Here is a 57,671-nt window from a genome sequence, read left to right as displayed (position 1 = left end):
TTATCCGTCTGCAGGGCAAAGAAGCCCCGGATCTGGACACATTGACCCTAGATGATCAGGCGACCTTCGATATTTTCTGTAAAGGTGACACCGACGGCGTATTTCAGGTTGAATCTTCCGGTATGCGTAAATACCTGCGCATGCTCCGTCCCAGCTGTTTTGAAGATATTATCGCGATGCTCGCCCTCTACCGTCCGGGCCCGCTCGGTTCCGGTATGGTTGATGAGTTCATTAAGCGTAAGCACGGCGAGATCGAGGTAACCTATCTCTGGCCGACCCTTGAGCCGAGTCTCAAGCCGACTTACGGCGTTATCGTCTATCAGGAACAGGTTATGGGTGCGGCAATGACAATTGCCAACTACTCTCTCGGTGAGGGTGACCTGCTCCGCCGCGCAATGGGTAAGAAAATTCCCGAAGAGATGGCCAAACACAGGGTCCGCTTTGTTGACGGAGCAAAGGAAAATGAAATTCCCGAGCAGATCGCCAACGACATCTTTGACCTTATGGAACAGTTCGCGGCATACGGTTTTAACAAATCACACTCCGCTGCTTACGCGCTGATCTCCTACTACACAGCCTACCTCAAGGCACATTTTCCGGTGGAATTCATGGCGGCTCTCATGAGTACTGAAATGAACAACACCGAAAAGATCATCATGTACATCAACGCCTGCCGCGACATGGATGTTACTGTACGCCAGCCGGATATCAACCTCGGTGTGGCCCGCTTCTCTGTGTACGAAGGCGACATCATCTACGGTATGGCCGGGATTAAGAACGTCGGAGAGGAAGCGATCGATGAAATTGTTGCCGAGCGTCAGACCAACGGACCGTTCAAAGATTTTGTAGACTTTGTAACCCGCGTGAACCTGCGCCGGGTAACCAAAAGAGTCATTGAATACCTGATCCGCGCCGGGGCTTTTGATTCTATGGGGCTGACCCGTGCCGGGCTGATAGCATCGCTGGACAAAGCTGTTTCCTACGGCCAGAAAAAGACCAAGGAAAAAGAATCCGGCATGATCAACATGCTCGACATGCTCGGAGGTGGCGGCGAAACCGAAGAACCAGCCACAGTCAGCTTCGAAGAATTCAATATGCCGGAAATGGACGACAAGGAAATGCAGCGTCTTGAAAAGGAAGCGCTAGGTTTCTACCTGACCTGCCATCCTCTGCTTTCATACCGTAACGAAATGAACCGCCTTGGATTGCAGACCATTGAGAACTGCCCGAACATGGCCCACGAAGCTCAGGTAAGGCTTGGTGCAATCATCACCGGCTACAAGGAAATCATTACCAAGAAGTCCGGTAAAAAGATGGCCTTTGCCACTATTGAAGACATGACCGGTTCAGGGGAATTAATAATCTTCCCGAAGACCTACGAAGAAGTCCACAAATATCTGGACCAGGATATCCCCCTGCTCATCAAAGGCAAGGTGGACAACCCTCCGCCCGAAGAAGGACAGGAAGAAGCTCCGCCGGAAGCCAAGGTCATGGCCGATGAAATTTCACCGCTGGAGAATGCACAGGCAGGGTGTGTGGAAGCAGTACCGCTTTCAGTACACCACACCCTTTGCACAGATGAAGGCATCGCCGAACTCAAAGCGATCCTCGCCGGATATCCCGGCTCAGCTCCGATAACTCTGCAAATGTTTCTGGCAGACTCAATCTGCACCCTGCGACTCGGACACGGATACAGTGTCCGGCCCAACGGAGATTTCTGGAAAGAATTCAACCAATGGCGCAAAAACGGAAACGGTAAAGCCAATTTGCAGTAAAGGCGTGCCTCCGGCGGCTTAAAACCTTTTAGTTGTTTTAATAAGTACAAACTTAAAATTTTGCCTAATAAATTGGAGAAATACATATGCCTAAAGGAAAATGGAAACTCAAAGTTAAAAAAGATTTCAGTTCAGCCCACCAGCTTCGTAACTACGGCGGGAAGTGTGAGAACATGCACGGCCACAACTTCGGTGTCGAAGTAGAGATTGAAGGGGACCGTCTGGATCAGAAAGTTGAAATTCTTATGGACTTCAAAGCCTTGAAAAAAGAGCTTTCCGAAGTGCTGGAAACTCTGGACCACAAGCACCTGAACAGCCTTGAATACTTTGAACACCGCAATCCTTCTTCCGAGAACATTGCCCGCTACATTTACGAAGAAATGAAAAAACGTGTTGAGAGCGAACATGTACGCATGGTCTTTGCTTCCGTTTCCGAAAAGGAATCTTCCGTAGCTACTTACTTCGAGGAATAGGCCGGGATGAAACTGGTTATTCAAAGAACAAGCGGCGGCAAAGTTGAAGTGGATGGAGAGATTGTGGGAGAAGTAGGCCCCGGCCTTATGGTACTGGCAGGTTTCGGCAAAAAAGATACCGAAGAACTCCCCGGCTCTAAAGTCTGGACCACACTCATCGATAAGATGATTGGTTTGCGTATTTTTGAAGATGAAGAGGGCCGCATGAACCGCTCTCTGGAAGATATCGGTGGAGATATCCTGCTGGTTTCCCAGTTCACTCTCTACGCCTCATGTAAAAAAGGACGCAGACCTTCGTTCACCGGAGCTTGTGCACCGCAACTCGCTAACGATCTTTTTGACCGTCTCGTGGCTGATGTAGCAGAAAAAGCCCCTGCAAAAGTTGCAACCGGACAGTTCGGAGCTATGATGAATGTAGATTTTGTCAACTGGGGTCCGGTAACTATCATACTGGATTCAGAAGATTTTATCTAAAATTTAAGCTTTTACCTTGACTTCCTTTGCGAAAAAGGGAGGATTAGGTATATTAAATTTTATCAATAAAGGCAGCCTGAAAGTTGTAACGTGCGACGACTCTATCCGATCTGCCGCACAGGACACATGGAGTATTCATGCACCGCTTTGTGCTGGAAACAATTCCCACCCCTGAAGACAGCAGGGAAGTAGCCCGAAAGGCAATTTTAATCCTTCAGGATTTTATTGCTGATGAAGACCTTCTTCATGACATGGATCTGGTCTTGACCGAAGGGTGTTCCAATGTGGCCCGGCACGCATACGAAAAGAACGAAGATTGCAACAGGCTGGAACTTACAATAGTAATCACCCCCGGCAAACATATTATTTTCGAAATTGCGGACTGGGGTAAGGGGCTATGCTCCAAATCCATTGACTTTTCCATGCCCTCGCCGGAGGCGGTAGGAGGAAGAGGAATGTTCATCATGTCCGAATTGATGGATTCATTCGAACTCATCAATGAAAAAGGGAAAAACATTATTAAGCTGACCCGCAAGCTAGAGGAAGACCAATGGCGGAAGAAGTAGTAAATATAGCTGATGGAATCATGACCTTCAAATGCGGTCATGAAATAACCATTGAAACCATATATGAATTCAAGGACAAAGTTGAGCAAGGCAGCGAATCTTCTGCAGTGGAAGTAGTCGTTGCCGATCTTTCTGAAGCCCGTTTTCTGGACAGTTCGGGTATAGGCTTCCTTGTCTCGCTGAACTCACGCCTAAAAAGCAACAACAAAAACATGTATCTGCTGCGCCCCAGTGAACAAATCTGCAAAACTCTTGAGCTCGTGAGGCTTATATCCTTTTTTTCCATCATTGAAGACGAACGGGAAATCCCTTAAAAGCCCCTAGCATTTACCGGAGCACCCGCATGTACTGCCTTAAACACTATTTTGATCCTGAATTCGACTACACAAACCTGAAGCCGGTAGAGAACAACGACGGCAGTGTGGACTATTACAACATGGGCTACGTGCAAAGTGTAATCGTCGGTCAGGTTCTGGCCCAGTGGGAAGAGCCTGCTGAAGACGGCTCCTGCGGATTAGGACAACGCCATTTCCCTCAAAAAGTTCTACCCCGCGGTCCCAACACCAAAGTAAACCCGGACAATCACGAGCAACTGATAGCCACCCGCAACGGCTATGTATTCTACAATGAAGATGACCTGATAACCGTCAAAGAATTGTTGAATGTTCGTGGTGATGTGAACATCTCTACCGGCAATATATTCTTTGTGGGCGACATGGTAGTCCACGGTGCAATCAAATCCGGCCTAGACGTTAAAGCCAACAACATCAATGTAAAAGGTGTCATAGAACAAGCCAATGTACACGCGGCCGGATTCCTCAAATGTGACGGTGGAATTAAGGGAAACAGCAAAGGTTTTGTAGAATCAAAAGGTTCATTGCGGACAGTTTTTTGCGAAAATGCCACACTCGTAAGTGGTGGGAACATTATCATTGATAAAAACTGCATGCACACTACAGTCTATTGCGAAGGGAAATTTGCCGTAAAAGGTCGCTTCGCAGGAGGCAAATGCTATAGCGATCAGATAGTCTTCATTGGCGAACAGCTGGGAGGAGGCTTAAGCGCTCCTTCACAGGTGATTGTAGGCTACAACCCTGTAATTCTACTGCAGATAGACAAAATTTCTACTCAGATATCCGTTCTGGAAGATGATATTAAAACAATCCAGAAGATAATGAGTAACGGAGCTTCTACAACTGCCGACTTCACTCAGAAAATTGAAAAATGCGAAATGAAAATTCGTTTTCTGCGTAACAAGAAAAAACAGCTCTGGGGCAAAATCCAACATTCCGAACGGCTGGATAGTTGTAGAATTATGGTTCAGGGCATCGTCAAACCCGGGGTGGAAATCAGTATCGGTCCGGCATACATGCAGATTGACGAGCCTTTGGAGAACGTTTTCTTCTTCTACGAAAACAACGAAATCAAAGTGGGATCCCCCGCGTTAAAGAGATAAAGCCAATATGGATATTGCAACTTTAATAGGAATTGTCGGCGGTTTTGGGCTTATCATTGCGACCATTGTCATGGGTGGTAACCTTGGCGGTTTTGTCGATCCGCCGTCTCTGGTTGTCGTTGTGGGTGGTACTTTTGCCTCCTGCTTCATCATGTTCCCCATGGGCGTAGTTCTCAAATCATTCAAGATCGCATTGAAAGGTTTCTTCGCTAAATCAGAAGACCCCAAAGCCATGATTGACCAGATCGTCGCTCTTGCTGAAACCGCGAGAAAGGAAAGCCTTGTTGCGTTGGAAAAAGTTTCTATTGATGACGAATACCTGAAAAAAGGGGTCATCCTTGTTGCCGACGGCACGGACGGGGATCTTGTACGGGCTATTATGGAATTTGAAATTGACGCCATGAAAAAAAGACACTTTCAGGGACAGGCGGTAATGAAAGGCATGGGTGCAATGGCCCCTGCGTTCGGTATGATTGGTACACTGATCGGTCTTGTCCAGATGCTGTCAAACCTCAGTGACCCTGATGCTATCGGCCCCGCAATGGCGGTTGCATTGCTTACAACCCTGTACGGATCTATTCTGGCTAACGTTGTTTTCCTGCCCCTTGCTACCAAACTTCAGGAACGCTCCATCGAAGAAGCATCTTACATGGAAATCATGGTCGAGGGAGTCGTTGCAATCCAGAAAGGAGAGCACCCATCCATCATCAAAGAGAAGCTGCAAGCATTTCTTTCCCCGGGCATGCGTGACGCTGCGGCATAATCGAAGAGAGAGTCATGGCTAAAGTAGTTATCATAAAACCGAAGAATAATGAGCCGCCACCGGATGAAGGACTTCCTCCATGGATGGCGACCTTCGCAGATATGGTAACGCTTCTGCTCTGCTTCTTCGTGCTGCTGCTCTCTTTTGCAAACAACGACCTAGCAAAATTTAAAGAGCTGCTCGGTTCGCTGAAAGATGCATTCGGGGTAAAGGTTGAACGCAAGCAGGAGGATCATCTTGCTCTGGTTCCTTCTGACCTCAAGCGCAAAGAAGTTAAAATGGACAGTAACGACAAGCGGTTGTTGGGGCTTGTTCTGCGCATAAAGGCTCTACTGGACCAAGAAGAAACCACCCGCAAGTCATCCGGTGTAAAAGCTGATCAGGATGGAGTTCTGGTCAACACCGACTCTGCATCACTATTCGAGCCCGGATCGGCGACGCTGAAACCTGACGCCCACAAAGTCCTGGACGCAGTCATCAGCGTCTTAAAAGACCACAACTACAATCTTGTTGTTCGTGGCCACACGGACAATTCCGAGATACGCTCAAAAAAATTTCCTACCAACTGGGAACTCTCCTCCGCAAGGGCAGCCAGCGCCCTGCGCTACATTGTTGAAAAAGGCGGGATTGCCCCCAAACGCTTAAAAGCCGTGGGCTATGCCGACACTCAACCGCTGGTGCGAAATGACTCTCCGGAACACAAACGAAAAAATAGAAGACTGGAGTTTTTCTACCATAAACCAGCCCGCGATTCGTGGTAGGTAGCCCAATGAACACAACATACACTGCCGAAGCAATCTACGATAATTCAAAACTTATCGATATCCGCATCATTGTTGACGGAAAAAAGAGGCACATGTGGGGCAAATACGGCCTGCGCAGAGAATCAGACCTTGCAGCACAACTGGAAGAAGACAAAATCCCTCTGCTGGTCGGAACGGGAATCGGAGTTGCAGCCAAAAAACTACTCCAGCAACAATCAAGCACTCTGCTCATACTCGATTGCGAAAAAGAAATACTGGCAGCCAGCGGACTGAAAGAGGAACTGCGCAAACACCATAATCTGGTCTGGATCAATACCGACTCCCCTCAGAATGCAGCACGCCACATAATGGAACTTGAAGCAACATCAGGCAAAAAGATTCAGCTGCTGAGAAACCCATTCTACCTTAGGCTTTCCTCCTTTTACGGGCAAACCGAAAAAATCCTGATAGATCAGTCCAAAAAAGAAGTTGAATTTCCATCCTGGCCCAAGTTTAAACATGAAAAGCCAAGAATCCTGCTCCTAACCAGCCAGTACTTTCTCATGGGCGAAATCGTTGCCGCCTGCCAGCGTCAGGGCGTTCCGCACATGTTCATCAACATGGATGCCAAGGAAATGGAGCTGGACCAGTTTGTAAGCCGTATTTCTTCAGCCATAGACACCTTCCGCCCGGATTTCGTTCTCACGGTAAACCATCTGGGAGTTGATCAGGAAGGCTACCTGAATGCTCTGCTGCATAAGTTCAAACTGCCGCTGGCCTCATGGTTTGTGGACAACCCCCTGCTCATCCTGCCAGTCTACAAAAGACAGGCAGATAGCAATACTACAATTTTCACATGGGATGCAGACCGCATGGAAGCGCTGCGGGAAATGGGCTTTAGCAATATTTTCTACCTCCCACTGGGCACGGACCAAACCCGATTTCTCCCCTCCAAAGGCTGCACGGAAAAAAAATGGACCCGCGATATCTCATTCGTAGGCAACTCAATGGTTCACAAAACCGCCAAACGTCTGGAAGTCTCCAGAATTTCCGGATTGCTTGCCGAGAAGTACAAAGAGGTGGCCCATGCTTTCGGTCAGGGCGATGAACACTCCGTAGTAAACTTTCTGAAGAACGATTACCCGGAGCTGCTTCCAGAATATGAAAATAAACTTACCTCACACCGCAAGCTATCCTTCGAAACACTTATTATCTGGCAGGCAACACTTGAATACCGCCTTTCCTGTGTAAAACAAATTCTGGAATTCAATCCACTGATAGTTGGAGACGATGGTTGGAGTAAACTTCTGGGAACTGACAAAAGATGGGACTACCACCGGGAACTCTCATACTATAATGATCTTCCGCATTTTTATCCCTGCTCAAAAATCAACTTCAACTGCACCAGCCAGCAAATGAAAGGAGCTGTCAACCAGCGGGTTTTCGATGTTCCGGCCTGCAACGGTTTTATACTTACAGACCACCGCTACCAGATGGAAAAACTTTTTGAGCCAGGCAAAGAAATTGCTGTGTACAATTCAATAGATGAAATCCCGCAATTGGTTGAAAAGTACTTAAAAGACGAGCCGGCAAGAAAGCAGATAATTAAAGCTGCGCGGAAAAGAATTTTAGCCGAGCATACTTACGACTGCCGATTGAAGGTGCTGATTCAAAATATGCGTGAGACATACCAATAAACGAATATCAAAAAGAGACCCCGCTTCATTTGAAGCGGGGTCTTTTTTTGCTCTTTCTTCCGACCGGAAGAAAATATTAACCTCAGCCGAAGCCTGAGCTTCCGCAACCTCCGGCAGGAGGCATAGAGGGGACGGGATCAGAAAACGAAGCACCTGCGCTGAATGAGGAAAGCAACTTCTCAGTATCTGAGCTTTTACATTCCGGGCATGCAGGATTTTCAGCACTGGAAGAAAAAACCAGTTCCTCGAACTCATGATCGCACACATTACATTTGTATTCATAAATAGGCATTCTACTAATTGCCTCCGCAACCGCCGCCCTTCTTGTCTGAGTCCTCACGGGACCCCTTAACGAGCTGTCACGGTGAAACTCCCATCTTCGGGATCACCACTTTTACGATAATAAAGACAATTGCGATAACCGCAACCAAACCAAACCAATCAGACATCTGAACCTCACAGGTTAGTAATCTACGCTTCCTAAACAGATAAGAACCATATTAACCTTGTCAATAGTAATCAACAAGAACAATTACTGCCGCTGATGAGTAAAGCTTAAGATGGCAATAGCTTCAAATAAAAACGAAAGACGGTTCCTTCCCCCAATCGGCTGGAAACGGTGATTTCCCCGCCCATCATTTCTACCAGTTTGCGCGAAATCGGCAGCCCCAGCCCGGTTCCACCATATTTGCGGGAAGTGGATGAATCAGCTTGCGTAAAACTATCAAAAATTAGTTTAAGCTTGTCTTCGGCAATACCGATGCCTTCATCCTTAACTTCAAAAAAGATCCGCCCATCTTCACGATAAATAGAAACGACAATGACTCCTTTACTGGTAAATTTCACGCCATTGCTGATCAAGTTATTGAGGACCTGCCTGATTCTGGTAGGATCACCAACAACTTTATCCGGAACATCCGAAGCGATATTACAGATGACCTCCAGATTCTTTCGTGCTGCGTCGACAGCGAAAACATTTACAGTCCGACCTATCATTTCGTGCAGCAAGAATTCATGACTCTCAATTTTTAAATGTCCGGCTTCAATCTTAGAAATTTCAAGCACATCATTTATAATCTCGAGTAGGTTTTCTCCTGCTGTTCCTGCAATATTCAAGTATTCGCGCTGCTCGTCATCAAGTTTAGTTTCACTAAGAAGTTCAACCATACCCAGAATTGAATGCATGGGCGTTCGAATTTCATGACTCATATTGGCCAAAAATTCCGTTTTCACCTTACTTGCAGCTTCCGCCTTCACCTTTTCTTCCTGAAGCATCACAAGAAAATCGTTCACGGATTCAGCAAGATCACTCAACTCATCATTCGTACTAAAGCGCATTTTACGTTTGTCAGGGCCGGAATGGAACTCACCCTTAAGCTGGGCGCCCACCATCTTAACTCTAGATGCAAAATAATGATTTAGAATAATGGCGGTTCCAGTACCAAGAACAAAAAGAGCACCGCCCATAAACAAAAGGAAGGCTTGGAACAATGAATGTCCGATACCATAAGCATCCTGCGGCATACTCAACTGTAAGAGAGCCAACGGATTTCCAAAAATATCCCGTTGAACCTTAAAACCACGAAACATAGGAGCTTTGCCTTTAGTTTCCAAAAAGAACATTTCTTGTTGCACCGATTTATCCAATGCCTTGAAGGAAAGGTCCATCAGCAAACTCCGTCCAAGCTTGTCCAACTGGCGATCACCAAAAAAACGCCCCATGACCAATGTTCCTTTAGGATGTGCCTCAAGTTCACTGTTCATAATTTTCTGGACAGAAACCTGCATCAGCCTATGGTTGATCCTGACTAACCCGGTCAATCCATCAAGACCGCATCGACGGACAAGGTCTCTTCCAACACAATTCTGACTTATAAAACATTTCTCAATCTGTTCCGTGCCGTCAGCAGAGAAAAAATAATAGAATTCACCCTTTTCATCAAAGAAGAGGATTATGTCCAAATCAAGATTAACTAAAATATCCGGAGAAATATTAGACTCGAGAAACCCTTCATCGAATTTTTGAACAAAATTATATGCATCATCCCACCAGGCCCAATCACGACAGAGGCTCTGTAAAGCTTCTGCACTTGCATCAATTGCATATTCAGCCCGCTTGATATTTTTCTCCGCTATGACCTTCTCAACATCAAAAACGGCCTTCCGGTTAAGCTCATAAGCCAGCAAAGCGCTACTTACAAAAATTAACAGACAAAGAAAAATAACAATCAGATAATTTTTGCCTTTCAATCCTATTCGCATCAGACCTCTCTGTTTTTTCTACTAAAAGAATACCCTCGAAATAAAAAAAAAGAAACCGGACCTAAGTCCGGTTTCTTAATTAGCAATAAATTGTCTGACTAAAATTTATATCACAGACCAAACAGCTCCCTGCGGTGTATCTTTAACTTCAATACCGAGTTCGATCAGTTCATCCCTGATTTCATCGGAGCGTGCGAAATCTTTGTTTTTTCTGGCCTCCTGCCGGGCAGCGACCAGCTCTTCAACTTTGCTCGCCTCAATTCCCTTACGATTAAGCATGTTGAGCTTAAGCTCTTCAAGGAATTCCTTGGGATCACGGGTGAAAATACCCAGAACTTCGCCCCATTTTTTCATATCTTCGAGAATACGGGTCCATGCATCGCGACCACCCTCGGATTTACGCCAAGCTTTTTCCTCAGCGATACGACCGGCAAGACGGATCAGGGTAAATATATGTCCCATAGCTGCAGCGGTGTTCATGTCATCTTCCATAGCCTCGGTCCAGCCCTTCTCGGCTTCTTCGATCTCGGCCAGCACCTCTTCGGGCAGAGCGGCTTTGGACCACTTGGCTTTATTCAGCGCTTCATCGGTCTGCTCCAGTGCGGAATAAACGCGACGGATACCCTTTTCAGCTTCTTCAAGAGCTTCGAAGGAAAAATCGAGGGGGCTGCGGTAGTGCATGGTCAATAAGAAATAACGCAGGGTTTCGGGCATAAATTTATCCAGAATATCCCGGATAGTAAAAAAGTTCCCAAGAGACTTGGACATTTTCTCGGAATTGATCTGTACAAAACCGTTATGAACCCAGAAACGGGCCATTTCTTTACCGGTAGCCGCTTCACTCTGGGCAATTTCATTTTCATGGTGCGGGAAACTCAAGTCCTGACCGCCGCCATGAATATCAAAAGGAAGTTCAAAATATTTTTCACTCATGGCTGAACATTCGAGATGCCAACCGGGACGGCCTTCTCCCCAAGGACTTTCCCATGAAGGCTCACCGGGTTTGGCTGCCTTCCAGAGTGCGAAATCAAGGGGGTCCTGCTTTTCTTCTCCGGGCTGGATACGTGCTCCGGACTGCAAGTCTTCAATATTTCTGCCGGAGAGTTTGCCGTAATCTTCAAAAGAACGAACCTTGAAATAAACATCACCGGAAGGAGTTGCGTAAGCGTGGTCCTTCTCGATCAGCTCTTGGGTCAATTCGATCATTTCAGGAATATGTTCGGTACATTTGGGTTCAATGTCCGCACGCAGAATATTCAGCTTATCCATATCCACATAAAATTCACCGATAAACTTCTCTGCCAGTTCTGTTGCAGAAACCCCGGTTTCATTAGCGCGGTTGATGATTTTGTCATCAATGTCGGTAAAATTGCGTACAAAAGTTACATCGTAACCTTTAAAACGAAGGTAACGAACCAGAATATCGAAGACTACGGAAGAGCGGGCATGGCCGATATGACAGAGGTCGTAAGCAGTGATACCGCAGGCATAAAGATTAACCTTGTTGCCGTTTAAAGGTACGAACTCTTCTTTCTTCCGCTTGAGTGTATTGTAAAGGCGCATAGCCACTCCTTATTTTCGTGAATAAAAATTTGCCTCGACCGTAATCCCGTAGAGATCGAGCAATTCTTCTAAGCTGCGTCCCATAAACATATAAAGAAGGGGCACAGGTTCTGCCGGCTCAACCCTGACCACCAAATTTTCAGGGTGCTCAATAAATTTTATAAGCTCGGCATAGAAATTTTCAGCATAGCCATTGCCTACGCTTCTGGCCTGCTGCATTTCAAGCTGCAAAGATTCAAGCAGACTGTCCCGGTAAGCCGCAATTTCCAACCCTTCGCTCCGGGCTGAAAGACCCACAACCTTCCGGGCAAGGGACAAATCTTCCCAGACAGCCTTACCCTCAAGCATGCTTGTGCCGATAAAGCCGCCTATTCCCGGTCCCCGGAAACTCATATCTCCAAGACTGAATCCTGCGCTGACCCGGCAAAGATCCGCTCCCTCGAAAGCAACAGACCTTACTGACAGCCGCTTGATTTCGTCTTCATAGCTGTAGTCGGCAAAGAGGTCAAAATCCAGCTTTTCGTAGCCCATTTTCCGAAAATCACGGGCCAACGTTCCAAGATTTATAAATTCAACAGGAACAGAAACCCCTTGAACACGCCCCCGGAAAAAACCTGGAGGACTGTGCTCATGGTCAATGGACTCAACTTCCAACTTGCGGACCGAGCAGAAAGCCCCGGTCGCAAAACGACAATCAAGCCCCCAGACATGTAAAGACCGGTCAAAAGGATTGATCAAGGCCCGCTCAAAATCCACCTGTAGCAGATCATCATGCCTTGCCATGGCCTCATGGACTTTATCTGCGGAAAATTTCTCCAGTGTGAAATATCCCCCGGCAGCAACACCGACCAGCAGTGCCAGCGCCAGAGATAATTTCAAAAAGGTCTTTCCGCTCATGGCCGATCCTTTGCTCTGTCCTTAAATCTGTTTCAACCCGGTCACCGCAGCCACGGCCTTGATGCCTTTTTTCTCTCCGGTGAACCCGAGTTTCTCCTCGGTGGTTGCTTTTACATTGACCTGGGCTTTATCCAGCCCCAACACAGAAGCAACATTCTTGCGGATCAACTCCCGGTGCGGCGAAAGCTTGGGAATCTGGCTGATCACGGTAAGGTCCACGTGGACAATCTCCACCCCGGCTTCTTCAGCCTTGGTCACTACCTCTTTAACGATAATCCCGCTGGACATGTTCTCGCAGGCTGCGGAAGTGTCCGGAAAATGGTGACCGATATCGCCGCCGCCGAAAAGGCCCAGAATGGCATCGGCCAATGCATGCAGCAGCACATCACCATCAGAATGGGCAATGACTTCCGGCCCGCCGGGGATGGGAACACCGCCCAGAACCATAGGCCGACCTTCGCCGAATTTATGAACATCGTAACCCCAGCCCACGCAAGGGACGGTTCGTTTGTCTTCTTCGATCTTTTTCAAATCTTCGGGGTTGGTCATCTTGATATTACCCTCTTCTCCCTCGCAAATATGAACATCCTTTCCGGCCATTTCCACCATAGAAGCATCATCGGTTACATCCCAACCCTCTTCTTCCGCCTGTTTATGCGCAGCGTAAAGTGCCGGAAGGTAAAAACCCTGCGGTGTCTGCACCGCTTTCAGGCGAGAGCGTACCAAAGTCTTTTCAACAATCCCGCCTTCAACTTCCTTGATCGTATCGGTAACATCAATCGCCGGAACAACCGCTTCATCACCGGAGCGTAACTTATCAACGATCCCGCTGATCATCTTCACCGAAGCAAAAGGACGTGCGGAATCATGAACCAGCACATGGGTACACCCTGCGGGCAGTTCATTCAAGCCGTTAAACACCGAGTCCTGACGACGCCTGCCCCCAGCCGTTACTTTGAAACGCATGCCCAGAGAATCTGAACCATCCAACCCGGCAACAACCTCTTTCATTTCCTCAACCTGATCAGGGGGAAACACAAAAATAATACCGGAAACAGCGGGAGTATTGGAAAAAGTAAGTGCGGAATGCCAGAAAAGCGGAAAGCCCTTCCATTCAAGAAATTGTTTTTTTACCCCGCCGACAGCTTCTGCCAGACGGGTTCCACTGCCTGCTGCCAGCAAAATAGCCCAGACTTCACCGGATTTGCTCATGATAAAATCCTTTTGGTGCGCTTCGCGCTTTGATGGAAAGATTCTGCCTCCGGCGGCGCTTTCAGCGGGACCAGAGAAACTTTTTGAAAAAAGTTTCTCTGGACTCTTCAAAAACTTTTACCAAGGCTTCGCCACCGAGCACAACAAACCAGCTAAAATTTACAAAAAAAGGGACAGCCCTAAGGCTGCCCCTTTTTAATATCTAAATAAAAGAGGAGTCGGACTATAAGCCGGGTCCTGTATCCGCCGAAACGGATGATCATCATTCCTCTAGGATGCATGTTACCATACACCTCAAGCAACCTACCCGAAAGCTCGGCCGGGCCGGCCTCAAACACTTCCCTATTTGGTCTTGCTCCGAGCGGGGTTTACCTGGCCGGATATGTCACCATACCCGCCGGTGGTCTCTTACACCACCGTTTCACCCTTACTCCGGTGACAAATCACCGGGGCGGTCTGTTTTCTGTGGCACTTTCCCGGAATCGCTTCCGCTGGGAGTTACCCAGCGCCCTGCCCTTCGGAGCCCGGACTTTCCTCCCCGGCATAAAGCCGCGGCGATGATCCGTCCAACTCCTCGAATAATTAAAAACTAGTCTTCTTTCTGGAGAGCCTTGGGCTTTGCAGCCTCGGGAATGTGCTCAATCCAGTAGATGAGGCGCTGGCAGTTAGGACAGCTCAAAATCTGCTTGCCTTCCTGCAGCACGTTGTATTCCTGCGGAGGAATCATGATGTGGCAACCGGCACATACGGCGTCCTCAACAGGAACGATAACCGGATGCTCAAGACGGGAACGGATGAACTCGTAACGACCAAGGATAGGCTTGGGCACAACTTCGCCGGCCTTGTTACGGCGTTTGTTGAGCTTGTCCAGTTGGCCGTTAGCTGCATCAAGTCTCTCTTTGAGGCCAGCGCGCTTTTCATCAAGTTCTTCGTCCAGTTCCTTGATCTTGCCGTCAACGTCAGCCATCAGTTCATTGTGGCGTTCGTTTTCTTCAAGAACAGTGATCTTTTCTTCTTCGCGCAGTCTGTTCAGCTTTTCAAGGCTGTCCATCTCACGCATCATAGCATGATATTCCTTGGTGGTACCAACAAGCATGAGCTTGCTTTTACTCTTTTTCACCTTAACGGAATCTTCTTCGATTTCGCCTTCAAGCTTTTTCTTCTGCTCTGCAAGCAGATCAAGCTTTTCGGTCAGCTGCTGTTTGCGTTTTTCAAGGGATTCCTTGCGGGATTCAAGGGCAGCCACATCTTTGGGTGCCTGATCGATTTCCGCTTCAAGAAGGATGATTTCATCATCAACCTTCTGCAAAACAACAAGCTGTTCTATCTGTTTTTCATACATTATGGGGTCCCCTTTTGCGGACGGCCTTTGTAAACGGCCTCCGCCACATCGATGTTCGGAAACTTAAATACAGTATCGTAAGGCCTCTACGTCACTGTTAATTCTCTTTTGTCATGACAACCCATCAGGGTCTGCGAACACCTTCCCCCTGCACATGATAGGCAAAAGGATTGCGCCCGCTGAAAAATTTCACTTCCACTTCGCCTCCCAGCCCTTCTGCAAGAAGAACGGAAAAGCGGCGCATCATCTCTTCTTCAAGAGAAAAATGCCCAACATCAAGCACCGCGCCCACACTCTCCTGTGCAGGGTGATACTTCACATCCCCGGTAATGAATACATCCGCCCCAAGGCCGAAAGCCTTATCCATGAGCGAAGATCCCGAACCGGGACACATGGCGACACAGCCGACCTTCTCAGGTTCCGGTCCGCACAGGGCCACAACCCCGCATCCGGAAAGCTGTGCAACACGCTCTACAAAATCCGCGAAAACAACCGGGCTGGCATATTCACCGATACAACCATATCCGAGTATATCACCGGCCTCGTTTTCCGCAACCGAATCCAGCACCCGCAGATTCTCAAGCTCAAGCTCACGCCCAAGCCAGGAGACAGCACCCTTGAACTGCACATCCAAAGAGGTGTGCGAAGCAAAAAGAGTCACATCCGCGCAAAAGACCTGCTTCATTACTTCATGAAACCAGTCCAGCTTGGCAGGCAATTTCGCCTCAATTGCCAGTGGATGATGGGTCAGAATAAATTCCGCCCCCCATTCAAGGGCTGAAGAAACGACCTGCGGCAAAGGATCAAGGGCAATTGCAATTTTCCGCACATCCCTTTCCGGTCCCGCGATCTGAACACCGCAATTATCCCACGAGGCAGCATATCCCGAAGGAACAAGTGACTCGATCCTGTTGATAACTTCTGTTGTCTTCATAACGGCCACCATATGCCTCAACACGGCTGCTCATTGCCGCACAGGGAAGATGTTCAATTATTTCCGCTCGTAATCAAATTCAACACATCAAAATACAATAAAATAATATGCTCCCGCAAGGGCTATCCCCCGGGAGCACAACTGCTTTCCTAGACTAGAAAGCGTAAAAAAACTGGATTGTATTTTGATATGTATCCATATGAAATAAGTGGTGGGCCAACCAGGATTCGAACCTGGGACCATCCGGTTATGAGCCGGGGGCTCTGCCAACTGAGCTATTGGCCCGTTTCGCCAAGCGAGTCGAGCTTAATAGCTCAACTTTTGCCACTTTGTCAACACCTAAACAAAATTCAATTCCTCAAATCAGATAAAAATATCTAGCATAAAAATTAAGTATTTGAAACCTAAAGGGAGCCATGCTCACCGCCCAGTATGTACCAGCAGAACCTATTCAATATCATTCTCGCGAATATACCTGATCACACCCGTCGTCGAATAACCGGGAAGAAGCGGTAAAGAAAGCACAACACCGCCCCGCTCTTCAACAACGTCACGGCCTACAATATTATCAACACTCCAGTCACCGCCCTTAACCAGCACATCCGGCTGCACCTTGCTGATCAGATTGAACGGGGTGTCTTCATCAAAAAAGATTACGTAATCGATACAAGCCAGCCCGGCGAGCACAAAAGCACGCTGCTGCTGCCCGGTAACAGGCCGCTTCTCGCCCTTGATGGAACGTACAGACTTGTCGCTGTTCAACCCCAGCACCAGCAGGTCTCCCTGCTCACGTGCGCGGGAAAGCAGATCAACATGACCTGCATGCAAAATGTCAAAACAGCCGTTGGTGAAAACAATTTTCCTGTCCGCAGGAAAATCAGCCCGGAGCTTTTCAAATTCAGCAGCAGAGAGTATCTTCGGGCTGTTCAACTCTATATTTAATTGTTCTGACAATTTATTTCTCCGAAATCTATTTGATGCGCTTCGCGCTTTTCATGAAACGAATTTGCCTCCGGCGGCTTAAATCCTTTTTGAAAAAAGGGTTTAAGAATCCCAAAAACTTTTACGAGGGCTTCGCCATCAGGTATCTGAAAACATCATAAACTTAATAAGCAGGAAACGTCGCTTGGCAAGGAGTTTTCAACATGTTTAACAACAAAACAATAATTTTCTTCCTTGCCGCCATGCCTTTCTATTTGAATGATTTCAACAACATTTTTATTAAGCAGGAGCTGCTATGGCTGGCAATCGACTACAGCGCGAAAATTATCCCGCTGGCACTCCTGTTTTATTTATTGAATAAAGAAATTTTAAGCAGTGCTGATCTCGGATTTGTTTCACTGCCTTTGAAAAAACTTGTCCTGTGGACTACGGGAATCACAATCCTCGGGCTGTTTCTTGATGAACCGGGCTTTGCTCTCTGGTCCAGGCTGCTGCCCGCCATGCGAATCGGTTCCATCCCTATCGGACCGGACTCCCAGCTCTACACACTCGATATGACTTTCGGCCTTGCCCTTGTGGCCGTCTCCGAAGAAATCATCTTTCGCGGTCTTGCTTTCACAACCCTTAAAGCCCGTAACTGCTCCCCGCGCAAAATATTCTTATTCTCCGCAATCATCTTCGGGCTGATTCACTGGTCGCAAGGCCCCATTGCCATCATGGCAACAGCAGTAACCGGAACGGGCTTGATGCTCTGCATGTACTGCACAGGCTCAGTCTACCCGACCATCATCGCGCATTACGTGATCAACTATCTATCATTCTCAGGGAAAGCGGTGGAATTCTGGGGATTGTAAAAAAGGCCCGCAAAATCCCCAAAAGAGAATGCGGACCTATCCATTACTCATCTATAAACCCAGCGGCGAAGCCCTAATAAAAGTTTTTGGGAGAGTCCAGAGAACCTTTTTTTCAAAAAAGGTTCTTTGGCCCCCGGAGGGCCGCCGGAGGCACACTACTTCTTAGGCGCGAGATTCTCGGAAGAGCCGAGCACGATCAGCTCAACCCAGTCAAGGGCAAAGCTGAGACATTCTTCTTCGTCTTCAAGAATAGCCTGCTGGCGTTCTTCGGAGATATCGAGACGGGAGAAAACATTCATATCTTTGATAAAATTGACGAAATTATCCACCTGATAGAGTGCCAGAAAAACCATATTCAATTTACGTTCATCAAGGACTACTCCGGCCTGACGGGCGCGGGTCATGATGCGCATGTAACGGTCATTGACTTCGTTGTACGGTTCAAGACCCTGATCTTTCAGCCATTCATCACTGGTCCATGCCTTATCTTCCTCGAATCCGCGACAATGCGGTTCCTGCACGATGAAAAACTGCTCGACGGTCTCACCGTTCTCACCCATACGTGAAGCACGGCCAAGGGGGTAGGTGCGGCATGCTCCGGGACGGTTTTCGTAAATGGAACAACCTTCGGCACGCACAAAAGGACAGCTGCGCTTGGCGTTATCAAGCATCCGCAGCTTACACATGGGGAACCCGGTTCCCGGTGTGCGAGTGATTTCGGCATGGTTGTGAATAAATTTTTTGCTGTCGTGCCCAAGGCCCTTACGCAGACGGAGTACGTCATACGGGGTGAGCATCAGGTTGAGGTCACCGCAACAGGCATTGAAGCAACGCACTTCGGGATGACAGGCAAAACCGAAAGTCTTGCCGGGCTTGAGTTCGGGCAGGTTGTTTAGAAATTCCTGAGTTTGATCGTGGTCGGACATGGCACTCTCCCTGTATTTGACTATCCGGCCAGAATCCCCTTCCGCACCAGATACTGCATCTTATTCTCAAGGTCGGACTGAAGAAGCCTTTCTTCATCAGCCATTATCTGCAATATTTCGCTACGTGGATGCATCGCCTGCATTTTATAGCGGTTGCCCTGCGCATTTCCCTCTTGCGCGGTACTTGTATGACTGGCAAAACCTGAACGCTTGCGATGCAGGATATTTAAATGTCCTTGGTAAACCGGAAATTCACCCTTCAGGCAGCTGCGCAAGTCATGTTCCAAATCATCATACTGCGAGGGAGAAAGGAACAGGGAAAAGCCTCCGTTGTCAAGCAGCTTCTGTGTCCTGAACAGATGGCAGCACCCGGTAACAGAAGCGCAGGGACGCATGTAATTGAAATAGCCACTATCCAAAAGCGAGAGATGCAGGTTTGAACACCGAAACGGATTAGGCGTAATTCTCGATAAATCCACCTCCGGCCCTTCTCCTTCGTCACCGACGGGCTGAATAAGATGCAAGTCTACTGACTGCATCACTGAGGGGGCGGCGTAATCGAGCACCTTGCAGCCCCAGACACCGGCTTCGGGATATGCTTCAACTGCTGCGCCAAAACGGGAAATCCAATCCGGCTGCACTTCCACGTCATCATCCAGATAGACCGCAAAATCACATTCACGGACCTGCGGCTCCTTCATAAGCCAGTTGCGGGCAGCGGCAGCCCCGACATTCACAGGCAGGTCAATACGCACCATCTGTTCACCGAACTCGCGTTGCCATTTGGTAATGATTTCAGCTGTTCCATCGGAAGAGCCGTTGTCGAGCATGAAAATTTTAGATCCGTACAATTCGGATGCATGCAGGGAAGTGAGCGTTCCGTCCAGCTCATCAGCTTTGTTAAAGGAATAAAGCAGAACAGCCAGAGTACCGGGCAACGGCGCAGCTTTCGCATCAAGACCACGGGCCAGATCATACAAACGCATGACCTCGGAGACCCGCCAAGGCTGAGCATCCACGGCCCCGGCAAAAGTCGAAACTGCTGTCTCGCGCTCCCCAAGCTTAAGGGCAATTGACCCGGCCAGATGGGCCAGATTGTTCAGCCCGAAAACATCAGATGCAGCCATAAGCAAAGGGAAAGCTTCAGCCGCATTGCCGTTCATGAAATGAAAGAATGCTTTGGAATAATTGATCGCGGGGAGTACTTCTGCGGAGAATTCCCCGGCCAGCAACTCCAAACCGAACTCGAAATCCGCAAAAGCCCCGGCGTGAACCAGTCCCTGCTGAACCCAGAACAGGTTACCCGGATCTTTTTCCAGAGAGGAAAGGATGTAGGCTTTGACTTTGACGGAATCACGCTTTGCGGCAATACGCATGAAATAGGAAAGATTCTCCGGCTTCCGGGTTGCTGCAACAATTCCTTTGATGCACGAAGAGACAGAAGCAGGAAATAACGGGAGCAATCCTTCAATCTGGGCACACTGGACAGCCATACCGCCATCCAATGGATTGGAGGCATAAGACGCGAGCAGCAATTCAACACCCAGCTGAGGATCGGACTCAAGAGCATGCGCCCCGGCATCAAAAAGATGCTTCGCGCCGACAGAACCCATCAAAAGTTTGCGCCGAACCGGTTCATACATTTCAGCCCAGTAAGAATCGCTGTAAATTTTGCCCATTTATGTTTCCTTCTGCTTAACGGGTGGAGAATTTCCCACCCACGTTAACCAAAAGGGGTTGGCTCTACAACCGGGAAAACACGGTCATTAACAGGGCAATATAAATCGTACGGGAGAAAAAACACTCAAGCAATGCGCGAGACTACTTCTTAATCAACCCGTCAATATCCGGCAGAGCCGTCAGCGGTTCATCCCCTGAATGAGAAGAATATACACCAAGAAGTGCTTTGGCCTTGGCAGTAGTAGACATGAAAGAACGCACAATCCTGCGGTTAAGGCGACCCATTTCACTACGCAATTCAGCATCTTCGATCAGACGCTTCATGGACTTGGCAATAGCTTCACTATCCTCCACGTCGCAAAGCAGACCGTTAACACCGTCCCGGATGAGTTCGGCAGTTCCTCCTGCCTTGGTACAGATAGCAGCCAGCCCGCACTCGAACGCTTCCAGCAAAGTGTTAGGCATGGATTCCTGACGGGAACTCATGACGTAGATATGAGAGGTTGCCAGCAGCTTGACCACTTCTTCATGCGGAATATAGCCGGGACACTCGATACGCTCCAGCGTTGCCGGAGATGCTATACTGCGGTACTCGGAAAGATCCTTCAGCCCCACGGCAATAAAACGCACTCCCTCGCACTTATCCAGCGCCAGCAGACGGTCGACGGACTTAATGAAAACATCCGGCCCCTTGGCATGGCCTTCATTGCCGACATAAATAATGGAGGTATCGGCTGAACGCTTAGGCTTACGGCCACCGCCCACAAAAGAATTGTAGACCACCTGCGCCCGCTTGGGCAGGACCCCGTGCTTAAGCAACACTTCGCGGCTCTTGGCGGAGTTACAGATATAGCCATTACCGATGAGCGAAAAAAGCGGAGCCAGTGGATTGGGCTTGTAGATCACGCCCCGATTGAAAAACAGTTTGAACTTGCGTCCGCCGAGCATGGAAAGTCCTTTGGCGATACACCCGATCTTAACCGAACGGTTATGGTAGGTGTGGACAACATCCACCTGCTGTTCTTCGATTACATGTGAAAGAAAAGTTGCAGCGGCAAGCATGTTCTTAAAATCATCGAGCAGGATTACTTCCACACCCATATCTTCCAACTCGGGAATGAGCTTGGACCCCGGCATGAGCACCGCAACAACACCTACACCGGACTGGAGCATCGCCCGCGCGCTGTTGATCAGCTGCCTGCTGCCGCCGGAAAGCTTATCCGTGTCAGTGATATAGAGAACCTTACCGACATCATTGCGCTTGCTGAAAAACTTGAAGCAAACCATGGCCGAAGCTTCATTGGAATACATGAGCAGACGCTTTTTAATCCAATCTGCATCCTTGCTGCTGCCCACCCCGATACGGTTAATACGCATGGGATCGGTTCCAAGCATGTTAGCGGAACGCTCCAGCGTGAAAGTGCCGTCAAAGCCTGCTGCGGCAGCTTCCTGCATACCGATGGAATCGAAATCACCCCACGGCCAACAGAAAAACTGCCGGCGGGAACCATTTATCTTTTTGATTTTATCAGAACAACGCCTGAAATCTTCGCGGATGAATTTGCGTCGTTCATCATCGGTACGGCGTTTAAAAAATACCTTGCCCTTACGGAACTGGGGCCAGAAACCGTTGTAGGCAAAGGCGCTGCCGTAGGAAAAAACAGGAAGGGAAGGATCATGCTTGCGGTAAACGCCCCAGACCGACCAATGAGCCTGATCCGTAAAATAGCATGCCTGACGCATATCCCGGAAACAACCTTGATGGCGGCAGGTGTGAGCGTAAACCTCCATGCCCTTATCATGAACCAAAGACTTAAGCTCCGCTTCATTCATGAACTGGGAATTGTCATTTTCAGACAGGGCTTGGATGAAGGATTTGCGCATGGGAAGCATTTCGGCCACATCGGCCCTGCTCCTGATTCTACCCTGCCCGATGAAATCAGTAACCGCAAAGAAGACCCCGGTCATACCCCGCTCTTCGAGCATGGGGACAACATTGATCCAGTTACTGATGTGGCAATCATCAAAAGTGAGCACCACATATTTATCATCAATAGGTTTTCGGCCCATGCAGATTTCAAAAAGATGTTCTGCGGAGATGGTCTTAAAGCCCATCTCCAGCATCATATCAAGATGGGATGCAAAGACTGCGGGGGAATGACCGTCTTCTTCACAGACGGCGTGATAGCAAAAAACAGGAACACTCTTACCGAGCATGAGACAACTCCGAAATGCTTCTATGTCAACAACCCTCCCCCTGCAAAACAAAGGGAGGGAAATCATTACATCTGCAGACGGAAGGTCTCAGTGGACAGCTTCCGTTCGAGTCGTCTTGCCACGAGACTCATCAGGTAGCAACAAATAAAGTACAAAAATGCCACGGTGGTATAAATTTCGAAGGGATAGATCATCAGTCTGTTATTAAGTCCCTGGGCAACAAAAGTAAGCTCAAGAACCCCGATAACAAAGGCTAGAGAGGTATCTTTAAAGATAGCGATGAACTGTCCGACGATAGCAGGAAGCATCTGTTTCAGGGCCTGCGGTAGGATAACCTTACGCATTGCCTGCCAATAAGTCAGCCCGGTGGAAACTGCTGCTTCAAACTGGCCCGGAGGCAGGTTCTGAATACCGGAACGCACGATCTCAGCCAGATAAGCTCCGGTAAACACAGTCAGGGCGATAGTAGCGGACCAGAAAACGTTCAGGAACTGCCCGGTCAAAATGGGGATAAAGAAGTAAATCCAGAAAATGACCATAATCAGCGGGTTACCACGGATCAGTTCAATATAAAGAGTAGACGGAATCAAAAAAAGTTTATTTTTGGAAGTACGCCCGATCCCCACAACCAAACCGATAAAGAAACTTACCGAAATAGCGATCACTGACATGAGAATGGAGAAGGACAGACCGCCAAGCCCCCATAGAATTTCATTGGGACCGCCATCGGGAAAACGCCACCAGAGCATGGTTCCAAGATTTTCCCAAATAATTTGAAAATTGAATTGTGATACACCGTAGACAGCGGAAATAAGCAAAGAAGCGAGACAAGCCAGAAAAGCCCCCTTCCAGACCAATCCCATAATTTTTGAGAGCTTAGCCAGAAGAGCTTTCCGTGCAGCCTGCGCCTTGGAAAGGCTGAAATCATCCTGACGCTTGCGCTTCATGCGGCGATGCATTTTCGCCATGAAAGAAAAAGGAGCCTCAAAAGGCATGAAAAGCAAGTGCGCAAATTTATGTCCGAAATTTCTGTTTTTGACCGGAACAATCTGCAGCTTCCAGTTAACCAGAGTCAGGATTCCGGCAATAGTCAGAGAAAGGGAAAGATAAATAACAGTTGCGGCGGTAGTAGCCTCAAAACCTTTAAAGGTCATGCCCTCAATCTGCTGAGAAGCCCAACAGAGTTCAGGAACACCAACGACCATAGCCAGAGAGGAGTTCTTCATATTGTTCAGGAACTCACTTCCCAGCGGGGGAATGATTGCACGGAAAGCCAGCGGAAGAATAATCTTGATCAGAGTCTGGAACGGCGTCAACCCTGAAGAATAGGACGCTTCAAGAAGTCCCTTGGGAATAGACTGGATACCGGCACGGATAACTTCCGCCATAAAGGAACTGGTATAGATACCAAGCCCAACAGTAGCGGAGAGCATTTCGAAATTCTGGTCGAAAATAAAGTTGCGGACTCCCTCCGGCAAGCCCATTGGCAGGGCAAAATACCAGAAGAAAAGCTGGACCAGCAACGGTGTGTTCCTGAAAAATTCAACGTAGCAGGTACAGAAATAGTAAACCGGCTTGAACTGGGAAAGTCTGCCCAGACCGAAGAGGATACCGAGAACCAGCGCAATGGCGGAACTCATCAGGGAAATACTGATCGTCAAACCCAGACCGGTAACGAGCATATCGCCCAGAACTTCACCGTAAGAGGCATCCTCTTTATAAAGAACGGACCAGTCAAATTTATAGCCGAAGTCAAAGACCCAGCCAAAATAGTAGACCAGTATCCCGGTAATGGTGGCAAGGCAGAGATACTGAACCCAAGTTTTTTCCAAATAGCGGCTAATCATTTCTGAAACTTTCTCTTTGTCATCAATTTAAAAAACGGCGGGGCCGCATGGCCCCGCCTGTCTAGCATAATGAAATGGAGCCTAGGGCCACATTTCGATTTTTTCGGTCAGGGGGAAGTAGTACTTGGTGTCAGGACCGTACCACTTGTTGTAGATCTTTTCGTAGGTGCCGTCTTTCCACATATCCTGCAGTGCAAAGTTTACTGCGTCACGGAGCTTGGAATCATCTTCAACCAGACCGATGCCGTAAGGCTCGTTGGAGAAGAAGTCACCAACCAGTTCGTACTTACCGGGAACCTGTGCAGCGTAGCCGAGCAGGATGGTGGAGTCGGTGGACCATGCGTCTACGCGACCCATCTGCAGAGCCTGAAAACACTCGGACTCTTTCTGGTAGGAAATAACTTTGGGAGCAGCGTCGCCCATTTCTTTGAGCAGTTTTTTAACGTTAAGCTCGGAAGTGGTACCCTGCATAACAGCGATTTTCTTACCTACGAAGTCTTTGAGGGTGGAGAACTTGCCTTTGGGAGCAAGCATCTTCTGACCGTCAAAGAAGTAAGTGATGGAAAAGTCGATGGATTTATCACGTGAACGTTTGTGGGTCATGTTGGAAACGGAAAGGTCGATGCGGCCCTGCTGGAGGAAACCGATACGGGTCTTGTTGTTAACAGGAACCTTGTCGATTTTCACGCCCATGCGTTTTGCAACTTCATTAGCGATATCAACGTCAAAGCCTACCCATTCTTTCTTGGCATTGTAGAATGCGCCGGGAATGGAATCAGTCATGATACCGACACGGACAACCTTGTCTTTCATGATTCTGTCGTAGGTGGCACCAGCAAAAGCTGTTGCAGCGAAAGCCATAACCAGAGCGGCTGCGAGAGCCAGAGTCATAAACCTTTTCATTTCTTTCCTCCTGCGTGGAAATAGACAAAGAGTATTCAAAAGAGCGATTACCGACACCGGAAACCGCGAGCTTCTTTATACCGGGCCTGAAAATACAGGCCTTCCTAACCTCACTATTCTGACCGGTCTGAGTAGTAAACCAGACCGATGAATTCCTAATGCGAAAGGATCTTGCTCAAGAAGAGCTTGGACCTTTCATGCTGCGGATTGTTGAAAAACTCATCGGGAGTATTTTCTTCGATGAGAGTTCCCTCATCCATGAAGATAACCCGGTCCGCGACCTCGCGGGCAAAACCCATTTCATGGGTAACGCAAACCATGGTCATGCCTTCGCGGGCAAGAGCTTTCATAACATCCAGAACCTCGTTGATCATTTCCGGATCAAGAGCGGATGTAGGTTCATCAAAAAGCATGATATTCGGACGCATAGCCAGACCGCGGGCGATTGCGACGCGCTGCTGCTGCCCACCGGAAAGCTGGGAAGGATAGTCACCGGCTTTATCCGGGATATTGACTTTGGAAAGAAGTTCCATCGCCAGATCTTCGGCATCTTTGCGTTTCATATTCCGAACCATAGTCGGGGCAAGGATGATATTTTCCAAAACCGTCATATGGGGGTAGAGGTTGAAGGACTGAAACACAAAACCGATCTCTGCGCGCAGCAGCGGCAGATTGACCCTTGTTCCGTTAACGTCCATATCTTCTACAAGTATTTCACCTTCCTGAATGGGTTCAAGACGGTTAATACAGCGGATCATGGTACTTTTACCAGACCCGGACGGCCCACAGACTACAACCACTTCGCCTTTCTTAATGTGAAGGTTAATATCCCTCAGGGCGTGATAGTCACCGTAGTACTTATTAACATTGTTAAATTTTATCACTTTTGTATAAATCCCGTAAAAAAAAGTTCTAAGCTCGAAGGAAACGGGTATCAAATGGAACAAAATTCGGCAAGCCCTCGCTCATTTTGGATGAACACTTCTTTTTTTAGCGTTTCGCGAATAATGTATCCCGCCAAAAACCATTTTTGTTAAAAAGTACCCAGTTTTTTCTGAAAAAGACAACTGCACACAATTTTGTTTATTTCGTAAATCGAAATTATTTTTAACTTTCTTGCGTTTTGATCATAAATTTTCCTTTCTAATCAATATGAAAGAAAGCTCCAAAACGTGTAATAACAGACTTAACTACTCCTTATCCATAGGAAATAAGGGTCCAAATTCATTATCTTAGGTTTGCAAACGCTGTTTGTCGCCACAATTCAGTTATTTTTCCTTAATTAATCGGCTTCAATAATATATATGGAGTTGAAAAGCTCTTCACTTAGATATATGGAATCTACATGCCTGAGAGTACATTACTATTCATAGCCGAACCCCAGTCCGTGACATCCGTATTTTCCCCTCTTAAAGAAGCGGGGTTTCAAGCCGGACTGGCCGACAACCTTGCCGGGGCCGTCAACTTCATAAAAAAATCAAAACCGTGCCTTATTTTTACACGGCCGGTGATGCAGGGCTATTCTGCTCAGGCGCTTCTGGCCGAAGCTGTAAATATCGAAAATTTTCCGCCTGTTGTAATCTTTTCCCGCAACGGTTCTGCTGATGAAGCACAGAAATTCATGGAACTGGGAGCAAGGGACTACTGGCTGGAGCCTCTTTCGTGGGAAAAGATCAAGCTTATGCTTCCTGATGAGAAACCTTCTTCCATGCCCGCCCCGGAACATCTCGGGACAGCAGAGAAGCCAGCATCATCCGATGCAAAAGGTACACAGGGCCGCTATCAGATCATCGGCCAGCATCCGGCCATGGCCCGCGTTCTCGGGCTTGCCAAACAGGTTGCAAAATCAAAGGCCACAGTACTTATTTCCGGTGAGTCCGGAACAGGTAAAGAAATGTTTGCCCGCTTCCTGCATCACCATTCCGACCGCAGTGATAAGCCTTTCGTAGCCATCAACTGCGCCGCCCTGCCGGAGCATCTGCTGGAATCAGAACTCTTCGGACATGAAAAAGGCGCATTTACCGGGGCTATCAACCGCAAGCTCGGTAAATTTGAACTGGCGTCTGGCGGGACCATCCTCCTTGATGAAATCACTGAAATGGAACTCGGCCTGCAGGCCAAGCTGCTCAGGGTATTGCAGGAAGGTGAAATCGACCGCGTCGGCGGTGTGGAAACCGTAAAAGTTGATGTGCGCGTACTGGCAACCACCAACCGGGCCATTGAAGAGACCGTTAAAGAAGGAAAATTCAGGCAGGACCTTTTTTACCGCTTGAACGTCATTCCGCTTAAACTCCCGGCACTCTCCCAGCGCGGGGAAGATATTCTGCTGCTGGCAAAATTTTTCGTTAATAAATACTGCACGGAATACGGACTCGCGCCACTGGCATTCTCCGAGGAAGCCACCAAATGGCTACTTTCCTATGAATGGCCGGGTAACGTACGCGAGCTGCAGAACCTTATGGAAAGGGCAGTGCTCCTGGCCGGAGCTGGTCCCATTGAGTCCAAGCATTTCCTCAATGATCCTGACGCTTGGATGCCCGACGAACCCCACACCGAAGGGCAATCCCCCGATAGCGAACAACCCGCTAACGCGGAAGGAGTTGCCGCTGAGTTCGCGGTCATGCCTATATCCGAAATGGAAAAGAAACTGATCATCAAAAGCCTCGACCAGACCTCCGGGAACCGCACCAAGGCTGCCGAACTGCTGGGAATATCTGTGCGTACCCTGCGCAACAAGCTAAATGATTACAAAAAACAGGGACTGGATCTGTAAAAACCTGATATGCAATGAAATTAATCAGGACTTGAACTTTTTTACTTATGCTGAAAAAAAGAAAGGGCAGCCCGCATGCGGGCTGCCCTTTTTAATTTCGTATATTCGAAATACTATTCTGCAGTGATAACTTCCAGACCGCCCATGTACGGACGCAGGGCTTCGGGGATCACGATGGACCCGTCTTTCTGCTGGTAGTTTTCAACAACTGCAACAAAAGTACGTCCCACAGCAAGTCCGGAGCCGTTCAGTGTATGTACGAACTGCTTCTTCTTGCTGTCCTTGGGCTGGAATTTGATGTTGGCGCGACGGGCCTGAAAATCCCCGCAGTTGGAACAGGAAGAAATCTCGCGATATTTATCCTGTCCGGGCAGCCACACTTCAATGTCGTAAGTCTTGGCGGAGCCGAAGCCCATGTCGCCGGTGCACAGGGTGATAACACGGTAGTGCAGGCCGAGTCGCTTGAGAATCTCCTCGGCGTGACCGGTCATTTTCTCAAGATCATCAAAAGACTTCTCGGGGTGCGCAAAACGAACCATCTCCACTTTGTGGAACTGATGCTGGCGGATCAGACCTTTGGTGTCTTTACCGTAGGAACCTGCTTCGGAACGGAAGCAGGGAGTCGGTGCGCAGTAAGCGATGGAAAGCTCATCTTCGCTAAGCACTTCATCTCGGTGCAGGTTGGTCAGCGGAACTTCAGCAGTGGGAATCATGTAGTATTCCCAGTTTTCCAGCTTGAAAAGATCTTCGGCGAACTTGGGCAGCTGACCTGTGCCGAACAGAGAATCGCGATTGACTATATACGGGGGAATGACTTCGGTGTAACCGTGATCCATAGTCTGGACATCAACCATGAACTGAGTCAGAGCACGTTCAAGGCGTGCGCCCCATTTTTTAAGTACCGCAAAACGCGCACCGGTAAGCTTGGCAGCACGTTCGAAATCAACACCGCCCAGCTCAACAGCCAGATCCCAGTGCTCGCGGGGGGTGAAATCAAATGCGGGTTTTTCGCCCCAGTGACGGATAACCGGGTTGTCGTCTTCGGTTTTACCGAAAGGTACGGATTCGTCCGGCATATTGGGGACGGCGGAGAGCCAGTCTCGTTCTGCGGCTTCAATATCTTTGAGGTCTTCATCAAGCGCCTTGATCTCACCGGAAACCTTACCCATACGAGCGATGATTTCGGAAGCGTCGCCGCCTTCCCTCTTTATCTTTGCAATCTCGCCGGAGGTGGAGTTACGCTCGGCCTTGAGGGATTCCACTTCCTGCAGCAGAGCCTTGCGGCGGGAATCCAGATCGCTGAATTCGTTAACATCAAGTTTGGAACCTCTTTTCTCGAGGCTTTCGCGAACTACATCCAGATTGTTCTGTACAAATTTCAAATCGAGCATTTCATTCTCCTGATATCATCATATATAATAAGGCTCATCTCAAGCCGCTGCCATGCTAGTAGCGAATCTGCGCACACTTATAAAGGGTAATTTTGCAACAAAATGCATAAATCGCCTACAAATCATCAATCCCCATGCGTTTATTTCCATAAACACAAGCGATATTCGCATAAATTCCAACCAGAAGCAGCAAAGGCATAAGGCTCTCACTCCAGCAACACGCTAAAACATATACCACGCTGGCGAAAAGGCCGAAAGCCTGTAAACTTTTTTTCCACCCCCAATCGGCATCCAACCAACTGCGTTCATGATCCAATGCCTTTTCTATCAATGCGAATGGAGGGACAGGTTCGGGAAGTTCTTTCAGGGAAACAGCTACCCCGGCGATAAAAGCCAGCGTTAAAAATAAAGACTTCATCCACAAAGCCATCAATAGAACACACAGGGAACCAAACATAAGTATCCAGTTCCAGTGACTCTGGTGTCTTTTCCAGACGAGGGTTGCAATATTCATTACGGCCATAGGCAAAGCCTAACATTTCACCCTCCGGTAAACAATATGTTGCTCCAGCCTCTTTAAATGCGCACGGATTCGGGCTACCATGCCCGCATGATTAAAAGCATTGTACCGTCTATCGGAAAAATTCTTGTTGATAAGGGCTGGACCATGTCCACTGCGGAATCCTGCACCGGAGGCCTTGTTGCTGCCACACTGACCGACTTCTCCGGGAGTTCCGCATGGTTTTCAGGAGCCGTGGTCGCTTATTCCAATGAAGTGAAAATGTCCCTGCTGCACGTGCCGGAAGCGGCCCTCATTGAATACGGAGCAGTCAGCGAAGCAACCGTCCGGGCCATGGCTGAGGGCGTCTGTAAGACTCTGAATGTCGATGTAGGAATATCCCTTTCCGGCATAGCCGGACCCACCGGAGGCACTGCGGACAAACCAGTGGGGACCGTCTGGATGGGTTGGCACATCAACGGCAAAACCTATGCGGAGGGGTTTCTCTTCGACGGAGACCGTAAAAGCGTAAAAGACCAAAGCCTGCAAACCGTACTTGAAAAACTCCACCGGTTTCTGAAAGAGGCTGATTAGAATGAAAAAAATGCTGACCCTGATTTTCCTTGTTGTTCTTTGCTGCGCAACTGACGGATTCTGCCGCGACTCCCTGCGTTCCACCCTTAACCTGCACGGGCAGGAGGGAAACCGGAAATCTGTACTGCTGCAGGAGTTCCGTGAATCCTGGGCTGAAGTGCAAAATGCAACCGGACCGTTAACTATCGAAGGTGACGTTCTCGGATATCTTCAGGCGTACGGCAGTAGCAGGATTGGCGGACAAAACTTTGATGAAAATGAATATGGGGCTTTCAAGGCCCGTGTCCGCTTACACTGGGAACCTATCGAGGACGGGAAATTCCTGTTTCAGGTTCAGGGCGGCGTTTCAGACAAGCACAGCAACCCATCAAGCCGGGGAATGGTAATTTCACCATTAAACTCGCAAGCTTCAAGGACCAGCCCCGGAGGGGAAGCATCCATATCAGATGTACTCTATACACAGCATTTCGCAGATAAACGGATGTTTATTTCCATTGGCTGGACTGACCCCGAATCATTTATGGACGAAAACCGTTTTGCCGGGAACGGACGTATCCAGTTCGTGAACTCCATGTTCAACAACGAGCCGATCTTCGACTCCATCGATACCAACCTCCCCATAATCGCCAGCGGCATCAGTCCGGTGGATGAATTTAAATTCACCGTACTTGCGCAGGCAACAACTTATGCCGGACGCCCCGAAAACGAACGAAAAGGAGACTTCGAAGCCATCGCAGACAGCCCGCTCATCGGGGGACAGCTGACTTATTCACCCAGTTTTGGTAACCTGAAAGGTAATTACCGCATATTCGGCTGGACCAACTCATACGACCAGCCGCGTATAGATAACAGTGAAGACTCAATCAACTGGGGTGTTGCCTTTAACATGGATCAGGATATTACCGAGAATTTCGGCATATTCGCAAGGCTGGGCAAAGGAAACAACGCGGTCAACAACATCAGCTGGACATGGTCGGCAGGCACGCACTGGCAAGGCCCCATCCCCGGGAGGGATAAAGATGTCTGGGGTGTCGCAGCCGGTGGAGCACAAGGCAACAAGCATTCGGACAACTCGGACATGGAGTACCATTACGAAACATACTATCAGGTCAAAATTGCCGAAAACTTTTCAATTGTACCGGACCTGACCTACGTAACCAACTCCAACGCCAATAGTAATAACGATGATATCGTGTTCGGAATGTTGAAATTCTTCTTCACTTTTTCCACACCCAGTTCATAAACACCTTAACAGGTTGGGATAATATGAAAAAGATACGCACATTTATTGCACACCCCGTGCCCGGGGAATGGAAGGAAGGGATAGGCGAAGCATTCGGCAGCCTGCGTGAAGGTATGAAATCGAGAATCGCATGGGTAAAACCTGATAACATGCATCTTACTCTAAAATTCTTAGGCAGTATCGAGGAAGACAAACTCGCCGAGGTGCAGGGATTACTCAAAAAAGTTCCGGTTGTAAACTTTAAAATAAGCACCGCCGGTTCCGGCTTTTTCCCGGCCATTGAAAAACCGCATATCATCTGGCTCGGCATTGACGGCGGCACAAAAGAATACTGCGCCAACGAAGATGCCGTAGAATCCGCCATGACCGGACTGGGCTTTGATCCGAACAAGAAATCCTGCCACGCTCATATTACACTCGGCAGGGTCAAAAAAGCAGTCGAGGACGATTGGAACGCACTGGCAGAAAAGATCAACAACATTAAACTGCCGGAAGCTGAAATAAACAGCTTCATACTCTACAAAAGCGTTCTCACGCCGGACGGACCGATATATTCACCAATCGAAGAATACAAATAAAAAACGGGGCGAATCAATTCGCCCCGTTTTTTTAATGTCAGATATTCAACTTCACATGATAGTAATTTCGGCCACGCTGCACCTTAAGCAGAACCTTATTGTTCATGCGATTGCGCAGAAATGAATCGAGGAAATCTTTTTGCGAATTCACCCGGTGGTTGCCGATCTGATGAATCTTATCTCCGGGTTTAAGCCCAAGCCTTGCCGAAGCACTGTTCGGACGCACCTTGCTGACCAGCATGCCGCTTCCACGCGAATCCTTACTCACCGCCATGCCCCAGCGGGTCCATGCCTGTGAACGTATTTCGTTCAATTCAAGAGACTGCGGACGGACAACGACACGTCCGACCTTACCGTCATGCAAAACTTCAAGCTCAATATCCTCGCTTCTGGTCTGGACTCTAAGCAGAGCAAGATACCCGGCTTTATCCTCGACCTCGACACCGTTGAGCTTCAAAACAACGTCTCCGGGGCGCAATCCGGCATAAGCCGCCGGGGTATTTTTATAAACATCGGTGATCAGCATGCCGTACACGCGGGAAAGGCCAAAATAACTGGCCGAGCCCTGATCAAGGTCCTGACCGTTAACTCCCAGCCAGACCGGGGAAACCTTACCGGAGGCCAGCAATTCCTTAACCACGCGCTTGGCCCGGTTGATGGGAATGGCAAAACCAATCCCCTCTGCTCGGGCCTGAATAGCGGTGTTAATCCCGATCAGGTCACCCATGATATTAAGCAGCGGCCCACCGCTATTACCGGGGTTAATGGCTGCGTCAGTCTGGATGAAATCCGTATATGCGCCTTCCTTGGACTTAACCGTACGCTTCAGCGCGGAAACAACTCCTGTTGTCACCGTATGGGTGTAGCCGAAGGGGTTACCAATGGCGATGACCGTCTCACCGATATAAATATCCGAAGAATCGCCCATTGCTACCTGCGGCAGTTTGCCCGCGCCTTTAATCTTAAGCACGGCAAGGTCAAAGTCAGCATCGGAACCGACAATCTCGGCTGAATACTCTTTACCGTTAATGGTCCTGACTTTGATATCGCTGCCGCCTGCCAGCACGTGGGCATTGGTCAACACCAGACCACGGCGTCCGTTAATGATAACCCCGGACCCTGTAGACTGCGAACGGAACTTACGCTTGCGGGTCTGGAGCCCTTCGAAAAACATATCAAAAGCCTCGTCCCCGAACATCTGCCCGAAAGGAGATACGCCGCGCTCAACAATGCGGGTAACACTGATGTTCACAACTGCAGGAGATGTCTTCTGAACCGCCCGCACCACAGGTGTCACGCGCAAAGATTCATCCCGGGACGCAAAAACAGGCTGGGAAATCGCAACTGACAGCAATACGAAAAGAATTAATCTAAAAATACGAACCATAGGAAAGCCATTTTTGATGCGCTTTGCGCTTTTATGTTTGGGGAGAGCCCCCGGCAGGGACCGTCGGTAGACCCGCCGGAGGCATCCATTACATAGACATCAATCTGTTGATGCGGTCTTCGGTAGAGGGGTGGGTGCTGAACCAGTTAGCCATCTTACCACCGCTGAAGGGATTGACGATGAACATGTTTTCAGTTGCAGGATTCGCATCCATGGGGATGTTTCTGGCAGTTGCGTCCAGCTTGTAGAGAGCGGAAGCAAGGGCCTTGGGATCATTGGAAATCTGTGCTCCGGTGGAATCCGCAAGATATTCACGTGAACGGGAGATTGCCATCTGGATCAGGGATGCGGCAACAGGTGCAAGAATCGCGATCATAATCGCAGCCAGCGGGTTGGTTCCGCCTTCCTCATCATCACCGCCGAAACCGAAAATTGCGGCCCACTGCATCATGTTGGCAATCATCATAATCGCCCCCGCCAGCACAGCAGCAACGGACTGGATAAGGATATCGCGGTTTGCGATATGTCCGATTTCATGTGCAATTACGCCGCGCAGTTCTTCCGGGGTCAGGATACGCATGATCCCGCTGGTTACAGCAACGACTGCATTTTCGGGGTTACGCCCGGTAGCGAAGGCATTGGGGGCATCCTGATCGACCACATAAAGGCGCGGGGTAGGAATTCCGGCATTGGCGGCAAGCTCTTTAACCATAGCATGTACCTGCGGAGCATCATTGGCGGAAAGCTGGCGCGCTTTGTACATGGAAAGAACAATTTTATCAGAATACCAGTAACTGCCCACGTTCATGAACATGGCAAGTCCAAAGGCAATGACAAGCCCGGTCCGTCCTCCCATCATTCCCCCGAGAAAAAGGATGATACCCGTAAGTGCAGCGAGCAGGAAAAAAGTCTTGATCTGACTGGTCATATTAAAAGCTCCTGTTTGTTTTTTACATGATAGAAAAATACCGCATCATAAACGACGCGGTATTTTCAAAGATATGATTTAAAACAGCCCAGTCAAGAGGCTATAAATCAATAGAATCATTCTTCAACAATCATATCCTTAGGCAACGAAATAGTAAAGGCGGTCCCCTGCCCTTCCACGCTGGAACAATTGATTACACCGCCCAGACGCGAATGGACAAGATTATAGACAATGCTCATTCCCAATCCGGTTCCGCCCTCACCGCGCTTGGTTGTAAAAAAAGGTTCGAAAATACGGTTCACATTGTCTTCACTCATTCCCTTGCCATCATCGGTGTAACGGATAACAATCTCATCTTCCGCCACCTCAACACCAATATCGATATTACCAACTTCAATACCCTCAAACCCGTGGATCAGGGTATTAATAATGAGATTTGAGAAAATCTGCATGAACGCACCTGGGTAGGTGTTGAGCATAAGGTCTTCAGCACAGCTGATGTTAATCTTGTGCTGCGTCCTCTTATACTTAGACCGCAGGCTAAGCAGAATTTCATCAAGATATTCACGAAAGTTGATAATCCGCTTCTGGCCTGAAGCCTGATCAGCGGCCACTTGTTTAAAGTTACCGATAAGTTCGGCGGCCCGGTGCAGGTTAAGCATACTGGACTTGGTTGCCTCATGGGCAATATTCATGAACTTATCCAAATCCGACTTGCGCAATTCACCGGCATTCATTTTAGCAGAAATCTCCGCCAACTTCTCTTCCATAAAACTGATGCTTGTCACACTGATTCCCACCGGGGTATTAATCTCATGGGCGACCCCGGCCACAAGGTCACCAAGTGCAGCCATTTTTTCAGACTGGATAAGCTGGTTCTGGGCATTTTCCAGACTCTCAACAGAACGGCTGAGTTCAGCGGTACGTTCCTCCACCTTCTGTTCAAGATCACGGTTGAGTTCGCTGAGCTGGTCCTGAGCAGAATGAAGCTCGGAAACATCCCGGCCTTCAGCGAGCAGGAAGAGAATCTTACCGTCCGCCCCGAAAGCGGGCTTGAGAGAAAAGTCAACATATCGTGTTCCTTCCTCGGGTATTTCACTCCTGACCTCCCTGCGAACAACATGGCCGTTAACCGCCCGCTCTATATCCTGCTTCAAAGTTGCGGCAAGAGATGGCGGATGCTGCCACCACGGTCCTTCCCAAAAAGGTTTGCCGATGACATCCTCAGCCGCAACATTTCTAACGTCCAGTGCGGCCTTGTTGACCTCACGCAAAGTTCCGTCCAGATCAAGGACCCCCATGAACTGCAATGACTGACTGAAAATCCCCCGAAACAAAGCCTCACTGCGGGCGATCTGCTCCTGAGCGTTTTTCAGCTCGGTAACATTATGACCCTCTGCAATCAGGAAAAGGACCTTCCCGTCATCATCAACTACAGGCTTAGCGGAAAAATCCACATAAATGCTTTCGCCGCTATCATTGCAATGCTCGAAAATAGCTTTCCCGACTCCGCCGAATGAAGCAATTTGAATAACTTCTTTCAATTGCCGCTGAGCAGTAAGAGAATGATCCCACCATGGGGTCTCCCAAAGATAATGACCGATAAGGTCACCTTCCCCGCAAGAGACAAAATTAAGAGCCTCTTTATTGGCAAGAAGCAGTATACCTTCCGGACTGAGCACCCCCATAAACTGCTGGCTGTGATCGAAGATACCTTTAAAGAGAGCCTCACTTTCCTGCACCTGCTGCCCGGTTTTTCTGCTCTGGACTATCGTATAAAAAGACAGCAATGAAATTACACCCAGTATGAACACGGTCATCATGATCAGGTCTCGGTTTCGTGCCGCTGCTTCAGACTCGATATCGTCAATGTAAAGTCCCGTACCGATTATCCATTTCCACGGGTAAAATCTTTGTACGTATGAAATTTTAGGCACGACCCGACCCGGCTTGTCCTGCCACTGCCAATGGTAATCCACAAACCCCGCTCCATCTTTTTCCGTGGCATTTACCATTTCCACAATGAGCAGCTTGCCTTTGAAGTCGGCAAACTTGGACATATCCCGGCCATCAAGCTCAGGCATATATGGATGCATAACCATTCTGGCCTTAAAGTCATTAATCCAGAAATAGTCCTTATTTTCTGATCCAAAACGCATCATCCCGATAATTTCAGCCCCTCTGCGCCGGGCTTCTTCAGAAGATATCAGGCCTTTTATCTCCTGATCGCGCAAATGCTCCAGCACCCCCACGGCAACCTGAGTCATATGTTTTAAGGAGTCCTTGCGCTGGGCCAGCAGAGCATCACGCACCGCAGGCATGTGAACAGCAAAAATCACAATAATGAAAAGCACCAGGGAGGCTACTGTTGGTACAGCAACCCTTAACCAGACAAAACGCTTATGCCCTGCCTTTGTACTTTTTTCAAAAATACCCATGCACGCTCCGGAGCTACAGGAAATTTATATTAGTTATGCAAAGTTAAGCATACACCAGATGAAGGACATTATACAAGCTTCAAAATTCAATTGGCATTGCAGACCACACAGACATTGTATTTGATAGCTTTTTGCTTTGGCAGCTGTTTGAAAACGCATATGCGTTCATACTGCCAGCTCAACATTTACGGACAGAATAACCCTCTGGACAGAGACTATACCTTATCTATTTGCCCTGATATCCCTTGCGGAATCAGCATGGATGATTTATTAATTATAGACACATTGCTTGATTATAAAGACCACCTCAATTCTATAATTTCATATAAAATAAGCGAAAACTGGAGCCAAGATGCCTGTCGAACAAAACAGTGCTCAAGAAATAGGAATAGTTACCGGTATTTCCGGTGATGCCTATGCAGAATCTGCAGCAGGAATGCGTCCCCTTGAACCGGGCAGCCCTATATATCAGGGAGAAGAACTGATTACCGGGGATGGCGGCAACATTGAAGTGCGCTTTGTCGACGACACACTCATCTCCCAAGGTGCCAATTCCCGAATTGCCCTTGATGAATACGTTTATGATCCTGACGGTGGTGCATCCAGCTTTCTAGGCGATATTGCGCAGGGAACCTTTCGTACAGTTACCGGTAAAATTGCAGAAGAAAACCCGGACCGCTTCAAGCTCGGCTCACCGCTGGCAACCATCGGTATCCGTGGCACAATTATCCTCAGTGAAGTCGGGGCCGACGGTGAGAAGCACGGTGTTGAAGAAATTCACGCCGGTAAAGCCATGCTTCTGCAAAGTAAGGCTACCGGCCAGATCCAACAGCTTATGTCCGGTCAGATGTCCGATATCACCCAATACGGATTCCTCAATCCTGTGCGTCCTATATCCATGCAGGAATTAGCTTCATTTCGTGACCTTGCTCCCTCCAACATCAGGCAGCAGCAGGAAATCCAGAAACAGCGCGAGCAGGAAAAAGAGAAACAGGAACAGGAAGAGCAGCAGAAGGAAGAACAAGCTGCAGAAGAGCAGGCGGCAGAAGAACAGAATGAAGAAGGTCAGAACGGCGAAGAGCAGCCAGCAGATGGTGAATCCGCCGAAGAGCAGGCTGCTGCAGGTCAGCAGGGCACCGAAGGCCAGGAAGGAGAACAGCTGGCACAGGAGACTGATCCCCCTGCACTGCAAGAGTCTCCCGAAGGTCTTGGTGAAGACGTTGAGCCCGGCGGAGGCGATCCCGTTATAGGCACCGACGGGCAGGACGGAGTTCTCCACCCCGGGACCGGTGTCCTCAATCCCGGTGACGAAGGCCTGATCGGGCAGGAAAAATTTGACCCGAACAAGATTAACGAGCCGCCCAAGGTGGATACAACGCCCGAAGTAGGTGAAGGTGATGCCCCGCAAGAGCAGGAGCAACAGGAGCAGGATGAACCTTCGGGCGAACTTGACGGGGATGAAGACGGAAGGACTGGCGGAGCCCCCAAACCGGCCGCAAAGGACAGCCCTAAAAGTCAGGACAATGAAACTGAACTCAATGCTGAAACCCAAGGGGAATCTGCAGAAACCGATAGTGATGACACAGGAGAAGATCCGGACAGCTCACAGGGATCCGGCGAAACCACCTCTGATGACGACACCGAAAGTTCCGGCGATGACGACTCCAGTAGTTCAGGCGGAGAAACTTCTTCCGGAAGCTCTGGCTACAACACAATTACGGGTACAGCCGGGCAAAGCAACACACTGGGGGGAACCCCGGACGCAGACCAGATTATCGGCATGGAGATGGCCGACGAAATCAGCGGCAAAAATGGAAATGACTTTCTCTTGGGATACGGCGGTAACGATAATATTTCCGGCGATAACGGAAATGACTCAATCCTCGGTGGAGACGGAAACGATGCCCTTTTCGGTAACGCCGGAGAAGACAAGATTGACGGTGGAGCCGGAGCAGATATCATAACCGGCGGGGACGGCAAGGACGATATTGACGGTGGAACATCTTCCGGAGACGTCGACTTTGTTTCATACGAAGATGCCGAGGCAGGGGTTACAGTAAACCTTGCAGACGGAACAGCCACGGGTGGCGGCGGCGATGACACCATTAAAAACATTGAAGGTATTATCGGCTCCAAGTATTTGGACAAGCTGACAGGAGACAGCAGCGACAATGTTTTCAGGCCCGGATTGAACAGCAACTACACAGAAGGCAATGATGCTACCAGAGAAATTGTTGACGGCGGAAGCGAACAAACCGGCGACATTCTCGATTTCAGCAATATCACCAAGTCAGTATATATTAATTTGAATGGCGATACTGACAACGATATGGATGCAGATGAAGCTGTCATCTATGACGACACAATTCTGGATTCAGCAAAACTCAACGTTGTCAAATTCAGTAATATCGAAAAATTTATCGGATCACAAGGCGATGATAAAATGGTTGCCGGGACAGGATCTGCCACCTTTGACGGAAATGCCGGGGACGATTTAATCCAAGGTGGAAGTCAGGCAGACATGCTCAGCGGCGGAGACGGCAAAGATTTTATCTCCGGCGGTGGCGGCGTAGATACCATTTCTGGCGGCAAAGGAAATGACACCATCTTAGGCGGAACTGGTGCTGACTATATCGACGGCGGCGCAGGTAGTGACTGGATGGATTTTTCAGACGCCGGCCTAGCCAGCACAGGAGTATATATAAGTTCAGCATTTACACAAACCGTCGACGGGGTCGAATATATAAAAGTTAAGGAAGCTGATGCAGGCCTGGGCCACACATCAACAATCGTTGACTATATCGTTAATATCGAAAATTTCTCCGGAACAAATAATGGCGACTACATTGAAGGAACCGCTGCAAACAATATCATCCACGGTCATGCAGGAGCTGACAGCCTCATGGGTGGAGACGGCAGCGATACCCTCTCCGGTGGAGACGGCCTTGATACCCTTGACGGTGGTTCAGGAGACGATGACTGGGTTGACTATTCATATGTAACCAGCTCCGAAACATTGTCCATCGACTTATCTGTTTTGTCCGGGGATTACGTCATCGGCAAACTTAACATGGTCGAAGCCGATAAAATTAAAAATATTGAACATGTTATCGGCACCAAGAACGCTGACCAAATCACAGGCGACGACAATAATAACAACCTGATGGGCGGAGCCGGAGATGATGTCCTTGATGGCGGTGCTGGAGACGACATTCTGCATGGCGGAACAGGAGCTGACGAGCTGAAAGGTGGAGCCGATACCGACCTGATCTCCTACAAAGGATCAACTGCAGCCATCAACATAGATCTTGGCGATGGAAGCACAGCCGATGTTGGCGGAACCGCACTTTTCAGCCACAGCGAAGGGGCTGATAAATTTTCAAACATCGAAGGTGTCATCGGTTCCGATGCAGCTGATACAATCAAAGCATCCACCCTCTCTGCCGACACAATTCAAGGCGGCAAGGGTGCGGATACCATAACACTGACAAGCTCAGAGACCACCCTTGCTTATATGGACTTAAATGAGGGAGGAGATACGATTAACAGCTTTACTCACGGCTGTGACAAGTTTCTGTTTCAAGGCTCGGATTTTGATTCCAATGCTTCATCAAAACTTGCAACAGTAACCAGCAGCGATGGATATGACGGACACACAGATGTATCGTACACAGATGCCTGCTTTGTCTTCGACACAACTAACAACAGCTTATATTACGATGCCAACGGTTCCGGGGAAGGGGAAGCCACCCTCATTGCCGGTTTTGACAGCAACCCGAATCTCGACTCTGACGATATTACGGTAAACGGGCCGTAATCCCAAATAGACCAAAGCCCGTCTGTTCTGCAGCAAGCAGTAAACAGACGGGCTTTTTCATTTCTGAAGACTTGTACGCAACCGGACAAACAATAGCTATTTTTTTATGCAATCTTGAGTTGATACTGATTTTTTATCAGGAATATGTGCATCTTCAACCATCTGCTCATAAGTTTTAATTCTATTCTTCAAGTGGCGTAACTTGATTAAAGATTTCTTTTGGTCACGAATGGCGCGCTCATGACGGTTCCGCAGGGCCGCTTCTTCCTGCTTGAAAGCTTTCATGGTGTCCCTGTGCCAGTTTGTAATCATCTTGTTTATTACCAGCGCACAAAGCATGACGACGACGCAGAACACGAGCATGTAAATCATTCAGGACTCCCGACTTCATTCAGGTCCTGTTTCAAACCTTCTAGATGGCTTTCGGCATCAGCGATTTCCCGTTTGATCTGAGCTGTCCCTTTTTTTAACCTGCCGACTTTGAATTCAACATTATCTCGCAGGTTATCCAGCTGCAAACGCCGCTGATTGACGATTCCATTAACATTCATATAGCGCCCATAAAAAATCATAAAGACAAGAAACCCGAAAACAACCGCGATAAAAAAATACATGGAAACTGTAAGGTATATACTGAAAGTTAGGACTGCGGCATGCTTTTCTTGAGCAAAACCTTCAACTTCGCATCATCGGGGAATTCTGTAAGAGCTTCTTCAATTACGACCCTTGCCTCTTCAGTCATACCCACCTTTAAGAAAATACCTGCAATATTCCGGGCCACGGAAACAGCGGATTTGTGAATCATTCCGTCCGAACGCACAGCCCTCTTAAAATACTTGGCGCAACGTGCATACTCTTTGCCATCACTGTAGGCCAACCCAATATTATAGAATAACCCCGGTTCATTGGGAGCCACCTTTAATGCAGCCTGATAGTTTTCAACCGCCTTCTGCCATTTGCCCTGCTTGCGTAGGGCTATACCAAGACGGTTGTAAGTCTCAAGGTCATCCGCGCTCAAACTGCTGGCTTTTACCTGCAGAAGCTTAGAATAATATTTTTCGGCTTTTTCCGGAGCAACGTCAAAAAGGGATTCGGCTATGCCGCTCATTACCTGAGAAAGATAGTTGTGGGCTTCCTTTACCGCACAGCGAACAGCCTGATCGAAATATATTTCAGCTTCATCAAGCTCTTCCCGCTCCAGATGGACCTTGCCTATTTCGCATTTACGTTCGGTGTTCAGGGGACTAATGGAATCGAGTTTCTTAAGATAATGCAAATACTGGTCATTATTATTTCCTTTGTAGAAATCGGCCAGTTTTTTAATCGGCTCCATGAACACCTTGGACTGTTCATGAGCCTGAAGGTAGGATTTCAAGGCTTCGTCCCGTTGCCCCATACCCGACTGGGCATCACCCTGCAGCATGAGTGCCGCCGGACTGTCTGGCTTGATCTCAAGGATCTTGGAACTTATCACCAGCACCTTATCCAATTCACCGTCACGCAAAAATTTCTTACCGGCTTCCACCAGCTGAGCCAACTTGCCCTGCGGCTTAATGGTGAAAGCAAGTTTCTGAACCAGACTGTCTACTGATACAGGCTTGGTGATGATGTTGTTAGCACCTAATTCGTGCAGAAAAATAAGCTCTTCCTGACTGGTTTCATCAGTAAGGACAACAACTTTAATTTCCGGAAAAACCTTACGGATATTGAGGATAAATTCAGCGGATGGTCGGCCCTTGAGCAAACGCTCCACAAAAACCAACACAGGCTGTCCCGATCCGACCTTATCCTTGATCTCATTCAAACAGGGAGCCTGATCCTGAAAGTAGGCAAGGCAATCACGGCGGATGGCCAGAATTTTATGCAACGTTCCACGCAACAGCTTATAAAAAGAAGGCTCATCACTGAGCAGTACGGTAAAGCCGTCCTGTCCCTCATAAAACTCACGTACAATCTTGTCGTATCTGGTAGCCACTTAGAGCCTCGCTTTCACTGAATCATCTAACAAAATCAAATTTCAACAACCTGACCCTGCTCAGGAAGAAAAAAATTCGCGGAATCAGTCAGGGATAACTGCTTTATAACGTCTTTACGGTGACAGGTTCGCACAAAAGGCTCAAGGTGCACAAGACCAACATTCTCAATTCGCGCATAAGTTGCGAAATCAATGCACGCCTTAATGCTGGAATGTCCCTTGACGGAACCCTCCAAGCAATAAGCTTCGAGAATTCCCAACTGTGCCTTTTCAGCCAGCTGCATGCAATCCTCATTCAAAGCCCCGTCCCCTGTATAGAATATAGTCTTTCCGGCACAGTCAAGACGGAGCGCCAGTGCTGATGCAGAATGATCAATGCTGCAGGTCTTTAAACCGAATCCGGCCACGGAATTTTCGTCCCCTGGCCTGAATTCATGAAATACAACCCTGAATCCGATCTTTCCGAACATGGTCGGATAGGCAAGGTTCACAACCTGCGTGACTTTATCAGCTATCCCTTCCGGACCGCAAAGATGAAAAGTCTTTTCCCTTCCCGCGCTGAAAAAGGAACCGAACAAAAACGGCAGCCCGAAAAAATGATCGCCATGAAAATGGGAAATCCAGAGAGCATCAATGTTCTGCGCATCCGGGACCATGTTCATGCAGGCATGTCCGGCATTGAAACCGCAATCCAGCATGATACGGTTTCCGCCGCACTCTACCAACATGGAAACATTGGTCTGCCCGGCATCAAATGCCGAACCTGTGCCGAGAAATGTACATTTCATAACAGCCCACCGAAATCAGTAGGAAAAGATTAAGCCATCACCGGTGGCCGAACCTTCAGGGACGATACCCAAATAGCCGAGAATCTCCTTCAGCAGAGGCTTATCCACTTCCGGGCCTTCTATAACTGAAACGCTGCCTTCAAGGTCACAAAGCGCCTTGAGTACGGTAACAGCATCCTCAAAGCCACCGATCCGATCCACAAGGCCGAGTTCTTTGGCCTCGCGTCCGGTAATGGCCCTGCCGTCTGCGATCTTCTCTACCTGCTCATGGTCAAGTTTGCGCGCAGCAGCCACGTCATCCACGAACTGGTTATGCATGTCCATGATCAGTGCGGTCAGGTATTCACGCTGTTCCGGGGTCAACTCCGTAAAAGGAGACCCGGCAGCTTTCATCTTACCGCTGGTGATGACGATCGGCTTAACCCCGACCTTTTCCATGAGCTGGTGGAAGTTTGCATACTCCGCTTTAACCCCGATGGAGCCGGTAATGGAGCCGGAGCTGGCCATGATCTTTGTGGCCGGCGCTGCAGCGTAATAGCCGCCGGAAGCCGCAACTGTCCCGAAAGAAGCCACAATGGGCTTTACCTCGGCGAACCTTTTGACTGCATGGTAAAGTTCCTGCGAAGGGGCAATGGTTCCACCCGGTGAATTAACACGCAGCAGTACACCCTTTACAGAATCATCACGGCGCAGATCGCGCAGAAATTTTACCGTCGGCAATGAGTTGGTAATGGTTCCCTGCACATTGACAACCCCGATCTTTCCGGAACTGAAAAAGTCTACTTTTCCATGAAAAAAGGCTGTAGCTCCCCAAAGGAGAGCCACAGCCATAATAAGCAGACTGAAACCGAATAGAATCGGATGTCTTACAGAGAAACCTTTCTTAGGATTCTTCATCCTCGGTCTCTGCAGCTGCTTTAGCTTCACTTGCATCAGCAAGCTTCTGCTTCAGCAGTTCACCCAGAGTGTTACCGCTGTCGGCAGGACCGGAACGGAATTCTTTGGGCTGACGTTTTTCAGTGTCTTCCTTGAGCTGCTTGATGGAGAGGCCGAGGCGACGCTCATCAGCAGATACGTGGATGACTTTAGCCTGGATGGTAACGCCTTCTTTAAACATCTCAGAAGGATTCTTGATCTTCTTGTGAGAGATTTCAGAAACGTGAACCAGACCTTCAATACCTTCTTCAACTTCTACAAAGAGGCCGAAGTCAGTGATGTTGGTAACGAGACCTTCGAGGGTGCAGCCAACGGGGTACTTAGTGGGTACCTGAGACCAGGGGTCTTCGGAAAGCTGTTTAACACCGAGGGTGAATTTCTCGTTTTCTTTGTCAACGGTGAGAACTTTCGCCTGAACGGAATCGCCAACTGCGTATACTTCAGAAGGATGACGCACTTTGCGGGTCCAAGAGATATCGGAAACGTGAATCAGGCCGTCAATGCCGTCTTCGATACCGATGAATACACCGAATTCAGTGATGTTTTTGATCTGTCCTTCGAGGATGGTACCTTCGGGGAACTTCTCAGCAACAACATCCCAGGGGTTGGGCTTAACCTGCTTCATACCCAGAGAGATGCGTTTTTTGTCGGGGTCTACACCCAGAACAACAACATCTACTTCGTCGCCAACGCGAACCATCTGGGAGGGGTGACGCAGTTTGCGGGTCCAGGACATTTCAGAAATGTGAACCAGACCTTCAACGCCTGCTTCCAGCTCAACGAATGCACCGTAGTCAGCGAGGTTGGTAACCTTACCGGTATACTTGGCACCTTCGGGGTATTTGCCGGAGATATCTTCCCACGGATCGGGAACGAGCTGCTTGAGGCCGAGAGAAACTTTCTGGCCTTCTTTGTCAAAGTTCAGAACTTTCAGTTCGAGCTCATCACCGAGTGCGACCATTTCCTTGGGATGCTTGATGCGCTTCCAGGACATGTCTGTGATATGCAGAAGACCGTCGAGACCGCCGAGGTCAATGAATACACCGTATTCGGTGATGTTCTTGACTTTACCTTTAACGGTCTGCTCTTCTTCGAGAGTTTCAAGCAGCTGGGAACGCATTTCGTTGCGCTGTTCTTCGAGAAGAACGCGGCGGGAAACGATAACGTTGCTGCGGCGACGGTTAATTTTGAGAATCTTGAATTCGTAAGTCTGATCAACGAGAGCGTCCATATCGGGGACAGGGCGGAGATCAACGTGAGAACCAGGCAAGAATGCTTCCACGCCACCGAGATCAACGGTGTAACCACCTTTGATGCGGCGGATGATTCTGCCTTCGACAACGCCTTCTTTTTCCTGCACTTCTTCGAGTTTGTCGAAGAGCTGCATGCGCTTGGCTTTGTCGCGGGAAAGGTGAATGGTGCCTTCGTTTTCGTTTTTGTTTGCAACAAATACGTCTACTTTGTCACCGACTGCAACAGTCATTTCACCGTCAGCATCCAGAAATTCAGATACTGCAATCTGGCCTTCAGACTTGAAGTTAACGTCGATGAGAACGAAATCTTTATCAACTTTAACTACTTCACCGGAAACGATGCTTCCTTCGTCCAGATTTCCGAAATCGGCATTAAGATAGTCTTCAAGGGCAGCCTCGAAGTCCATTTCCATTTCGGCGTTCATGTTTTCATTGTTTTCCATGGGTTACCTCCAACAACGATGTCCTCGGACAAAATTTCGGCATATATATTATGGGAGAAGCGCATTGGATCCAACCTGCTCACGCGTTCCGAGGCAGCCGATGCCCAGATTGTCCGTTGGTCCATGAGGACCACACTTCATCCCTAATGCCCGTTACGGGAAAAAACTCAAGACTAATAGGGTAATCATTAACCCGTGATTTTCAATACCACCGAGTACAGAACTCCATCTTGAGATTAAGAGAACTGCTTCTATCTTAAAAATAGACTTATGTAAACCAAATTCAGCAAGGCACTGCCGCCTGAAATCGTTTGCGCTCAATGATTAGAACAAAAAAAAGAGTCGGGACAAATCCGACTCCTTCAAAGAAAATCTACCGATAAACAGCTGTATATTATCCCCGGCACTGATGCTTGATATTAACCCCCTGAGTGATAAAAATCACTGATTCGGCAATATTGGTAGCCTGATCGGCGACACGCTCAAGGTTAGCTGCAGCCATAATCAGGTGAACACCCCGCTCCACGATCCTTGTTTCGGAAACCATATTTTCGATTAAACCTTTGAGAATGCGAACATTAAGACTATCTGCCTCGTTATCCATTCCACAGACTTCCGACGCAAGGGTAGCGTCCTCATCAGCAAATGATTTGACGGCCTTGGAAACCATATCCATAGCAATAGCACCCATCTGGTCCAACTGCTGATTGAAAGGGAGTGGCGGGCGGGTGCTCAAAAATACAGCCCGGTTGGAAAGATTAACCGCCTGATCACCGATACGTTCAAGATTACTGGCAATACGCATGGAACCGACAATGAATCGCAAATCACGAGCCATAGGCTGGTCGAGGGCCAGTAGCCCGAGGTTATACTGATCAAGTTCGCATTCAAGCTCATTGATTTTAATATCATTCATAATGATGTCTTCAGCCAGCTCTGCATTGCATTCGGCTAAAGCTTTCACAGAATTATGCAGTGCTGTTTCCGCCATGCTGGACATCCTGAGAAGCTGAACCTTCAATTCATCCATTTTTTTACTGAAATGGGCACGTTGCTCCATCTGTAATCTCCGTAATATTGCGGTCCGGAAAGCCAGACCTGTAAACATGAATTGAACAGCAATCTAACCGAATCGACCGGTAATATAATCTTCAGTCTGCTTGTTCTTGGGCTTGGTGAACATGGTCTCGGTCTTACCGGTTTCCACAAGGCGCCCCATGTAGAAGAATGCGGTCTGATCTGACACACGTGCAGCCTGCTGCATGGAGTGGGTAACGATGATGATGGTGAAATTCCTCTTCAGTTCGTGAATCAGGTCTTCGATCTTCTGGGTAGCAATGGGGTCGAGGGCGGAGGCAGGTTCGTCCATGAGCAGGATTTCGGGTTCAACGGCCAAAGCACGGGCAATACACAGGCGCTGCTGCTGTCCACCGGAAAGACCTAGAGCGGAAGAGTGCAGGCGGTCTTTTACTTCGTCCCAGAGAGCACCTCCTTTAAGGCTTTCTTCCACTTTGCGAGCGATAAATTCTTTGTCATTAATGCCGTTTACACGCAGACCATAAGCTACATTTTCAAAAATTGATTTAGGAAAAGGGTTGGGCTTCTGGAAAACCATACCCACGCGTCTTCTGAGGGTAACAACATCCAAACCCTGAGCGTAGATATCTTCATCATCCAGTGTAAGATCGCCGTCCACACGGGTTCCGGGGATCAGGTCATTCATCCTGTTCAGGCAACGAAGGAAAGTACTTTTACCACAACCGGAAGGCCCGATAAGTGCGGTGACCCTGTTCTCTTCAAAATCCATGGAAATATCTTCAAGCGCCTTGAAGTCACCATAGTAAAAATCCAAATTTTTGGAAGCGATTTTAACAGCTTGCCCCATTAGATTGTCTCCATAATTATTATATAAAATAAAATCGGATCAGGCTCGTCCGACCCCTGATCTTACTTGGTTCGCATTGAATAACTGCCAGCCTTCTCAAGCAGACAGGAATTAACTATCCGGCACGGGTTACAGGGCAATGACCCACCTGTTACATTTATGTTACGCGCAACAACATCTCACTAAGCACATAAATATAAACAGCTTAGAAAAAAGATGATCTATAAATAAAAACGGCCCGGAGTTTTTAAAACTCCGGGCCGTTCAAGGCAAATATGTTGCAGAACTGGATCTAAAAACCAAGCTCCACTGAGACCGCATTATCAAGCCTGCGCACAACGGGCTTGACCTTAGCGGGAAATTTATTCGGGTCTAAATAAATTACCAAACGGAATTTATCGGGATGCTCGCCCAACACAACCTTGGAGAGCGGACAATTTTTCACCCGGTAGACGGATTTGGCCTTATTGTTCCATTTTCCGTGCATATCAACAACCAACCGGCGCGGTTTATCGAGATTGAACCAGCTGATCTTTCCGGCAGCAGCAGAGAGCTGAACATTGACGATTGCTTTCTTATTCAGACAGGAAGTTTTGATCCCTTTCAGGTCACCTCCGGCAGAAGCTGGAACGGTCTTCGCAGAAGCAGGTTTCGGCTTGGGCCTCGGCTGGGGTTTAGCTATCGGCTTGGGAGCAGCCTTCTCGGCCGGTGCAGCAGGCTTGGCTTCAGCAACTGCGGCCTCAGCGCCCTGTCCGTCTTGCTCAGCCGTATCAGCAGCAACCTGAGTATTTGAAGCCGAAATCTCTGCTTCATTGAGTTCTCTAGCTGCCTCATCACCCTGCTCATCAGCCGATTTTAGCGGTAAAACAAGTTTGCTAACCTCACGGCGTGCGACAGGACCTTCCCCTTCCTGCGGCTGGCTATGATCCGTTTTTTCTGTGAAAAAAGCATCAAAATAACCCATGTGATAGGAAGCCGCGCAAACTCCCGCCAGAAGCAGGAGAAACAGCAACAGAAAAGTAAAGGGGCGAAATTTCATTTTCATTCTCGGACATCCGTTTTGTGGTCAATTCAAGACGGTCAATATATGTAAATTTCCCACTGAAAGCAAAGCAGCCCTCACCCCGCGAAATGTATGGACTGAGACCGGACAAACGTCTTCCACTCAACTGCCCCTTCGCGAAATACAGACTGTTTTCCGTGAAAATGGGCTTTTATCATTAAACTATTTTCAGGTAAAACTTCTCAATCCATATTTTCAAATAGTTCCTTAAGCCATAAAAAACCGCCTATCTTCATATAAATAGGCGGCTTGATTAAACTTCAGTTAAATCTGAACTACTTTTCCAAATCCATAGGCCTGATTCCCCAGATATTACGGGCATAGTCCATAATAGCCCGGTCACTTGAAAAATACCCGGACCCGGCAGTGTTAAGGATTGAACAGCGCAGCCAGCTTCTGCGGTCCAGCCACATTTCATCTACCCGGTCCTGTGTATCCACATAATCGCGGTAATCAGCAAGGACCATATACTGGTCGCCACCGCTAAACAGCGTATCAAGGATAGGCCTGAACAGGTCCCGGTTCCCTTCTGAAAAAGTGCCGTCCCCGATATAGTGTAACACTTCACCAAGCTCCTGATCTTCAGAGGCAACATCTGAAGGGTTGTAGCCGTTATACTTGCGCGCCTCGACATCATCAGCATCCATACCGAAAATAAACATATGCTCCCGGCCCACTTCCTCCATGATCTCGATATTGGCTCCGTCAAGGGTTCCGATAGTCAAAGCCCCGTTCAACGCGAATTTCATATTGCCTGTTCCTGAGGCTTCTGTTCCGGCAAGGGAAATCTGTTCCGAAAGATCAGTTGCCGGAATAATGCGTTCAGCCTGAGAAACCCGGTAGTTGGGCATAAAGGCGATGCGCAGCTTGTGGTTTACCGCCGGATCGGAATTCACAACTGCTCCCACACAATTGATCAAACGGATAATACGCTTGGCAATGAAGTAGCCGGGAGCGGCTTTCCCGGCAAAAATCTTAAGCCTCGGGGCAGCCACGCTATCCGGGTTCTTTTTCAGGCGGCAGTATAAAGTCACTGCATGCAGGACATTTAAAAGCTGGCGTTTGTATTCATGAATGCGCTTCACATGAACATCATACATCCAGTCCGCAGGCAGATAGAGACCGTAATCATTGCGGGCATAATCAACCAGACGCTTTTTCTCTTTGAGCTTACATTGATACCAGCGGTCCTGAAATTCAGGATCATCCGCCAGCGGTTCAAGCTCCCTCAACTGGGCAAGATCAGTAACCCACCCGTCACCGATCTTTTCAGTAATCAACTCGGAAAGCGGCTCGTTGCATTGCCGCAGCCATCTGCGCGGAGTGATACCGTTAGTCACCGAAGTAAACCTTCCGGGGAACATCTCCACAAAATCCTGAAAAATACTTTTCTTGATCAAGTCCCCATGCAGAGCGGAAACGCCATTGACGGTAAAGCTGCCCACCACGGCCAGCCAGGCCATACGTACCTGCGGATATTCTCCATCCTCAATTATCGACATGCGTTTCAGGCGGTCCTCATCTCCCGGAAAACGGACTTTCACATCTTCAATGAAACGCCGGTTGATCTCAAAAATGATGGAGACATGCCGGGGCAGCACTTTGCGCATCATTTCAAGAGGCCACTTTTCGAGCGCTTCCGGCATCATTGTGTGGTTGGTATATGCAAAGGTTCTGCGGCAGATGCGCCACGCTTCATCCCAGTTGAGCATATGTTCATCAATAAGAATCCGCATAAGTTCGGGGATAGCAATGGCCGGATGGGTTTCATTCAGCTGGACTACGGCCCGGTTCGGGAGTTCCGAAAAGTCCAGTTTCAGCTTTTTGAAACGACGCATCATGTCCTGAATAGTCGCCGAGACAAAAAAGTACTGCTGCACAAGGCGCAGCTCACGGCCTTCACTGAGATGGTCATTGGGATAAAGAACCTTCGAAATTGTCTGCGAACGAACCGCATCTTCCATGGAACGGATGTAATCCCCGCTGTTGAACAGATCGAAATTAAAGCGGCGGGCAGGCTGGGCCTCCCAAAGCCGCATATTGATGACGTTGCCGTTTTTGTAGCCCGGAATAAGCATATCCACAGGGACAGCCATTACTTTGGCACTATCTGTCCAGCGCTGGCGCGCGGAACCGTCTTCATGGGTATATTGCTCTTCCCGTCCGTAAAGACGAACCGTGAACATGAACCCCTTACGGTTAAACTCCCATGGATTTCCACTGTGCAGCCAGTCATCCGGGGCCTCGACCTGCTCCCCGTTTTCAATAGCCTGCTTGAAAATTCCATACTCATATCTGATTCCATAGCCGTAACCGGGAATTCCAAGACTGGCCATTGAATCAAGGAAGCATGAAGCCAAACGGCCCAGACCGCCGTTACCCAGTCCGGCATCGGCCTCGGCACTTTCCGCCTCATCAAGAGTCAGACCGAATTTTTTGAGTACTTCCTTGACTTCTTTTTCCACTCCAAGGCTCAAGGTGTTACTAGCCAGAGACTTCCCAGTCAGGAACTCCAGTGAAAGATAGTAAACGCTCTTAGCCCGCTGGCTGTAATATGCACGCTGGGTCTTTATCCAGTTACCAACAAGACGGTCCCGCAAGGTATAGGCCAGAGCATGGTAAAGTGAAAAAATATCAGTACGTCCATAATCCCGTCCCAGATTAGATAAATGATGACGGCAGACGCAGTTTACAAGGGACTCAACATCCATTCCCCCGATCTCTTTCAAGAAGTCGTTAATATCTTTGGGCATAATAAACCTCACTATCTACTAGATATCATTTGATTCATTGAAGATGATAACAGAAATCCCACCAGACACAGAATTCACATCACTCTTATACATCAACAAACATAAAAAGTAATGGACACATGTAAAATTTCAGGCATGTATCTAAAAAGAGGTTTACTCATTTCCGGAAAGTTAAATCAGAATAGATCCTTACGGATGATTCACTATTTAAGCAAAAATAGTAAAAAGTTTTTTAATATTCTACTTCACCTTTATACATAGATAGTGTTATTAGTAGCGATAAGTGACCGATGGATCTATCATCCTAAAAGGACTGACAACTTAAATAACAGACATAAGAATAGATTCATCATTTTATGCTATATGAAAAAGCATCAGCATACACACTTACAAAACTTTAATTTTGTAACGGGAGCATAATCAAAACAGATTACGGGAGAGAATATGGAAGATCATCTTAAAGAAGCTCTTGAAATCGTAAAAGCACAGGCCAGCGTAAGAACCATGACCGAGGAAGAAATCACTTCCATGGTTCAAAAGCTGGCATCTGGAATCAAAAAAATAAGCGAAGGGATGCTGGATAGCGGCTCCCCGGAACCGACACCTCCGGTCGACCCCAAGAAAGCTATTCGCGAAAAGAGCATCATTTGTCTGGAATCAGGAAAATCTTTCAAGGTGTTAACCAAGCGTCACCTTGCAAAATACGGCCTGACCCCTGAAGAATATCGCGAAAAATGGGGCTACGCTAAAAAAACCCCGCTGGTCTGTAAGTCCCTGCAGCGCGAACGGCGCAAGAAGATGAAGGAAATGAAACTCTGGGAAAAGCGCAAAAAGAGCTAAATAACGGTTCAGCTGATCCAAAAAATCCCGGCATTTCAATTATGAAATACCGGGATTTTTTTGTGTCTGACTTAAAACTTTTCCGAAGGCGGTTGGTAATAGAACTCAACTCTACGGTTGATGGCCCTGTTCCGGTTAGAGGTATTGGGAACCAAAGGCTTGGTCCCGGCGTACCCCACAGCCTTTACACGCTTTGATGAAACCCCGGATTTCTTAAGAATGTAGCGCAGGCATGAGGCAGCCCTTGCAGCGGAAAGCTCCCAGTTGGAGCTGTAGATATTATTTTTTGTTGCCCGATCATCGGTATGTCCACGAACGACCAGATTAAAATTTTTCTTCTTCATAATCCCGGCCACCTTATCAAGCAATTTCGTGGCTCTGGGATTGATTGTTGCCGTTCCGGGTAGAAAGATGGCTCTAGTGGGAACCCTGACCAGAACACCCTGCTGATCGGTATTCACCGCCATAAGCTTCTGCAGTTTACCGGCAGATATAAATGCCCTGATGTCCACTTCCAGAGCTTCCATCTTCTTCTTGGCCTTGGCACTCGTGGAACTTGCAACATGGGGCGATTTTGAAAACGCCATATGTTTCCCGGTGCGGTCCTGAGTCTGAACACCAAAAGCGTCCTTCATGGAACCTTTCAAGGTCTCAAAGTTCGCGACATCCTGGTTTGCAAAGGAAAGCAGCAGAACAAAAAAGCACAGCAGAAGCGTAACCATGTCCGCAAAGGTGGCCATCCATGGCGGCAGCCCCTCTTCCGGCGGAGGCTCAGTTGGAGCCTTGGCTTCAATATATATTATTTCTTCTTTCGGTGGCACTAAAATACACTCCAGGAAACCGTTTCAGATAATCTGATAGCGGCAACCCGCACTTATTGCAAATTTGAGTAAGTCCTAACCCAGCATACGTCTTATTTCGCTGACCATGACCTCACATGTGGGCAAAGGCTTCAAAAATATGGAATTCGAAACACTGGGAACTTCTGCAAGGTCAACCGGGATACTGAATTCAGGAGAACCGGTATAGATTACAAACTTCAGCTCCGGCCATCTCTGACGGGCTTCATTGATGAAGTCAGTACCATTCATTCCCGGCAGTCTCAAATCCACCACGACCAAGTCCACTTTCTGTCCATTAAGAAAGCTCAAGGCTTCTTCGGAACTACCGGCTTCGTAGACATCAAAGTCCTCATCTTCAAGCCCTATGGCAAGACTTTCCCTTACATGAACATCATCATCAAGAACAAGTATTGAGTGTGACATCGACTAAGCCTCCTGCCCTGAGACTGGAATCTTAATTCCGAAACGGGTCCAACTGCCCGGAACCGAATCAACTTCCATAAAACCGTTATGCTGATCAGTTATTATAAAATAGGAAACCGACAATCCCAGTCCGGTCCCCTGTCCGACATTCTTAGTAGAAAAAAAAGGCTCAAAAACCCTTTTGCGCACGTCTTCAGACATACCCGGACCGTTGTCTTCAACTTCCACAACAGCCATTCCACCTTCCTTCTTCAATCTTATGACAAAACAAGGACTCCCATCAACATAATCCTTTTCCATCATAGCCTGTGCGCCGTTCTTCAACAGATTAAGGAAAACCTGCTGAATCTCGTTTTCCTCACAGACAACTTCTGAAAGATCGGGACTGTACTCCTTTATAATATCTATTTTCCTAAAGTCATACTCACGCTTGAGATCATAATCATTAGCGGCAAGCTCTAGCGTGCTGTTCATCAATTCAGCAAGATTGCATCCGGAAAACTCTCTTTTGCTCTTACGGCTGAAACGGAGCATGTTGCTGACAATGGTCGCCGCCCTGTTGCATGAATCTGAAATACCGTTGAGCATCCTCGGAATCTCCCGGCGAGATAAGTAGTCACGCATATTTTCAAGGTCAACATTACATTCTTCAGCTGTTCGACGGTTATTATCCAAATCCTTGTAAATACGATTGAGAATATTCTGGGAATTACCGGATATCGCCGCAAGCGGGTTATTAATCTCATGAGCCATCCCGGCCGCCAAACCGCCGACGGACATCATTTTCTCTGTCTGGATCATCATCTGCTCCAGATTGCAACGCTCGGTAACATCATCAATCTGGATCACCGCCCCTTCCACGCCGTTGGCTATTAAGGGATAGATGGTCACATCCTCATAGCAGACCCCCTTCTCATCCTGTCGGGACTGCCGTTCCTCGCTACGGGGAGTGCGGGTCTTTATGCTTTCCTTGATCTTCTCCATCTCGGAAGCCATACGCGGAAATACCGAAGCCAAAGCTTTTCCCTGCGCGGCATCAGCGGGAACACCCGTTACTTTTTCAGCGGTCATATTCCATTGCGTAACCAGCCCCTCGGCATCAACACCGACAAGGATTGAAGGCATGGAATCAATAGTATTTGAAAGATAGTTCTGTAACTTGCGCAATTCTTCCTGCTGACGGTACTCATCGGAGACATCCCTGAACACAAGGACTGTTCCGGACATTTCCCCGGTATCATCAAAAACCGGAGCAGCAGAATCGGCAATCTGGAATCGTTCTCCAGTTCTGGAAATAAGAGTAGTATGATTTGCAAGACCTACGACGGCCCTTGATTTCAAGACCTTATCCACCGGATTAACAATCGGGTGCTGGGTGGCGGAATTGATAATTTTAAAGACTTCAGTCAGAGCAAGCCCATTGGCTTCCTGAACGGTCCAACCGGTAAGCTGCTCGGCTACCGGGTTCATGCGTGTAACCATGCCCGCAGCATCTGTGGCGATAACCGCGTCACCAATGGAATTAAATATAGTCTTCAGCTTCTGCTCACTCTCACAGGCTCTACGGCCTGAACTTGCCTGCTTGTCATACAGATAGGAAACAACCGCACCACTAAGCAGCAGGGAACTGACCAGAACAAAGCGAGAAAACAATTCCTTGGGATCATCCACAGGAAAGACCAGGGAGACAAAGCTGTCAGAATTCGGATTAAACCAAATGAATTCAAAAAAGACCTCTACAAGCCAGAGGGAAACACTGCCCAAAGCAAACATAAACAGCAGATATTTTCCGGAAATAACTCTACTATTCATGGTTAACCCTGCTTTCATGCCATGCTAAATATGGAACGGCAGCATACCAGACCGGCATGGACAACACCCCCACACTACTTAATACAAGCCAGTTCAGATCTGAGCCCAGCCAACTGGCCGCCACAGCTGGATTTTCTATTAAAACACGCCCGCTATCAGACATTACTACTCCTAAAAACACATCAGTAACGAGGATTAAATATAATCCTAACAAAACTTTTTTTCATCCTTTAATTATAAATATCCCTAAAATATCTTTTTCATTTAACAATAAAAAAGCGGAGGTAGAACACCTCCGCCCGTAAAATAATTTTTTGCATCTTGCTGTTTAGGCCAGAGCGTCGTCCGGACTCACGCAATCAATGCCAAAAGCTTCACCGACTGCTGCGTAGGTAAGCTTACCGCCCATTGTGTTCAGGCCGAGCTTAAGGACAGGGTTATCGCGCAGGGCATCAAGCCCCTTATCCGCAAGCTGCAAGGCGTATGGCAGGGTCTGGTTTACAAGGGCAAAAGTCGAAGTTCTGGGAACCGCGCCGGGCATGTTTGCCACACCATAGTGCACAACACCGTCTACAACATAAGTTGGATCACTATGAGTAGTTGGCTTAATGGTTTCAACACAGCCACCCTGGTCAACAGCAACATCGACAATTACAGCCCCTTCCTTCATAGTGGAAAGCATATCGCGGGTAACCAGATTCGGAGCCTTGGCACCGGGGATAAGCACCGCGCCGATTACAAGATCAGCCTCTGCAACACCAGCCCTGATATTAGGTTCAGTGGAAGTCATGGTGGTCACCCGGCCATTGAAAATATCATCCAGATACTGAAGGCGGGCATGGTTTACATCGAAGATAGTCACTTTAGCACCCATGCCGGATGCAATTTTAGCCGCATTGGTTCCGACCACGCCGCCACCGATAACCATAACCTTAGCCGGGGCCACACCGGGAACTCCGCCGAGCAGCACACCGCGGCCACCCTTCGTTTTTTCAAGGTGTAAGGCTCCTTCCTGAGCAGCCAGACGCCCGGCGACTTCACTCATAGGGGTCAGCAGAGGCAGGGAGCCGTCAGGAAGCTGCACGGTTTCATAAGCAACCCCGATGGTGCCTGAATCAAGCAGTACTTTAGTCAACGGTTCGTCAGCAGCGAGATGCAGATAAGTGAACAGCAGGAGATCTTCACGAAGATACTTGTATTCAGAGGCAATAGGTTCCTTGACCTTGATGACCATTTCAGCCGCCCAAGCGTCATCCACAGAACCGATTTTTGCGCCTGCATCAATATATTCTTCATCGGAAAGGCCGGACCCCAGTCCTGCACCTTTTTCCACCACAACGGCGTGGCCGCGGCGGACAAGTGTTTCCACGCCGCCGGGGGTCATGGAAACACGATTTTCCATGGTTTTAACCTCTTTAGGGATACCGATAAGCATTTCGTCAACTCCTGCTGATAAAAAGTTGTAGGATAAATAAAGATGGAAC

Annotated in this window: 50 protein-coding genes, 1 tRNA gene and 1 other RNA gene (1 of these 52 only partly in view); 16 read left to right on the top strand and 36 right to left on the bottom strand. The window is 48.4% G+C overall.

The features are described from left to right. The 9 genes from dnaE to ACNI29_RS09990 form a co-directional block, all read left to right on the top strand. On the top strand, positions 1 to 1,775 hold the 3' portion of the coding sequence (dnaE, locus tag ACNI29_RS10030) for a DNA polymerase III subunit alpha (RefSeq protein ID WP_419782071.1). 1,753 nt of this gene lie to the left of the window's left edge; 1,775 of the gene's 3,528 nt are visible here — the last part of the coding sequence; the start codon falls outside the window, past its left edge; it ends in the stop codon at positions 1,773 to 1,775. 86 nt (positions 1,776 to 1,861) lie between these two features. After that, positions 1,862 to 2,248, top strand: a complete 387-nt coding sequence (queD, locus tag ACNI29_RS10025; protein ID WP_419782070.1) for a 6-carboxytetrahydropterin synthase QueD — start codon at positions 1,862 to 1,864, stop codon at positions 2,246 to 2,248. Between the two features lie 6 nt (positions 2,249 to 2,254). Then, positions 2,255 to 2,722, top strand: a complete 468-nt coding sequence (gene dtd, locus ACNI29_RS10020) for a D-aminoacyl-tRNA deacylase (protein WP_419782069.1) — start codon at positions 2,255 to 2,257, stop codon at positions 2,720 to 2,722. Positions 2,723 to 2,859: 137 nt separating this feature from the next. Beyond that, complete coding sequence (locus ACNI29_RS10015; RefSeq protein WP_419782068.1) at positions 2,860 to 3,288, top strand: ATP-binding protein; 429 nt, start codon at positions 2,860 to 2,862, stop codon at positions 3,286 to 3,288. After that, positions 3,273 to 3,602: an STAS domain-containing protein gene (locus ACNI29_RS10010; RefSeq protein ID WP_419782067.1), complete on the top strand. Its 330-nt coding sequence runs from the start codon at positions 3,273 to 3,275 to the stop codon at positions 3,600 to 3,602. Before ACNI29_RS10015 ends, ACNI29_RS10010 begins: the two co-directional genes overlap by 16 nt. A 29-nt stretch (positions 3,603 to 3,631) precedes the next feature. Beyond that, on the top strand, positions 3,632 to 4,744 hold the full coding sequence (locus ACNI29_RS10005; protein WP_419782066.1) for a FapA family protein: 1,113 nt from the start codon (positions 3,632 to 3,634) through the stop codon (positions 4,742 to 4,744). A gap of 7 nt (positions 4,745 to 4,751) precedes the next feature. Continuing rightward, positions 4,752 to 5,507 (top strand): motility protein A, encoded by a 756-nt coding sequence (locus tag ACNI29_RS10000; protein ID WP_419782065.1) that lies wholly within the window; start codon positions 4,752 to 4,754, stop codon positions 5,505 to 5,507. 14 nt (positions 5,508 to 5,521) lie between these two features. Further along, positions 5,522 to 6,268: an OmpA family protein gene (locus ACNI29_RS09995; RefSeq protein WP_419782064.1), complete on the top strand. Its 747-nt coding sequence runs from the start codon at positions 5,522 to 5,524 to the stop codon at positions 6,266 to 6,268. A gap of 8 nt (positions 6,269 to 6,276) precedes the next feature. Then, entirely contained in the window at positions 6,277 to 7,947 is a 1,671-nt protein-coding gene (locus ACNI29_RS09990; RefSeq protein WP_419782063.1) for a CgeB family protein, read from the top strand. Between the two features lie 82 nt (positions 7,948 to 8,029). On the opposite strand, the gene ACNI29_RS09985 is transcribed toward ACNI29_RS09990, so the two are convergent. From ACNI29_RS09985 to rfaE2, 10 genes are all read right to left on the bottom strand, one after another. After that, the gene (locus tag ACNI29_RS09985) at positions 8,030 to 8,239 is read right to left on the bottom strand and encodes an FmdB family zinc ribbon protein (RefSeq protein WP_419782062.1); all 210 of its coding nucleotides are present in this window, start codon (positions 8,237 to 8,239) and stop codon (positions 8,030 to 8,032) included. A 263-nt stretch (positions 8,240 to 8,502) separates the two neighbouring features. Beyond that, positions 8,503 to 10,209: a sensor histidine kinase gene (locus ACNI29_RS09980; protein ID WP_419782061.1), complete on the bottom strand. Its 1,707-nt coding sequence runs from the start codon at positions 10,207 to 10,209 to the stop codon at positions 8,503 to 8,505. Between the two features lie 105 nt (positions 10,210 to 10,314). After that, complete coding sequence (gene cysS / locus ACNI29_RS09975) at positions 10,315 to 11,772, bottom strand: cysteine--tRNA ligase (RefSeq protein WP_419782060.1); 1,458 nt, start codon at positions 11,770 to 11,772, stop codon at positions 10,315 to 10,317. Between the two features lie 9 nt (positions 11,773 to 11,781). After that, positions 11,782 to 12,669, bottom strand: a complete 888-nt coding sequence (locus ACNI29_RS09970; protein WP_419782059.1) for an aq_1923 C-terminal domain — start codon at positions 12,667 to 12,669, stop codon at positions 11,782 to 11,784. Between the two features lie 21 nt (positions 12,670 to 12,690). After that, on the bottom strand, positions 12,691 to 13,881 hold the full coding sequence (gene ispD / locus ACNI29_RS09965) for a 2-C-methyl-D-erythritol 4-phosphate cytidylyltransferase (RefSeq protein ID WP_419782058.1): 1,191 nt from the start codon (positions 13,879 to 13,881) through the stop codon (positions 12,691 to 12,693). 210 nt (positions 13,882 to 14,091) lie between these two features. Further along, positions 14,092 to 14,455: RNase P RNA component class A (rnpB, locus tag ACNI29_RS09960), an RNA gene on the bottom strand. Positions 14,456 to 14,470: 15 nt separating this feature from the next. Further along, positions 14,471 to 15,223, bottom strand: a complete 753-nt coding sequence (locus tag ACNI29_RS09955) for a zinc ribbon domain-containing protein (protein ID WP_419782057.1) — start codon at positions 15,221 to 15,223, stop codon at positions 14,471 to 14,473. A gap of 124 nt (positions 15,224 to 15,347) precedes the next feature. Then, positions 15,348 to 16,157, bottom strand: coding sequence for a Nif3-like dinuclear metal center hexameric protein (locus ACNI29_RS09950; RefSeq protein WP_419782056.1), 810 nt, complete (start codon positions 16,155 to 16,157; stop codon positions 15,348 to 15,350). A gap of 209 nt (positions 16,158 to 16,366) precedes the next feature. Then, positions 16,367 to 16,442: transfer RNA gene (locus ACNI29_RS09945), tRNA-Ile, on the bottom strand. Positions 16,443 to 16,604: 162 nt separating this feature from the next. Continuing rightward, positions 16,605 to 17,111: a D-glycero-beta-D-manno-heptose 1-phosphate adenylyltransferase gene (rfaE2, locus tag ACNI29_RS09940; protein WP_419782055.1), complete on the bottom strand. Its 507-nt coding sequence runs from the start codon at positions 17,109 to 17,111 to the stop codon at positions 16,605 to 16,607. A gap of 191 nt (positions 17,112 to 17,302) precedes the next feature. On the opposite strand from rfaE2, the gene ACNI29_RS09935 reads away from it, so the two are divergent. After that, positions 17,303 to 17,953 carry a CPBP family intramembrane glutamic endopeptidase gene (locus ACNI29_RS09935; protein WP_419782054.1) on the top strand — a complete coding sequence of 217 codons (651 nt, stop codon included), beginning with the start codon at positions 17,303 to 17,305 and terminating at the stop codon, positions 17,951 to 17,953. A 155-nt stretch (positions 17,954 to 18,108) separates the two neighbouring features. On the opposite strand, the gene ACNI29_RS09930 is transcribed toward ACNI29_RS09935, so the two are convergent. The 6 genes from ACNI29_RS09930 to ACNI29_RS09905 form a co-directional block, all read right to left on the bottom strand. Next, a complete protein-coding gene (locus tag ACNI29_RS09930) occupies positions 18,109 to 18,879 on the bottom strand; it encodes a YkgJ family cysteine cluster protein (RefSeq protein WP_419782053.1) in 771 nt (256 codons plus the stop codon). A gap of 20 nt (positions 18,880 to 18,899) precedes the next feature. Continuing rightward, on the bottom strand, positions 18,900 to 20,558 hold the full coding sequence (locus ACNI29_RS09925; protein WP_419782052.1) for a glycosyltransferase family 2 protein: 1,659 nt from the start codon (positions 20,556 to 20,558) through the stop codon (positions 18,900 to 18,902). Positions 20,559 to 20,700: 142 nt separating this feature from the next. Further along, complete coding sequence (locus ACNI29_RS09920; RefSeq protein WP_419782051.1) at positions 20,701 to 22,776, bottom strand: glycosyltransferase; 2,076 nt, start codon at positions 22,774 to 22,776, stop codon at positions 20,701 to 20,703. A gap of 65 nt (positions 22,777 to 22,841) precedes the next feature. Further along, positions 22,842 to 24,623, bottom strand: a complete 1,782-nt coding sequence (locus ACNI29_RS09915) for an amino acid ABC transporter permease (RefSeq protein WP_419782050.1) — start codon at positions 24,621 to 24,623, stop codon at positions 22,842 to 22,844. An 81-nt stretch (positions 24,624 to 24,704) separates the two neighbouring features. Continuing rightward, positions 24,705 to 25,526, bottom strand: a complete 822-nt coding sequence (locus ACNI29_RS09910; protein ID WP_419782049.1) for a transporter substrate-binding domain-containing protein — start codon at positions 25,524 to 25,526, stop codon at positions 24,705 to 24,707. A gap of 155 nt (positions 25,527 to 25,681) precedes the next feature. Further along, on the bottom strand, positions 25,682 to 26,410 hold the full coding sequence (locus ACNI29_RS09905; protein ID WP_419782048.1) for an amino acid ABC transporter ATP-binding protein: 729 nt from the start codon (positions 26,408 to 26,410) through the stop codon (positions 25,682 to 25,684). A 461-nt stretch (positions 26,411 to 26,871) separates the two neighbouring features. Here ACNI29_RS09905 and ACNI29_RS09900 point away from each other — a divergent pair, with 461 nt between their 5' ends. After that, positions 26,872 to 28,299: a sigma-54 dependent transcriptional regulator gene (locus ACNI29_RS09900; RefSeq protein WP_419782047.1), complete on the top strand. Its 1,428-nt coding sequence runs from the start codon at positions 26,872 to 26,874 to the stop codon at positions 28,297 to 28,299. 113 nt (positions 28,300 to 28,412) lie between these two features. Here ACNI29_RS09900 and serS read toward each other — a convergent pair whose 3' ends face one another. Then, complete coding sequence (gene serS, locus ACNI29_RS09895) at positions 28,413 to 29,690, bottom strand: serine--tRNA ligase (RefSeq protein WP_419782046.1); 1,278 nt, start codon at positions 29,688 to 29,690, stop codon at positions 28,413 to 28,415. A 115-nt stretch (positions 29,691 to 29,805) separates the two neighbouring features. Next, a complete protein-coding gene (locus ACNI29_RS09890) occupies positions 29,806 to 30,213 on the bottom strand; it encodes a hypothetical protein (protein WP_419782045.1) in 408 nt (135 codons plus the stop codon). Positions 30,214 to 30,270: 57 nt separating this feature from the next. Between ACNI29_RS09890 and ACNI29_RS09885 the strand changes: the two genes are divergently transcribed. The 3 genes from ACNI29_RS09885 to thpR are packed head-to-tail and all read left to right on the top strand — an operon-like array spanning position 30,271 to position 32,604. Beyond that, the gene (locus ACNI29_RS09885) at positions 30,271 to 30,783 is read left to right on the top strand and encodes a CinA family protein (RefSeq protein ID WP_419782044.1); all 513 of its coding nucleotides are present in this window, start codon (positions 30,271 to 30,273) and stop codon (positions 30,781 to 30,783) included. 1 nt (position 30,784) lies between these two features. Then, complete coding sequence (locus tag ACNI29_RS09880) at positions 30,785 to 32,026, top strand: carbohydrate porin (protein ID WP_419782043.1); 1,242 nt, start codon at positions 30,785 to 30,787, stop codon at positions 32,024 to 32,026. Between the two features lie 23 nt (positions 32,027 to 32,049). Further along, positions 32,050 to 32,604 carry an RNA 2',3'-cyclic phosphodiesterase gene (gene thpR, locus ACNI29_RS09875; protein WP_419782042.1) on the top strand — a complete coding sequence of 185 codons (555 nt, stop codon included), beginning with the start codon at positions 32,050 to 32,052 and terminating at the stop codon, positions 32,602 to 32,604. 37 nt (positions 32,605 to 32,641) lie between these two features. On the opposite strand, the gene ACNI29_RS09870 is transcribed toward thpR, so the two are convergent. The 3 genes from ACNI29_RS09870 to ACNI29_RS09860 all read right to left on the bottom strand — a co-directional run bounded on the left by ACNI29_RS09870 (position 32,642) and on the right by ACNI29_RS09860 (position 37,357). Next, the gene (locus ACNI29_RS09870; RefSeq protein WP_419782041.1) at positions 32,642 to 33,991 is read right to left on the bottom strand and encodes a trypsin-like peptidase domain-containing protein; all 1,350 of its coding nucleotides are present in this window, start codon (positions 33,989 to 33,991) and stop codon (positions 32,642 to 32,644) included. An 88-nt stretch (positions 33,992 to 34,079) separates the two neighbouring features. Beyond that, positions 34,080 to 34,919, bottom strand: a complete 840-nt coding sequence (htpX, locus tag ACNI29_RS09865) for a zinc metalloprotease HtpX (protein WP_419782040.1) — start codon at positions 34,917 to 34,919, stop codon at positions 34,080 to 34,082. 116 nt (positions 34,920 to 35,035) lie between these two features. Beyond that, positions 35,036 to 37,357, bottom strand: coding sequence for a cache domain-containing protein (locus ACNI29_RS09860; protein ID WP_419782039.1), 2,322 nt, complete (start codon positions 37,355 to 37,357; stop codon positions 35,036 to 35,038). A 352-nt stretch (positions 37,358 to 37,709) separates the two neighbouring features. Here ACNI29_RS09860 and ACNI29_RS09855 point away from each other — a divergent pair, with 352 nt between their 5' ends. After that, positions 37,710 to 41,174 carry a FecR domain-containing protein gene (locus tag ACNI29_RS09855; RefSeq protein ID WP_419782038.1) on the top strand — a complete coding sequence of 1,155 codons (3,465 nt, stop codon included), beginning with the start codon at positions 37,710 to 37,712 and terminating at the stop codon, positions 41,172 to 41,174. A 96-nt stretch (positions 41,175 to 41,270) separates the two neighbouring features. Here ACNI29_RS09855 and ACNI29_RS09850 read toward each other — a convergent pair whose 3' ends face one another. From ACNI29_RS09850 to ACNI29_RS09805, 10 genes are all read right to left on the bottom strand, one after another. Next, the gene (locus ACNI29_RS09850; RefSeq protein WP_419782037.1) at positions 41,271 to 41,546 is read right to left on the bottom strand and encodes a hypothetical protein; all 276 of its coding nucleotides are present in this window, start codon (positions 41,544 to 41,546) and stop codon (positions 41,271 to 41,273) included. Beyond that, complete coding sequence (locus ACNI29_RS09845; RefSeq protein ID WP_419782036.1) at positions 41,543 to 41,725, bottom strand: hypothetical protein; 183 nt, start codon at positions 41,723 to 41,725, stop codon at positions 41,543 to 41,545. Before ACNI29_RS09845 ends, ACNI29_RS09850 begins: the two co-directional genes overlap by 4 nt. An 89-nt stretch (positions 41,726 to 41,814) precedes the next feature. Further along, positions 41,815 to 43,149 (bottom strand): tetratricopeptide repeat protein, encoded by a 1,335-nt coding sequence (locus ACNI29_RS09840; RefSeq protein ID WP_419782035.1) that lies wholly within the window; start codon positions 43,147 to 43,149, stop codon positions 41,815 to 41,817. A gap of 35 nt (positions 43,150 to 43,184) precedes the next feature. Beyond that, on the bottom strand, positions 43,185 to 43,937 hold the full coding sequence (locus ACNI29_RS09835; protein ID WP_419782034.1) for an MBL fold metallo-hydrolase: 753 nt from the start codon (positions 43,935 to 43,937) through the stop codon (positions 43,185 to 43,187). A gap of 15 nt (positions 43,938 to 43,952) precedes the next feature. Next, positions 43,953 to 44,834 carry a signal peptide peptidase SppA gene (gene sppA / locus ACNI29_RS09830; RefSeq protein WP_419782033.1) on the bottom strand — a complete coding sequence of 294 codons (882 nt, stop codon included), beginning with the start codon at positions 44,832 to 44,834 and terminating at the stop codon, positions 43,953 to 43,955. Then, complete coding sequence (locus ACNI29_RS09825; RefSeq protein WP_419782032.1) at positions 44,821 to 46,569, bottom strand: 30S ribosomal protein S1; 1,749 nt, start codon at positions 46,567 to 46,569, stop codon at positions 44,821 to 44,823. Before ACNI29_RS09825 ends, sppA begins: the two co-directional genes overlap by 14 nt. A gap of 394 nt (positions 46,570 to 46,963) precedes the next feature. Then, positions 46,964 to 47,629 (bottom strand): phosphate signaling complex protein PhoU, encoded by a 666-nt coding sequence (phoU, locus tag ACNI29_RS09820; protein WP_419782031.1) that lies wholly within the window; start codon positions 47,627 to 47,629, stop codon positions 46,964 to 46,966. Positions 47,630 to 47,692: 63 nt separating this feature from the next. Next, positions 47,693 to 48,454: a phosphate ABC transporter ATP-binding protein PstB gene (gene pstB / locus ACNI29_RS09815; protein ID WP_419782030.1), complete on the bottom strand. Its 762-nt coding sequence runs from the start codon at positions 48,452 to 48,454 to the stop codon at positions 47,693 to 47,695. 292 nt (positions 48,455 to 48,746) lie between these two features. Continuing rightward, positions 48,747 to 49,499 carry an AMIN domain-containing protein gene (locus ACNI29_RS09810; protein WP_419782029.1) on the bottom strand — a complete coding sequence of 251 codons (753 nt, stop codon included), beginning with the start codon at positions 49,497 to 49,499 and terminating at the stop codon, positions 48,747 to 48,749. A gap of 293 nt (positions 49,500 to 49,792) precedes the next feature. Continuing rightward, positions 49,793 to 52,270, bottom strand: coding sequence for a glycogen/starch/alpha-glucan phosphorylase (locus tag ACNI29_RS09805; protein ID WP_419782028.1), 2,478 nt, complete (start codon positions 52,268 to 52,270; stop codon positions 49,793 to 49,795). 444 nt (positions 52,271 to 52,714) lie between these two features. Here ACNI29_RS09805 and ACNI29_RS09800 point away from each other — a divergent pair, with 444 nt between their 5' ends. Then, positions 52,715 to 53,110: a Ros/MucR family transcriptional regulator gene (locus tag ACNI29_RS09800; RefSeq protein ID WP_419782027.1), complete on the top strand. Its 396-nt coding sequence runs from the start codon at positions 52,715 to 52,717 to the stop codon at positions 53,108 to 53,110. 71 nt (positions 53,111 to 53,181) lie between these two features. Here the strand turns inward: ACNI29_RS09800 and ACNI29_RS09795 are convergent, their stop codons facing one another. From ACNI29_RS09795 to ald, 5 genes are all read right to left on the bottom strand, one after another. After that, on the bottom strand, positions 53,182 to 53,931 hold the full coding sequence (locus tag ACNI29_RS09795; RefSeq protein WP_419782026.1) for an OmpA/MotB family protein: 750 nt from the start codon (positions 53,929 to 53,931) through the stop codon (positions 53,182 to 53,184). 75 nt (positions 53,932 to 54,006) lie between these two features. Continuing rightward, positions 54,007 to 54,375, bottom strand: coding sequence for a response regulator (locus ACNI29_RS09790; protein ID WP_419782025.1), 369 nt, complete (start codon positions 54,373 to 54,375; stop codon positions 54,007 to 54,009). A 3-nt stretch (positions 54,376 to 54,378) separates the two neighbouring features. After that, complete coding sequence (locus ACNI29_RS09785; protein ID WP_419782024.1) at positions 54,379 to 56,187, bottom strand: two-component system sensor histidine kinase NtrB; 1,809 nt, start codon at positions 56,185 to 56,187, stop codon at positions 54,379 to 54,381. Next, on the bottom strand, positions 56,180 to 56,350 hold the full coding sequence (locus tag ACNI29_RS09780) for a hypothetical protein (protein ID WP_419782023.1): 171 nt from the start codon (positions 56,348 to 56,350) through the stop codon (positions 56,180 to 56,182). Before ACNI29_RS09780 ends, ACNI29_RS09785 begins: the two co-directional genes overlap by 8 nt. 165 nt (positions 56,351 to 56,515) lie before the next feature. Next, a complete protein-coding gene (gene ald / locus ACNI29_RS09775) occupies positions 56,516 to 57,622 on the bottom strand; it encodes an alanine dehydrogenase (RefSeq protein WP_419782022.1) in 1,107 nt (368 codons plus the stop codon). Between the last annotated feature and the right edge of the window lie 49 nt (positions 57,623 to 57,671).

Origin of the sequence: Maridesulfovibrio spiralis (SeqCode) (assembly GCF_048571135.1) — a bacterium.
GTDB lineage: Bacteria > Desulfobacterota > Desulfovibrionia > Desulfovibrionales > Desulfovibrionaceae > Maridesulfovibrio > Maridesulfovibrio spiralis.
This window is presented reverse-complemented; position numbering and strand designations above follow the sequence as displayed.

What these genes read in the sequence shown, in the direction of transcription:
- queD (WP_419782070.1), top strand. Translation starts at nt 1,862, where the DNA reads ATGCCTAAAGGAAAATGGAAACTCAAAGTTAAAAAAGATTTCAGTTCA.
- dtd (WP_419782069.1), top strand. Translation starts at nt 2,255, where the DNA reads ATGAAACTGGTTATTCAAAGAACAAGCGGCGGCAAAGTTGAAGTGGAT.
- ACNI29_RS10015 (WP_419782068.1), top strand. Translation starts at nt 2,860, where the DNA reads ATGCACCGCTTTGTGCTGGAAACAATTCCCACCCCTGAAGACAGCAGG.
- ACNI29_RS10010 (WP_419782067.1), top strand. Translation starts at nt 3,273, where the DNA reads ATGGCGGAAGAAGTAGTAAATATAGCTGATGGAATCATGACCTTCAAA.
- ACNI29_RS10005 (WP_419782066.1), top strand. Translation starts at nt 3,632, where the DNA reads ATGTACTGCCTTAAACACTATTTTGATCCTGAATTCGACTACACAAAC.
- ACNI29_RS10000 (WP_419782065.1), top strand. Translation starts at nt 4,752, where the DNA reads ATGGATATTGCAACTTTAATAGGAATTGTCGGCGGTTTTGGGCTTATC.
- ACNI29_RS09995 (WP_419782064.1), top strand. Translation starts at nt 5,522, where the DNA reads ATGGCTAAAGTAGTTATCATAAAACCGAAGAATAATGAGCCGCCACCG.
- ACNI29_RS09990 (WP_419782063.1), top strand. Translation starts at nt 6,277, where the DNA reads ATGAACACAACATACACTGCCGAAGCAATCTACGATAATTCAAAACTT.
- ACNI29_RS09985 (WP_419782062.1), bottom strand. Translation starts at nt 8,239, where the DNA reads ATGCCTATTTATGAATACAAATGTAATGTGTGCGATCATGAGTTCGAG.
- ACNI29_RS09980 (WP_419782061.1), bottom strand. Translation starts at nt 10,209, where the DNA reads ATGCGAATAGGATTGAAAGGCAAAAATTATCTGATTGTTATTTTTCTT.
- cysS (WP_419782060.1), bottom strand. Translation starts at nt 11,772, where the DNA reads ATGCGCCTTTACAATACACTCAAGCGGAAGAAAGAAGAGTTCGTACCT.
- ACNI29_RS09970 (WP_419782059.1), bottom strand. Translation starts at nt 12,669, where the DNA reads ATGAGCGGAAAGACCTTTTTGAAATTATCTCTGGCGCTGGCACTGCTG.
- ispD (WP_419782058.1), bottom strand. Translation starts at nt 13,881, where the DNA reads ATGAGCAAATCCGGTGAAGTCTGGGCTATTTTGCTGGCAGCAGGCAGT.
- ACNI29_RS09955 (WP_419782057.1), bottom strand. Translation starts at nt 15,223, where the DNA reads ATGTATGAAAAACAGATAGAACAGCTTGTTGTTTTGCAGAAGGTTGAT.
- ACNI29_RS09950 (WP_419782056.1), bottom strand. Translation starts at nt 16,157, where the DNA reads ATGAAGACAACAGAAGTTATCAACAGGATCGAGTCACTTGTTCCTTCG.
- ACNI29_RS09935 (WP_419782054.1), top strand. Translation starts at nt 17,303, where the DNA reads ATGTTTAACAACAAAACAATAATTTTCTTCCTTGCCGCCATGCCTTTC.
- ACNI29_RS09930 (WP_419782053.1), bottom strand. Translation starts at nt 18,879, where the DNA reads ATGTCCGACCACGATCAAACTCAGGAATTTCTAAACAACCTGCCCGAA.
- ACNI29_RS09925 (WP_419782052.1), bottom strand. Translation starts at nt 20,558, where the DNA reads ATGGGCAAAATTTACAGCGATTCTTACTGGGCTGAAATGTATGAACCG.
- ACNI29_RS09920 (WP_419782051.1), bottom strand. Translation starts at nt 22,776, where the DNA reads ATGCTCGGTAAGAGTGTTCCTGTTTTTTGCTATCACGCCGTCTGTGAA.
- ACNI29_RS09915 (WP_419782050.1), bottom strand. Translation starts at nt 24,623, where the DNA reads ATGATTAGCCGCTATTTGGAAAAAACTTGGGTTCAGTATCTCTGCCTT.
- ACNI29_RS09910 (WP_419782049.1), bottom strand. Translation starts at nt 25,526, where the DNA reads ATGAAAAGGTTTATGACTCTGGCTCTCGCAGCCGCTCTGGTTATGGCT.
- ACNI29_RS09900 (WP_419782047.1), top strand. Translation starts at nt 26,872, where the DNA reads ATGCCTGAGAGTACATTACTATTCATAGCCGAACCCCAGTCCGTGACA.
- serS (WP_419782046.1), bottom strand. Translation starts at nt 29,690, where the DNA reads ATGCTCGATTTGAAATTTGTACAGAACAATCTGGATGTAGTTCGCGAA.
- ACNI29_RS09890 (WP_419782045.1), bottom strand. Translation starts at nt 30,213, where the DNA reads ATGGCCGTAATGAATATTGCAACCCTCGTCTGGAAAAGACACCAGAGT.
- ACNI29_RS09885 (WP_419782044.1), top strand. Translation starts at nt 30,271, where the DNA reads ATGCGCACGGATTCGGGCTACCATGCCCGCATGATTAAAAGCATTGTA.
- ACNI29_RS09880 (WP_419782043.1), top strand. Translation starts at nt 30,785, where the DNA reads ATGAAAAAAATGCTGACCCTGATTTTCCTTGTTGTTCTTTGCTGCGCA.
- thpR (WP_419782042.1), top strand. Translation starts at nt 32,050, where the DNA reads ATGAAAAAGATACGCACATTTATTGCACACCCCGTGCCCGGGGAATGG.
- ACNI29_RS09870 (WP_419782041.1), bottom strand. Translation starts at nt 33,991, where the DNA reads ATGGTTCGTATTTTTAGATTAATTCTTTTCGTATTGCTGTCAGTTGCG.
- htpX (WP_419782040.1), bottom strand. Translation starts at nt 34,919, where the DNA reads ATGACCAGTCAGATCAAGACTTTTTTCCTGCTCGCTGCACTTACGGGT.
- ACNI29_RS09860 (WP_419782039.1), bottom strand. Translation starts at nt 37,357, where the DNA reads ATGGGTATTTTTGAAAAAAGTACAAAGGCAGGGCATAAGCGTTTTGTC.
- ACNI29_RS09855 (WP_419782038.1), top strand. Translation starts at nt 37,710, where the DNA reads ATGCCTGTCGAACAAAACAGTGCTCAAGAAATAGGAATAGTTACCGGT.
- ACNI29_RS09850 (WP_419782037.1), bottom strand. Translation starts at nt 41,546, where the DNA reads ATGATTTACATGCTCGTGTTCTGCGTCGTCGTCATGCTTTGTGCGCTG.
- ACNI29_RS09845 (WP_419782036.1), bottom strand. Translation starts at nt 41,725, where the DNA reads ATGAATGTTAATGGAATCGTCAATCAGCGGCGTTTGCAGCTGGATAAC.
- ACNI29_RS09835 (WP_419782034.1), bottom strand. Translation starts at nt 43,937, where the DNA reads ATGAAATGTACATTTCTCGGCACAGGTTCGGCATTTGATGCCGGGCAG.
- sppA (WP_419782033.1), bottom strand. Translation starts at nt 44,834, where the DNA reads ATGAAGAATCCTAAGAAAGGTTTCTCTGTAAGACATCCGATTCTATTC.
- ACNI29_RS09825 (WP_419782032.1), bottom strand. Translation starts at nt 46,569, where the DNA reads ATGGAAAACAATGAAAACATGAACGCCGAAATGGAAATGGACTTCGAG.
- phoU (WP_419782031.1), bottom strand. Translation starts at nt 47,629, where the DNA reads ATGGAGCAACGTGCCCATTTCAGTAAAAAAATGGATGAATTGAAGGTT.
- pstB (WP_419782030.1), bottom strand. Translation starts at nt 48,454, where the DNA reads ATGGGGCAAGCTGTTAAAATCGCTTCCAAAAATTTGGATTTTTACTAT.
- ACNI29_RS09810 (WP_419782029.1), bottom strand. Translation starts at nt 49,499, where the DNA reads ATGAAAATGAAATTTCGCCCCTTTACTTTTCTGTTGCTGTTTCTCCTG.
- ACNI29_RS09805 (WP_419782028.1), bottom strand. Translation starts at nt 52,270, where the DNA reads ATGCCCAAAGATATTAACGACTTCTTGAAAGAGATCGGGGGAATGGAT.
- ACNI29_RS09800 (WP_419782027.1), top strand. Translation starts at nt 52,715, where the DNA reads ATGGAAGATCATCTTAAAGAAGCTCTTGAAATCGTAAAAGCACAGGCC.
- ACNI29_RS09790 (WP_419782025.1), bottom strand. Translation starts at nt 54,375, where the DNA reads ATGTCACACTCAATACTTGTTCTTGATGATGATGTTCATGTAAGGGAA.
- ACNI29_RS09785 (WP_419782024.1), bottom strand. Translation starts at nt 56,187, where the DNA reads ATGAATAGTAGAGTTATTTCCGGAAAATATCTGCTGTTTATGTTTGCT.
- ACNI29_RS09780 (WP_419782023.1), bottom strand. Translation starts at nt 56,350, where the DNA reads ATGTCTGATAGCGGGCGTGTTTTAATAGAAAATCCAGCTGTGGCGGCC.
- ald (WP_419782022.1), bottom strand. Translation starts at nt 57,622, where the DNA reads ATGCTTATCGGTATCCCTAAAGAGGTTAAAACCATGGAAAATCGTGTT.